Here is a 57,671-nt window from a genome sequence, read left to right as displayed (position 1 = left end):
TTTACTAGACACTGTGTCAGGCAGCCCGGACGTCAGGCAGACGGGGCTGTGGTGCAGTCAACGGCTGTCGATGGGTGACGATGGGTGACGATGAGCCAGGGCTCAACATCCGAGATGCCAAGATGAGACCGGTGCTCTGCTTTAGTCCGAGCGGATCTGACGAACGCACCGGCTATATCAAATGCGCTGACTATACTTTTGACGCATGCGCGCCTGCGCACGCATCTGTCCTTTCCTTCGTTGAGAAGCCATTGGCCCCATGGAAACGCTTTACCTGATCTTCCTGCTGCTGCTTGCGGTGGGCGCGAGTCGCGTGCTGGCCAATGTCGTGCCGCTGCCCTTGCCGATTCTGCAAATCATCATGGGCAGTCTTCTGGCGCTTCCGCCGTTCGGGATGGGCGTCGAGCTGCAGCCTGAAATCTTCATGCTGCTGTTCATTCCGCCATTGCTGTTCTACGACGGCTGGAAAATTCCCAAGCGCGAATTTACCGAGCATGGCGCGGAGATGACCGCCATGGCGTTGGTGCTGGTGCTGATCATCCTGGTGGTTGTCGGCTACTTCATTCATTGGTTGCTGCCTGCCATTCCGCTCGGTGCGAGCTTCGCACTGGCCGCCATTCTTTCACCGACCGACGCGCTGGCCGTGATCGCTATCGCCCAGGGACGGCTCCCGCGGCATATGGCACACCAGTTGGAAGGCGAGGCGATGATGAACGACGCCACCGGCCTGGTCTCCTTCAAGTTCGCACTGGCCGCCGCCATTACCGGTACATTTTCCCTGGTCACGGTGACCGGCGAGTTCTTTGTAATCGCGCTCGGCGGGCTGCTGATTGGTGCGGGTTTGAGCTGGACAGTCGGCAAGGGAAAGCAATGGATGACGTCGCGGGGGCTGTTCGATCCCTCCGCCTACGTGATGATGATCCTGCTGCTGCCCTTTGCTGCGTTTTTCCTTGCTGAGCATGCGGGGATGTCAGGCATTCTTTCGGCGGTGGCGGCGGGTATGGTGCAGAGCCGCATCGACATGCTGCCGGTAAAAACCAGTACTCGCATCCTCAACCGCAGCGTCTGGGAGATGCTCGATTTCAGCTTCAACGGCCTGGTGTTTCTGCTGTTGGGTTTGCAGTTCCCGCGGATCGTGGGACGGGTTTGGGAAGCGGCGGGGCAGCAAAGCTACAGCATGCCGATGCTGATTTTCAGCGCCTTGGCGATCATGGCGCTGTTGCTGGCGGTTCGCTTTGCCTTCGTCTACGCCTACCATTGGGGCGAGGCGCGTGTGCGACGCTTGCTCGGCAAGACGGTCCAGCCCAAGCCTCTTCACCTGTTTTCCGCGCTAAGCGCCGTGGCAGGCGTGCGAGGAGCGATCACGCTCGCCGGTGTCCTCTCTATCCCTTTGATGATTGGCGATGCACCGTTTCCGGGACGCGACTTGATGATCTTCCTGGCGGCTGCCGTGATCATTCTGTCCTTGCTGGTCGGCGCGCTGGGCATTCCTTATTTTCTCAAGCAATTGCCCAACAATGACTTCGAGGAACACAAGGAAGAACTCAAGAAGGCCCGCCGAATCGCTGCCCAGGCGGCGGTCAGCTGGCTGGAAAACTGGAAGCAGGCCAACCCGATCGACGATCCGGACGAGGCGTTGCTACGCAGTGAAGTGACGGCACGAGTCACCGAATCCTACCGGCATGACATCGAAGCCTTGATGGATCACCACGATCGCGCGAACCAGGCGCGTCAGACGCTGGCGCTGGAGCGCGACATCCGCGTGCAGGCCATCGCCGTACAGCGCAAGGAAATGTACCGGATGAGGAAGCGTCACTTGATCGACGAACAGATGCTGCAGACCCTGCTGCGCGAGCTCGATTATGAAGAAGCGGCGCTTGGCTCGGGCGAGACGGTTTAAGATCTGTGCTTGGCTCGCGCGAAATGGAGACCTAGATGCCCGCCTGGCCCTGGCTTGGCTCAGGTTCGAGCACGGCAATCGTATGGTCGCTGCGCTTGAACGACGCAAGCTCCGCTAGCCAGGCCTGTAGCATGGACGAATTCGGTTTCTGGTTGCGCATTGCAATGGACACTATTTCTCGGGCAATAGTGACTACCGCGCTCTTGCTACCGAGAAAATGCCAATTGAACCAGCCATCCCCGTAGGTCAGCGGCACTTTCTGCCCGGGTGCCAACGGGATGTAGACCTTCACGGACAGGTCGAACAGCACTTCCGGTTTGGAAATGATCAGCAACCTTACGTCCGTCACCTTGTTCAGCCAGTAGCGATGATCGAAACGACCACCGGTCAGTGCTGCGGATTGACTCAAGGCTTCGTTGATCAACGCTCGGTTATCGATGAGTTGCACGGTGGGCTCCGCTTGCAGATAGGCGATACCGAAATCTCGGCAGCCGTTTGCAACGAAGCAGCGTGACGAAACCGGTTTGGCAGCCGCAGCTCGCACACGCTAAGGAATCGCGCGCTTCGCTTGGCATGTCGGGTTATCGGTTCGTCGTCGCTTTTGTTTAGCTCGTTTTTTCGCCTTGAACTGGTCGGAGCAACCGAGCGACGACGAAGCGGGCCACTCCGCCTCCAGGCGCGGGCGGAGAGCGCCTGGAGAGGGTGAGGCCGAAGCTTGCTCTCGAGTAGCGGCAGGGCCGCGCTCAGACCGTGTACCCAAGCACTCTGGGCAGCCACAGCGCGATTTCCGGAAAGATAGCGACCAGCACAAGCGCGCTTCCCATCACCAGGACGAACAGCAGCGCCCAGCCGACCGTCTGTTCCAGGCGTATCTTGGCCACTTCGGCGGTGACCAACAGATTGATCGCGACCGGCGGCGTGAACTGGCCTATGGCGATATTCATCGCCAGCAGAATGCCAAACCACACTGGATTCCAGCCGAAGTGCTGCATGACCGGAATAAGGATCGGCATGAGGATCAGGTAGATGGAAATCGCATCCAGCAGCATGCCGGCCAGCAGTACAGCGATCATTACCAGAATCAGCAGTACCGCGCTGTTGTCTGACAGCGAGATCAACCATTCGGCCAGGTGCCGGAATGTGCCGAGCATGGTACCGGCCCAGGCGAAAATGCCGGCCAGGGCGATGATCAGCATGACCACACCCGAGATGACCGCAGCTTCACCACAAAGACGCCACAGGTTGCGCCAGCTCAGTTCGCGTGTGACGAACAAGCCGACCAATACGCCGTAAGTCACACCTGCGACCGCGGCCTCGGTCGGAGTGAACAAGCCGCTGCGCAGGCCACCCAGAATCAGTACCGGCGCGAACAGTGCCGGGAGCGCCTGCCGGAAGCTCTCGCCTAATGGCGGTCGCTCGGCATCTTCCGGGTTTTCCCAGTTGTAACGACGTGCCAACAGCCAGGCCGGCAGCAGCAGGACCAATCCGGCGATGATTCCTGGGAACAGGCCGGCGGCAAACAGCGCGCGCAAGTCGACGCCCGGCACGACAATCGAGTAGAGGATGAGCGCAATGGATGGCGGGATCAGGATCGCGGTGGAGGCGGATGCTGCGATCAGGGTGGCCGAAAACGGCTTGGGGTAGCCCGCGCGGGTCATGCTTGGCAGCATCACCATGGCCACCGCCGCAGCGTCCGCCGGCCCCGATCCACTCATGCCGCCCATGATCAGGCAGACCAGGATAGCAACCATTGCCAGGCCGCCGTGACGCGGGCCGATCAGAGCCTGGGCGAAGCGCACCAAGCGCAGTGCCACGCCGGATTTTTCGAATATCAGGCCGGTGAGAATGAACAGCGGAATGGCAATCAGCGGGTACTTGGCTACGCCGTTGTAGGTGTTGGTGCCCAGCGTCGCCAGCATGTCAGGCGAGAGCCCGGTGAGGATGCCGATAGCTCCGGACAGTGCCAGGGAGAACGCTACCGGTACGCCGACCAAAAGCAACAGCAGGAAGCTGGCGAGCATCATGAAATCAGGGCTCATCCGAGAGTCTCCCGCGCAGCCGATCGAGGGTCATCTGGCTCAGCCGTACGGCCATCGCCAAGGCCAACAATGGCAGCCAGACGACATACCACCAGTTCGGCAGACCGAGACCAGGAGACTCCGATTCCCATTGATATTCCTCCAGAGCGAACTGACCGCCGTACCAGACCACTAGGCCGAGTACGAGCATGCTGGCGAGCCATTGGAGGACGATCAGCGGTGTGCGCAGGCGGGGGAAAAGTCGTTCGATCAAGCCGATGCGAATATGGCGATTGCTGCGCATTGCCACGGACGCGCCGGCAAAGGTCAGGATGACCAGTAGAAATACCGAAAGCTCTTCGGTGAAGGCAAAGGAGGCGTCGGTGAAATAACGCACCACTACGTTGGCCAGGCTGATCAGGCTGATAACGACCAGCGCCAAGGTGGCCAGCACGCGTTCCAGGCGTGCGTCCTGTCGATTGTTCATGGGTTTCCTCGGGTCCCGGCGGCACGGCGCCGCCGGGTAGAACAGTTGTTACTCAGCGATGGCTGCGCGTGCCGCATCCACCAGTTCGGCGCCGATTTTCGGCGTCCACTTCTCATGCACGTCGCGGGTCGCCTCGACGAAGCCCTGATGCTCTTCGTCGGTCAGTTCGACCAGCTCCACGCCTCGGGCACGGATGTCATCCAGGCGCTTGGCTTCACCGCTTCGGGAGAGCTCGATTTCCCACTTGCCGGCATCGATGGCAGCTTGGCGCAGCAGCTCGCGGTCAGCCTCCGGCAATTGCTTCCAGATGCGTTGGTTGACCGCAAAGATCAGCGGGTCGGCCATGTAATGCCAAAGCGTCAGGTATTTCTGGCCGACCTGATCGACACGTGCGACGTCGAACACCGCCAGCGGGTTTTCCTGTCCGTCGACTGCGCCAGTGGTAAGTGCCGGTTTAGCGTCGGCCCAGCTCATCTGTGTCGGGTTGGCGCCGAGGGCGGTGAAGGTGTCCTGGAAGAGCGGCGAGCCGACCACACGAATCTTCAGTCCGGCCAGGTCCGCTGGCGTTCTGACCGGCTTGACCGAGTTCGACAGCTCGCGGAAGCCATTCTCACCCCAGGCCAGCGGGACGATGCCGCGCTTCTCGATGGCGCTGAAAGCCTGCTTGCCGGCCTCGCCCTGAGTGATAGCGTCGAGGTCAGCACTGTCGGCCATCAAGAAGGGCAGAGAGAATAGATTCAGCTCGGGCACTTGCGGCGACCAATTGATGGTCGAGCCGACTGCCATGTCGATCAGTCCAGAGCGCATGGCGGAAAATTCCTTGGTCTGGTCTCCTGCGACCAGTTGCGCGTTGGGGTAGACACGCAAGGTGATCTCACCATTGGAGCGCTCTTCGACCAGATCGGCCCATTTCTGAGCGGCCTGGCCCCAGGGGAATGCATCAGAAAGCACGGTGGAAACGGAATATTCGCGAGCCGAGGCGGAGAGGCTCGCGGACAGGGCGGCAGCAGCGGCCAGCGCGGTAAAGCAACGGGTCAGTTTCATGGGGCGTCCTTGTTCGGATCGGTCTTTTGGTTTTATCGGCGAACGGCCAACCGGTTAAATGGCAGCGATGGGCAGCGGTGACGGCGGATTGGCCATCGGGACGCGCGGATAGCGCTAGTAGGGACGCGGCAGGCTGCGGAGGGGTAGCGGCAGCGAAGCGAATGGTGCGTCACGAACGCCGAACGCCTTGTGGGCGAACGGCATGCCAGCCGAAACTCAACTGGTCGGACAACTATCGCAGAAGGTACCAGCGAGCGCTATCGCCGGAACACAGCGTGAGTAAGTACGGTGAGCTTAGGCATCGCGCAGCAGGTCGTGGGCGTTGAGAAGGCTGTAGGCGATTTCCGGCCGCCTCTCCAGCGCTCGACGGATCGCGGCGGGAATCGATTGGCGGGTTTTGCGGCAGAGCCCGGGCAGCTCCGCTAGTTCGATGCGGATGCCCCGCATGCTGCGCACCTCGTTGGAGCCTGGCGCGATCTCCAGGCGAATACCCAGCTGGTGGAAGATCCGCTGCTGCATGTGCTCAAGGTCATCCAGGCTGGACATGTTCTCCAGTCGCTCGAGCAACCGGTTCTCCTCATGGCGGGTCAATCGAAGGATACGCAGATCGCTGTCGGGCGTTGCCAGCAGTTGTTCACGCCCGCAGATGCAGGCAGCGGGAGGGCAGGGGGGCCGGATGGGAGCCGAAACTGTCATAACGCGCGATCATAGCGAGGCGCGAGCGGTATTGCCTCACTTCTAGGTGTCGCTGCGCGCCGATCCGACGAGCGAGAACTCCCAAGGCGGCGAGCCGATGCGGCGTGAATACATGGTGCGTAACGGGTACGGCTTCGCGATCCTTTCTGCTTATGAAATCGCGTGCTAATTGAACCGTCCATTGATTCCGCCGACGCTGTATCGCCCTGCACCCAGCAAGGCAATGGAGATCGAGCCGAAGAGGAACATGCCTTGCAGCTCCAGCGCCCATCCACCCGACTGGCCGAGCGAGAACAGTTCCTGTAGGTGGGCCAGACCGAACGCGAAGAGCATGTTGCCGACCATGAGCAGTGCACCGATACGCGTGAACAGACCGATGATCACCAATATCGGACCAACCACCTCTCCGAGGTATACACCGTAGGCAATGAACGCTGGCAGCCCATAGCCGCCCAGCATTCCCGCTATGCCATCGATGCCGTTCTGCAGTTTGGCGATCCCATGCAAGAGAATCAGCAGAGCCACCGATACTCTCAATACCAGTTTGCCAATATCGTCGGTCATGATGCGTCTCGTCCTCTAGGGCGCCAGAGCTCTGGCATCAGCGTTCTAATAACCATAGACCAGCGGAACTACGTTGCACGGAGTATTAAACAGTGCGGGTGCAAGGACCCGATATACGAGGGTTACGACAACGCTCGGGATAAAGCGTCCGCAGCTATCGGACACCTCCGGTTTGCTACTGGACCGGAGAGTCTGAGGTCTGGTCATTCAAGGGAACCTGGCGCTGTGGTTGTGCCGAAGATGCAGACGCTGCGCGAACAGTGTTCTCCTCCGGCTGAAATCACTCGGAAATTGACGGATGGCTCCGTTTGAGCCTGCTCTGACGGGCGGGGTGACTTCTGTTGTGCGAGCCACTAGAATGCTTGCCCATTCTGGGGCCGGAACGCCGGCTTATGTCTGTGCAACGAGGAAAATCCATGCAAGTTTCTGTTGAAAGCACCTCCGCTCTTGAGCGCCGCATGACCATTGGCGTGCCGGTCGAGCGCATCGAGACCGAAGTCAACAAGCGTCTGCAACAGACCGCCAGCCGTGCAAAGATCCCAGGTTTCCGTCCCGGCAAGGTGCCGATGAGCGTCATTCGTCAGCGCTACGAAGCGGCCGCACGCCAGGAAGCGCTGGGCGATCTTATCCAGTCCACATTCTATGAAGCTGTGGTTGCGGAGAAACTGAACCCGGCCGGCGCGCCCGCCGTCGAGCCGAAAGTGTTCGAGAAGGGTAAGGACCTGGAGTACGTTGCGACTTTCGAAGTCTTCCCCGAGTTCAAGGTTGCTGGTTTCGAAGGTATCGAAATCGAGCGCCTGCAAGCCGAAGTGGCCGATGCGGACGTCGACAACATGCTGGACATTCTGCGCAAGCAGAACACCCGCTACGAAAAAGCCGACCGTGCTGCTGAGGACGGCGATCAGCTGAACATCGATTTCGTCGGCAAGATTGACGGCGAAGCCTTCGCTGGCGGTTCGGCACAAGGCACACAGCTGGTCCTGGGCTCGGGTCGTATGATTCCCGGCTTCGAATCTGCACTGGTTGGTGCCAAGGCTGGCGAAGAGCGGGTTATCAACCCGACGTTCCCAGAGGATTATCAGAACCTCGATCTCGCCGGCAAGACGGCCGAATTCACCGTGACAGTGAACAGCGTTGAGGCTCCCCAGCTTCCCGAGCTGAACGAAGAATTCTTTGCCCAGTTCGGCGTTCAGGAAGGCGGTCTCGAAGGCTTCCGCGCCGAAGTCAAAAAGAACATGGAGCGCGAGCTGCGTCAGGCCATCAAGACCAAGGTCAAGAACCAGGTCATGGAAGGTCTGGTCAGTGCCAACCCGATCGAAGTGCCGAAAGCGCTGATCGACAACGAAGTGAACCGCTTGCGTGTCCAGGCTGTCCAGCAGTTTGGTGGCAACATCAAGCCTGATCAGCTGCCAGCGGAACTGTTCGAAGAGCAGGCCAAGCGCCGCGTAGTGCTGGGGCTGATTGTCGCTGAAGTGGTCAAACAGTACGAGCTCAAGCCTGACGATGCGCGCGTTCGCGAGCTGATCGAAGAAATGGCTTCCGCCTATCAGGAGCCGGAGCAGGTTGTGTCCTGGTACTACAAGAACGACGAGCAACTGAACGAAGTTCGTTCTGTTGTGCTCGAAGAACAAGTTGTAGATACTGTCCTACAGCAGGCTAAAGTGACCGACAAATCGGTCTCCTACGAAGAAGCAGTGAAGCCTGCGGAAGCTCCGCAAGCTGCCTGAGTCTCTTCAACCGTTTATATGCATATTCATAAGCCAGCCTCGTGCTGGCTTATGTCTTTGCGGCATGACATAGGGAGTTTCGTTGGAAATGTCCGGCAATCCATTTATGCAAGCACCAGACATTCAGGCGGCTGGCGGCCTGGTGCCAATGGTTATCGAGCAGTCTGCTCGTGGCGAGCGCGCGTACGACATCTATTCCCGTCTCCTGAAAGAGCGGGTGATTTTCATGGTTGGTCAGGTCGAAGACTACATGGCCAACCTGATCGTCGCGCAGATGCTATTCCTCGAGGCGGAAAACCCCGAGAAGGATATTCACCTGTACATTAATTCTCCAGGCGGGTCCGTAACTGCTGGTATGGCCATTTACGACACCATGCAGTTCATCAAGGCAGATGTCTCCACAACCTGTATTGGTCAGGCCTGCAGCATGGGAGCGTTCCTGCTCGCAGGTGGTGCGAAGGGTAAGCGCTTCTGCCTTCCGAACGCCCGGGTAATGATTCATCAGCCTCTGGGTGGCTTCCAGGGACAGGCTTCGGACATCGATATCCACGCACGTGAAATTCTTTACATCCGTGAGCGGCTGAACCAGTTGCTGGCCCATCATACGGGGCAGGATCTGGAGACGATCGAACGTGACACCAACCGAGACTACTTCATGAGTGCGTCGCGAGCGTTGGAGTATGGGGTTGTCGACGCTGTCCACGAAAAACGGCAATTGCCGGTCTAAATGCTGGTCTTGGAGGGCGTAGTTAGCGGGCACCCGTCATGTGCGCTTTGTGCGCCCTTGAAAATGCCCGCATTTGCCTTCATCTTGTATTTCAAGCCTTCCCGATTGGATCGATCGAATGACTGACACCCGCAACGGCGAGGATTCCGGCAAGCTGCTCTATTGCTCTTTCTGCGGCAAAAGCCAGCACGAAGTACGCAAATTGATTGCTGGACCCTCGGTCTTTATCTGCGACGAGTGCGTCGACCTGTGCAACGACATCATCCGTGAGGAGGTGCAAGAGGCACAGGCTGAGAGCAGCGCGCAAAAACTGCCAGCGCCCAAGGAGATCAGCGGCATTCTCGACCAGTACGTCATTGGTCAGGAACGCGCCAAGAAAATCCTGGCCGTGGCTGTTTACAATCACTACAAGCGACTCAATCAGCGCGACAAGAAAGAAGAAGTCGAACTGGGCAAGAGCAACATTCTTCTGATTGGCCCGACTGGCTCGGGCAAGACGTTGCTCGCAGAGACGCTTGCACGGCTGCTGAATGTGCCCTTTACCATCGCCGATGCCACCACGCTAACCGAGGCTGGCTATGTAGGCGAAGACGTCGAAAACATCATTCAGAAGCTGCTGCAAAAGTGTGACTACGATGTCGAGAAGGCTCAAATGGGCATTGTCTACATCGACGAAATCGACAAGATCTCTCGCAAATCCGATAACCCGTCGATCACGCGTGACGTGTCAGGCGAGGGCGTGCAGCAAGCACTGCTTAAGCTGGTCGAGGGCACAGTCGCTTCGGTGCCGCCGCAGGGCGGACGCAAGCATCCGCAGCAGGAGTTCCTGCAGGTCGATACGCGCAACATCCTGTTTATCTGCGGCGGGGCGTTCGCGGGTCTGGAAAAGGTTATCCAGGGCCGCTCGACCCAAGGCGGTATCGGCTTCAATGCTGAGGTCCGCAGCAAGGATCCGGGTAAGAAGATCGGTGAGTCGTTGCGTACGGTTGAGCCTGACGATTTGGTGAAGTTTGGTTTGATTCCAGAGTTCGTCGGTCGTTTGCCGGTCATCGCTACCCTCGACGAGCTGGACGAGGCTGCGCTGATCCAGATATTGACCGAGCCCAAGAATGCACTGACCAAGCAGTACGCCAAGCTGTTCGAGCTGGAAGGTGTGGATCTCGAGTTCCGTACAGACGCGCTCAAGGCGGTTGCCAGTCGCGCATTGGAGCGAAAGACCGGAGCGCGTGGGCTGCGTTCGATACTTGAAGGCGTTCTGTTGGACACCATGTATGAAATCCCTTCGCAGAAGGATGTCAGTAAGGTGGTGATCGACGAGAGTGTTATCGAAGGCACATCGCAGCCGCTGCTCATTTACGAAAATAGCGAGCCGCCGGCGAAGGCTGCGCCTGACGCGTAACAGAACAAGGGGGCCTCCGGGCCCCTTTGCTTTTCTACAGCATCCTTGTTTTTTACCCTGCGTGCCCTCATCTTGATTGCCAGGGTGTTTCCCGTTCACCGCCGTATGGCCGTCGTAGAGCTGAATTTATGAAGACAACCATCGAATTGCCCCTTTTGCCGCTGCGCGACGTAGTGGTCTACCCGCACATGGTGATTCCGCTGTTCGTTGGCCGGGAAAAGTCCATCGAGGCCCTCGAATCCGCCATGGCCGGTGACAAGCAGATACTGCTCCTGGCCCAGAAGAACCCGGCCGATGATGACCCCTCCGAGGAAGGCCTCTTTCGTGTAGGCACGGTTGCAACCGTGCTACAGCTGCTCAAGTTGCCGGATGGTACCGTCAAGGTGCTGGTCGAAGGCGAGCAGCGTGGCGTCATAGACCGCTTCTTCGACGTGGATGACCATTGCCGCGCCGAGGTATCGCTGATCGATGAGTCGGAAATTGAAGAGCGCGAAGCGGAAGTCTTTACGCGTAGCTTGCTGAGCCAGTTCGAACAGTACGTGCAGCTCGGCAAAAAGGTGCCCTCCGAGGTGCTCTCATCGCTGGCAAGCATCGATGAGCCGGCGCGCCTGGTCGACACCATGGCCGCGCACATGGCGCTCAAGATCGAGCAGAAGCAGGCGATCCTTGAGATCACCGACCTGCCCGCTCGCGTCGAACATGTACTGGCACTGCTGGATGCCGAGATCGACTTGCTGCAGGTTGAAAAGCGCATCCGTGGCCGCGTCAAGAAGCAGATGGAGCGCAGTCAGCGCGAGTACTATCTGAATGAGCAGATGAAGGCCATTCAGAAGGAGCTGGGCGATATCGATGAAGGCCACAACGAAATCGATGACCTGAAGAAGCGCATCGAAAGCGCCGGCCTAAGTAAAGATGCGCATGCCAAGGCGACAACAGAACTGAACAAGCTCAAGCAGATGTCGCCGATGTCGGCAGAGGCTACCGTGGTACGGACCTATATCGACTGGCTGGTCAACGTGCCATGGAAAGCGGCAAGCAAGGTACGCCTGGATCTGACCAAGGCCGAGGAAGTGCTCGATGCCGATCATTACGGTCTCGATGAGGTGAAGGATCGGATCCTGGAATACCTCGCGGTTCAGAAGCGCGTGAAAAAGCTCAAGGGGCCGGTATTGTGTCTGGTAGGCCCGCCGGGTGTGGGTAAGACCTCGTTAGCTGAATCCATTGCGCGTTCGACCAATCGCAAGTTCGTGCGTATGGCCCTGGGTGGGGTACGGGACGAGGCTGAGATACGCGGTCACCGCCGCACCTACATCGGCTCGATGCCTGGCCGATTGATCCAGAAGATGAGCAAGGTTGGCGTCCGCAACCCGCTGTTCCTGCTCGATGAGATCGACAAGATGGGCAATGATATGCGCGGGGATCCGGCGTCCGCGTTGCTCGAAGTCCTCGATCCCGAGCAGAACCATAATTTCAATGACCATTACCTCGAAGTCGATTACGACCTATCCGACGTAATGTTTCTCTGCACGGCGAACTCGATGAATATTCCGGCGCCGCTGCTGGATCGCATGGAAATCATTCGTCTGCCGGGATATACCGAAGACGAAAAGATCAACATCGCGATTCGCTATCTGGTGCCGAAGCAGATCCAGGCTAACGGGCTTAAGAAGACCGAGCTGTTGTTCGACGAGGAGGCCATTCGCGACATCATTCGTTATTACACGCGCGAGGCTGGCGTTCGCAGTCTGGAGCGCCAAGTGGCGAAGGTATGTCGGAAGGTGGTCAAGGAGCACGCAACTGAAAAGAGCTTCCAGGTGAACGTTACGGCTGACTCGCTCGAGCATTTCCTTGGCGTGCGCAAGTTCCGCTACGGGCTAGCCGAACAGCAAGACCAGGTTGGTCAGGTGACTGGTTTGGCGTGGACTCAAGTAGGCGGAGAGTTGCTAACCATCGAGGCGGCAGTAGTACCTGGCAAGGGGCGCCTGACCAAGACCGGCTCGCTGGGCGATGTAATGGGCGAGTCGATCACCGCGGCGCTTACGGTCGTACGCAGTCGGGCGAAGAGCCTGGGCATCGCAGTAGATTTCCACGAGAAGCAGGACATCCACATCCATGTGCCGGAAGGTGCAACGCCCAAGGACGGTCCGAGCGCGGGAATCGGGATGTGCACGGCGCTTGTTTCGGCCCTGACGCAGATTCCGGTTCGTGCCGAAGTCGCCATGACCGGGGAGATCACCTTGCGTGGCCAAGTATTGGCAATTGGTGGTTTGAAGGAGAAATTGTTAGCAGCACATCGAGGCGGCATCAAGACAGTTATCATTCCAGAAGAAAATCAGCGTGATCTGAAAGAGATTCCTGAGAATATTAAGCAGGACCTGCAGATTAAACCGGTGAAGTGGATTGACGAAGTCCTCCAAATTGCGCTGCAATACGCGCCGGAGCCCTTGCCCGATGCGGCTCCCGATATTGTTGCAAAGGACGACAAGCGCGAGTCTGATTCCAAGGAGCGAATCAGCACGCATTAGTCTGAAAGGCTTTGTTGACACATTTTCGGTGGCCTTGATATAAGCCGGCCCTCTGTGTTGCTGCTATTTCAGCACCGCTTTGCTTAACACCCAAAAAATTAAAGATACGACTCAACAGAAATAAGGGGACTTAGAGTGAACAAGTCGGAACTGATCGATGCCATCGCTGCATCTGCTGATATCCCGAAAGCTGTTGCTGGCCGCGCGCTGGATGCAGTGATTGAATCCGTCACTGGCGCTCTGAAGGCTGGTGATTCCGTGGTACTGGTTGGTTTCGGTACTTTCGCTGTCAAGGAGCGCGCCGCTCGTACTGGCCGTAACCCGCAGACTGGCAAGCCGATCAACATCGCTGCCGCCAAGATCCCGGGCTTCAAGGCTGGCAAGGCTCTGAAAGACGCTGTCAACTAAGCGTTTTCGATCCGCCCAGTTGTCAGTTAGCACTGACCCTGGCTAGGAGCGGTTAGTCGAACAGGTACTGCCTGTTGCGTTCGGGCTTGGGGGATAAGGCCCAACCGCTCCAAAAGCTCCGAGAAGGCGCATCCCTGGATGCGCCTTTCTTTTATTCGGATTCCACCCGTGCTGTAGTGATCTATGCGCAGCTGACTCCTGGGGGACGCATGCTTCAGAACATCAGGGACAATTCACAAGGCTGGATTGCCAAAACCATCATCGGCATCATCGTTGTGCTGCTGGCATTGACGGGCTTCGATGCCATCTTCAATGCGGCTAGCAACAGCCGCAATGCCGCCGAGGTCAACGGTGAGGAAATCTCGCTGGACGAACTCAACCAGGCCATGAACATGCAGCGTCGGCAGCTGGCTCAGCAGTTAGGTGGCGACTTCGATCCATCACTGCTCGATGACAAGCTGGTACGAGAGTCATCCCTGCGTGCCCTTATCGACCGTGCGTTGTTGCTGCAAGGTGCGCGTGACGCCGACTTCGCCTTTTCCGAAACAGCGCTTGATCAGCTGATTCTGCAGACGCCCGAATTTGCCGTAGATGGTGCGTTCAACGCGGCACGCTTCGATCAGGTCATTCAGCAAATGGGCTACACGCGGCTCCAGTTCCGCGAGCTGCTGAAGCAGGAAATGCTGATTGGCCAGCTCCGCGCAGGAATTTCCGGTTCCGGTTTCGTCACGGATGAGCAGATCGAAGCTTTTGCTCGCCTGGAACAACAAACCCGCGATTTCGCCACCATCACCGTCCCGGCAAATGCGTCTGCGGTTGAAGTAAGTGACGAAGAGGTACGTGAACATTACGAGCAGAACACTGACCGCTATCGCTCGCCGGAGCAGGTTGTTCTCGAGTACGTTGAGCTGAACAAAGCGTCGTTCTTCGATCAAGTCGAAGTTTCGGATAAGGACGTGAAGGACCTCTATCAGCAGCGCATCGCCAATCTCGCCGAACAGCGCCGCGCCGCGCATATTCTGATCGAGGCCGACGGCGTCAGCGATGCCGATGCCAAGGCGAAAATCGAAGAAATCGCCAAGCGCCTAACAGCAGGCGAGGATTTCGCAGCTTTGGCAAAGGAAGTCTCTGAGGACCCAGGCTCGGCCAATGAAGGCGGCGATCTCGGGTTCGCCGGTCCTGGCGTCTATGACCCGGCTTTCGAGGAGGCGCTGTATGCGCTTGAGGAAGGTCAAGTGTCCGCTCCGGTACGCTCCGATTTTGGCTGGCATCTGATCAAGCTGTTGGGCGTGCAGTCGCCCGAGGTCCCGACGCTGGAAAGCATCGAGCCGGAGCTGGTTCGTGAACTCAAGGCCCAGCAAGTCGAACAGCGCTTTGTCGAGGCGAGCAAACAGCTTGAGGACACGGCGTTCGAATCGTCCGATCTTGCACAGCCGGCACAAGAGCTTGGTTTGTCCGTGCAGACAACCGAGGCGTTTGGGCGTGAGGGTGGAGAGGGCGTTGCGGCCAATAGGCAGGTTATCCAGGCGGCGTTCAGCGACGAAGTTCTGATCGATGGTGCCAATAGTGGTGTCATCGAGCTGGATCCCGACACTGTCGTTGCGCTGCGTGTGAAAGAGCATCTACAGCCGGAAGTGTTGCCGTTCGACGTAGTGAAGGATGAAATCATTGCTCAGCTGAAGCGCAGCAAGGCAGCGGAGCAGGCCGGTGAGACAGGGGAACGTTTGATCGCTACGCTGCGCGATGGTGGTGAAATCGACGAACAATGGCAGCCGGTGGAAGCCGCCTCGCGTAGCCATGAAGGTGTTGAACCGGCAGTGCTTCAGCAAGTGTTCCGGATGCCGAAGCCTGACGCGAGTGATGAGCCTACTTACGGCAGTGCCCGTCTGTCTGGCGGGGATGTTGTCTTGATTCGTTTGAGCGGGGTCAACGAGCCGAAAGCCGAGCTGTCGGAGGAGGATAAACAAAACTACCGCCGCTTCCTGGCCTCGCGCAGTGGCCAGCAGGATTTTGCTGCTTATCGTCAGATGCTGCATGCCGACGCGGAGATCGAGACCTTCTGATCTCTCGAGCAGTTTGAAGGCAAAAAAACCCGCATGCAGATGCGGGTTTTTTATGAATGATGAATCAGTCTTCGATCGCACCCATCGCGGTGGTGTTGAACCCGCCATCGACATAGAGGATTTCACCACTGATGCCGGATGCCAGATCCGAGCAGAGGAACGCTCCGGCATTGCCGACCTCCTCAATAGTGACGTTACGACGTAGCGGCGTCTGCTTTTCGTTGGCTGCCAGCATCTTACGGAAGCTCTTGATCCCAGAGGCCGCCAGTGTGCGGATTGGGCCCGCAGACACTGCGTTGACGCGAGTGCCCTCCGGGCCGAGGCTGCCAGCCAAATAGCGAACGCCAGCCTCGAGGCTGGCCTTGGCCATGCCCATCACGTTGTAGTTGGGCATGGTGCGCTCTGCGCCCAAGTACGAGAGTGTAAGGATGCAGCCGTTGCGACCCTTCATCATCGGACGTCCGGCTTTGGCCAGTGCAACCAGGCTGTAGGCGCTAATATCGTGCGCGATGCGGAAACCGTCGCGCGTGGTGACGTCGGTGAAGTCGCCGTCAAGCTGATCGCCTGGAGCGAAGCCTACCGAATGGACGATACCGTCCAGGCCGTCCCACTTCGCGCCCAGCGCTTCGAATACATTAACGATTTCGTCGTCGCTGGCAACGTCGCACGGGAAGCACAACTCCGGTCCAGAGCCCCAGCTAGCCGCGAATTCTTCGACGCGAGCCTTGAGCTTCTCGTTCTGATAGGTGAAAGCCAGTTCGGCGCCTTCGCGGTGCATGGCGGCGGCGATGCCGGAGGCGATCGACAGTTTGCTGGCGACGCCGACGATCAGTACGCGCTTACCGGTAAGAAAACCCATGTGCTTGTCCCTCTTCTGGTTGTTCAGTGGCTGGGACCATAAAGGCGGATTCCAGCAACTGCTGTGTATAAGGATGTTGGGGAGCGGCGAAGATAGCCTCGGCCATTCCCTGTTCAACGACCTTGCCCTGCTTGACCACCATCATCTGGTGGCTCAGCGCCCGTACCACCGCCAGATCGTGGCTGATGAACAGATAGGTCAGGTTGTACTTGGCCTGTAGCGAGCGTAGTAGCTCCACCACCTGCCGCTGCACGGTTCGATCAAGTGCCGAGGTCGGTTCATCAAGCAAGATCAGATCAGGCTTGAGCACCAGAGCCCTGGCTATGGCAATCCGCTGCCGCTGCCCGCCGGAAAACTCGTGGGGGTAGCGATGGCGGCTTTCCGGGTCGAGTCCAACCTCGACCAACGCATCGATAATCGCCTGCGCTTGTTCGGCGGCCGACCCCATTCCATGAATGCTGAGTCCTTCTCCTACGATCTGGCCGACCGACATGCGAGGGCTAAGACTGCCGAAAGGATCCTGGAACACCACCTGCATCTGGCGCCGTAGCGGACGCACCGCCCGTTGCGACATCTTCTCCAGTGCCTGATCCCTGAACCGGATTTCGCCATCGCTCGATAGCAACCGCAGAATCGCGAGCCCCAGAGTGGATTTTCCCGAACCGCTTTCGCCGACAATACCCAGGGTCTGGCCCTTTGGCAGGCTGAACGTGACGCCATCAACCGCTTTGATGTGGTCGACGGTGTGTCTGAACAGCCCTTTCTTGATAGGGAACCAGACCCGCAAATCATTCACTTCCAGCAACGGCGGCGTAGAGGTCTCAACCTCTACCGGGCCGCCGCTAGGCTCGGCCGCGAGCAGCTCCCGGGTGTAGGGATGCTGCGGCAATCTGAACAATTCCTCGCAAGGTGCTTGTTCGACGACGCGTCCGCTCTGCATGACACATACATGATGCGCGATTCGGCGGACCAGGTTGAGATCATGGCTGATCAGCAACAGGGCCATGCCCAGGCGCGCCTGCAGTTCCTTGAGCAGCTCCAGTATTTTCAGCTGCACCGTTACGTCGAGCGCCGTGGTTGGTTCGTCGGCAATGAGGAGCTCGGGCTCGTTTGCTAGCGCCATCGCGATCACCACGCGTTGGCGCTGCCCCCCCGACAGCTCATGGGGATAGGCACGGATTCGCTTGGCGGGCTCGGGTATCCCGACGAGCTCGAGGAGTTCGAGGGTGCGTGTCGTAGCCGCCTTGCTGTTTAGCCCTTTGTGAATCTGCAGCACTTCGTTGATCTGCTTCCCAATGGTGTGCAACGGGTTGAGCGATGTCATCGGCTCCTGAAAGACCATGGCGATACGGTCGCCACGTATGCCCCGCATGCGTTTCTCGCTTGCCTTGAGCAAATCTTCCCCAGCGTAGCGAATGACGCCTGCCGGATGCTGCGCGAGCGGGTAGGGCAGCAGACGCAGGATCGAGTGAGCCGTGACAGACTTGCCAGAACCGCTTTCACCCACAAGCGCCAGGGTTTCGCCCTTGCGAATATCGAAACTCACGCCTTCGACGACTCGCTGCGTCTGATTTCCGCTGACGAACTCGACGGCCAGATCGCGGACCTCTATCAAATTTTCAGCCATGCTATTTCCTTGGGTCGAAGGCGTCGCGAGCAGCCTCGCCGATAAACACCAGCAGGGTCAGCATGATGGCAAGAACCATGAAGGCGCTGATGCCCAGCCACGGAGCCTGCAGGTTGGCTTTGCCTTGTGCCACCAGTTCTCCAAGTGATGGCGCGCCAGGTGGCAAGCCGAAGCCAAGGAAATCCAAAGCGGTTAGCGTGCCGATCGCGCCGGTTAGGATGAATGGCATGAAAGTCATGGTCGAAACCATCGCATTGGGCAGGATGTGGCGGAACATGATGGCCCCATTGCGCATGCCCAATGCACGCGCCGCGCGCACATACTCGAGGTTGCGGCCCCGCAGAAACTCGGCGCGGACGACATCAACCAGACTCATCCATGAGAACAGCAGCATGATGCCGAGCAGCCACCAGAAATTAGGCTGCACAAAGCTCGCAAGGATGATCAGCAGGTAGAGCACCGGCAATCCGGACCAGATCTCCAGTACCCGTTGGCCAACAAGATCGACCCAGCCCCCGTAGAAACCTTGCAACGCGCCGGCGATCACGCCTATCACTGAGCTGATGAGGGTCAGCGTCAGCGCAAACAACACCGATATGCGAAATCCGTAGATGACTCTGGCGAGTACGTCGCGCCCCTGGTCGTCGGTGCCCAGCCAGTTAGCCCAGGATGGCGGGGCGGGCGCCGGGACCTGCAGGTCATAGTTGATACTGGAGTGGTGAAACGGGATCGGTGGCCAGACCATCCAACCATCCTTCTTCTCGATCAGCTCCTGGATGTAGGGGCCCTTGTAGTCGGCCTGCAATGGAAACTCGCCGCCGAACACTGTCTCGGGATAGCGCTTGAATACGGGGAAGTACCAACCACCATCGAAACGCACCACGATTGGTTTGTCATTGGCTATCAGTTCGGCACCCAGGCTCAGGATGAACAGTGTGAGAAACAGCCATAGCGACCACCAGCCACGCTTGTGCGCTTTGAACAGGGCGAAGCGACGCTGATTCAGCGGCGACAGCGTCATGTCAGGCCTCCCTGCTTTCAAAGTCGATTCGGGGGTCGACGAGGGTATAGGTAAGGTCGCCGATCAGCTTGACCACCAGCCCGAGCAGAGTGAAAAGAAACAGCGTACCGAAGACGACCGGATAGTCGCGATTGATGGCGGCTTCGAAGCTGAGCAAGCCAAGGCCGTCGAGCGAGAAGATCACTTCGATCAACAGCGAGCCGGTAAAGAACATGCCGATGAATGCCGAGGGGAAACCGGCAATGATGATCAACATGGCGTTGCGAAAGACATGACCGTAGAGCACGCGATTCTTGCTCAAACCCTTGGCCCGTGCCGTGATCACGTACTGCTTGTTGATCTCGTCGAGAAAGCTGTTTTTCGTCAGCAGGGTCAGCGTCGCGAAGTTGCCGATGACTAGCGCTGTGACCGGCAGCGCCAAATGCCAAAAATAGTCGATGATCTTGCCGGTAAGTGTCAGCTCGTCGAAGTTGCCTGAGGTCAGTCCCCTCAGCGGGAACCAGTTCCAGTAGCTGCCGCCGGCGAACAACACGATCAGCAGGATGGCGAACAGGAATGCCGGAATTGCGTAGCCGACGATAATCGCCGAGCTGGTCCAGACGTCGAACGGGCTGCCATGACGGGTCGCCTTGGCGATGCCCAGCGGTATCGACGCCAGATACATGATCAGGGTGCTCCACAATCCCAGCGAGATCGACACCGGCATCTTCTCGATGATCAGCTCGGTCACTGTCGCGTCGCGAAAAAAGCTTTCGCCGAAATCCAGGCGCAGATAGTTGCTGAGCATGATCCAGAAGCGTTCCGGTGCCGGTTTGTCGAATCCATACAGACGCTCGATCTCGGCGATCAGGTCCGGATCCAGGCCTTGTGCGCCCCGGTAGCTGTTGCTGCCGGTGGCGACCTCTGAGCCGCCCCCGGCGATGCGGCTTGTGGCACCTTCGAAGCCCTCAAGCTTGGCGATCGCCTGCTCGACAGGGCCACCGGGCGCAGCCTGGATAATGATGAAGTTGATCAGCAGAATGCCGAACAGGGTCGGAATGATCAGCAGTAGCCGTCGGACGATATACGCGAGCATGCCTATCGCTCCGCTGCTCGGGTGTTGTCCGATTCAACGGTTGGGTCATCGCCGATTGGTTCGGGATCAGGTGTATCCACGTCGGGCTGATGCCACCAGGTCATCAGGCCGATATCGTATAGGGGCGAGGTTTCAGGGTGCGCCAGGTGATTCCAGTAAGCGACGCGCCAGGTCTTGATATGCCAGTTCGGGATCACGTAATGACCCCAAAGCAGCACGCGATCCAGCGCGCGCGTGCGGGTGATCAGCTCTTCGCGTGAGTCAGCGGCAATCAGCTTTTCAACCAGCGTGTCGATCGCTGGATCCTTCAGCCCGATGAAGTTTCGGCTTCCGGGATTATCCGCGCTCGCCGAGTGCCAGTATTCGCGCTGCTCATTGCCCGGAGAGCTGGACTGGCCGAAACCGCTGACGATCATGTCGTAGTCGCGTGAGCGAAGCCGGTTGATGTATTGGGAAACGTCGACCCGGCGGATTTCCAAATCGATGCCTAAGCCCGCAAGATTGCGTTTGTAGGGCAGTAGCACCCGTTCGAAATCCGCCTGAACCAGCAGAAACTCCAGCTTGACCGGCTTGCCGTCGGCATCGACCATGCGGTCGTTCTCGATTTTCCAACCCGCTGCAGTGAGCAGCTCATAGGCACGACGCTGCTGCTCGCGGATCATGCCGTCGGCGTTGGTTTGAGGCAGCTCAAATGGCTTTTCGAACACCTCGTCGGGTATCTGGCCTCGCAGGGGTTCGAGAATGCTCAGTTCTTCTTTGCTCGGCAGTCCTGAGGAGCCGAGCTCCGAATTATCGAAATAGCTGGTGGTTCGGGTGTAGGCGCCGTTGAATAGCTGGCGGTTAGTCCACTCGAAGTCGAAAAGCAGCGCCAGGGCTTCCCGAACCCTGACGTCCTGTAGCTTTTGCCTGCGGGTGTTGAAGATGAAGCCTTGCATGCCTTGCGGATTATGGTTGGCGATCTCCTCCTTGACGATCCGCCCGTCTCTGACCGCCTCGGTATCGTAGGCAGTGGCCCAGTTCTTCGCACTGGTTTCCAGCCAATAATCGAAATGTCCCGCTTTGAAGGCTTGCAGCGCAACTGTGTTGTCGCGGTAGTAATCGAACTGCACGTGATCGAAGTTATAAAACCCACGATTGACCGCCAGATCCTTGCCCCAGTAATCGTCGACGCGGGTATAGCGCACCGAGCGGCCAGCCTCTACACGCTCTATTCGATAGGGGCCGCTGCCTAGCGGTGGCTCCATGCTGCCGGAGGTGAAATCCCTTTCGTCCCACCAATGCTTCGGCAGGACGGGCAGCTGTCCGAGAATCAAGGGGAGCTCCCGGTTTCCCGCATGCTTGAAATCGAAGCGGACGCGACGCGGCCCCTCGATGACGGCTTTTTCGACGTCAGCATAGTAGCCTCGGTAATGCGGCGCCCCCTTACTGATCAGAGTCTCGAAGGTGAACACGACATCCTCGGCCTCAACCGGCTCGCCATCATGGAAGCGTGCTTCGGGGCGCAGATGAAAACGTACCCATTCATTGTTGGGACCTTTTTCGATCTTTTCTGCCAGCAGGCCGTAGACGGTAAAGGGCTCATCCAGGCTGTTGGTTGTCAGCGTGTCGTAGACGAGACCGATATTGTCCGCGGCTACGCCTTTGTTGATGAAAGGGTTGAGTGAATCGAAACTGCCGAAGCCAGCCTGCCGAAGCGTTCCGCCCTTCGGTGCGTCCGGGTTGACGTAGTCGAATTGGGAAAAATCCGCCGGATACTTGGGCTTCTCGTCATACAGGGTCAAAGCGTGTCGAGGTGCCGCTTGGGCCACTCCTGCGAGACAAAGGAGAGCCAGCGCGCCGGCATGCAGGATCGTCGGACATAAGTTTCGTGTCATTTAGCCTTCTCCAGGTCCTTCAGCCACCAGGCGCGCAGCCCGAGCGTGTAGGGCGGCGTGGTGAGGTGGGCGAACCGATTGCGATATGCCAGGCGGTGATAGCTGATGTACCAGTTGGGGATCGTATAGTGATTCCAGAGCAGGACGCGGTCGATGGCCCGTGCCGCGGCAACCTGCTCTTCGCGGGTCTTGGCGGCCAGTAGCTCTTCGATCAGCTTATCGACGATTGGGTTGGCTATGCCTGCATAGTTGCGGCCACCCTTGACGTTCACCTGGCTGGAATGGAAATACAGCCATTGTTCGAGCCCGGGGCTGAGGCTCTGGCCCAGCGTTGTCAGGATCATGTCGAAGTCATATTGGTCCAGGCGTTGCTTGTATTGCGCCCCGTCAACGCTACGCAAGCGTGCCTGTATGCCGACGCGCGCCAAGCTTTCCACATAGGGTTGGAGAATACGCTCGAGCCGTGGATTAACCAGTAGGATCTCGAACTGGAAAGCATGACCTGCTCTGTTGCGGAGACCTTCCGGCGTCAGCTTCCAGCCAGCGTCCTGGAGCAAACCCAACGCGTTGCGCAACGTGTCGCGCGGGATGCCGCGTCCATCCGTTTTCGGTAGGGCGAACGGCTCGGTGAACAGCTGCGACGGAAGCTGGTCCCGGAACGGAGACAACAGTAGCCACTCTCCACCTTCCGGTGTGCCGGTCGCCGAGAATTCGCTGTTCGGGTAGTAGCTTTCGCTGCGCTGATAAGCACCGTAGAACAGCGCGCGATTGGTCCACTCGAAGTCGAACAGCATCCCCAGCGCCTGACGCACCTTAATGTCGGCGAAGGTCGGCCGGCGCCCGTTCATGAACAGCGCCTGCGTCTGGGTTGGGATTTGATGCGGGATTTCCGCGCGAATCACGTCGCCGCGCAGAACCGCCGGAAACTGGTAGCCATTGGCCCAATTTTTCGCCTGGTGCTCGATATAAAAGTCGAACTCACCGACCTTGAATGCTTCGAATGCAACCGTGCTGTCACGGTAGAACTCGACTTCGACCCTGTTAAAGTTGTACTTGCCACGATTGGCTGGTAGTTCCGCGCCCCACCAGTTTTTTACTCGCTCGAACGTCACCTGACGTCCCGGCTGAACCTCAGTGATTCGGTACGGCCCACTGCCCAGTGGCGGCTCGAACGTCGTCGCGCGGAAGTCGCGGTCCTTCCAATAATGTTGCGGTAATACGGGGAGCTCGCCGAGACGCATGATCAGCAGTGGATTGTCAGGTTTGTCGAAGACGAAGCGGATCCGATGTCGATTGAGGATGTCGACACGCTTGACACCCTGCAAGTCGGTGCGATAGCGGGGATGGCCATCCTTGATGAGCAACCGATAGGAGAAGGCTACGTCATAGGCCGTGATCGGCTGCCCGTCATGGAAACGTGCCGAGTCGCGCAGATTGAAGACTACCCAGCTATGGTTGTCGCTGTACTCGACGGTTTCCGCGATAAGCCCGTACGCCGAAGCCGGTTCGTCGCCGGAGGGGTCGTAAACGCCGGTGCCTACCATCAGTGGCTCGTTCAGCTCGCTGATGCCGTACTGGAAGAAACCAGGCGTCGCGGTTGGGCTGGTCCCTTTGAATGTATAGGGGTTGAGCGTGTCGAACGTGCCCGAGGCCATCAACCGCACGCGACCACCTTTGGGCGCATCGGGATTCACCCAATCGAAATGGGCAAAGTCTTCCGCATACTTGAGGGTGCCAAACTGCGCGTAACCGTGGCTTTCGCTGATGGTCGCGAACGACGGAAAGCTCAATCCCAGGCAGCTCAATAACAATAGGATGGGTCGCATCAAACGGTGAATCCGATCCATGGCGCTTTCGGTCTTTTCGGCGGAGTACAGTAACAGCTTGTATCCGCTGGAAAAAGGCCGACTATCTGGGCAAACTGCCTTTCCTTTCAGCCGCCCGATCGTTGGGTGAGGTCGCAGATTTTGAGTGAAACTAGCTATGGTTTGCAGTCATGGATAGACCGCTTGAACCAGTCCGAGTTACCGGCATTGGCGGCGGTCGTGCAGGACCTGCAACGACTCACGGAGCAGGAGCATGCATCCGTACAGCAGCTCGCAGATGTGTTGCTGCGCGACGCCGCGCTGACTTCCAAAGTGCTTCGGGTCGGCAATAGCAGTTACTACAATCCGTCGCAGGAAACCATCAAAACTATTTCCCGAGCCATCGTTATGATCGGCTTCGATAATGTTCGTCTGATCAGTCTATCCGTCAGCCTTATCGACGGCCTCTTGGATCGTGCACCACGCCAGCAACTGCAGGAGCTGCTGGCGCGTTCGTTTCACGCTGCAGTGCAGGCGCGAAATATTGCCGGCTACGTTCTAACGAAGCACGAGGAGGAAGTGTTCATTGCGGCGCTGCTCCATGAGGTCGGCGAGCTTGCTTTCTGGGGCTGCGGTGGCGCGCAGGCTGATGAGCTCGGCGAGGCGTTGGCAGCCACCGATACGGATCATGATCAGGCTGTGGAGAGGGTGCTTGGCACCAGTTTCCGCCAGCTGAATCTGGGATTGATCAAGAGCTGGAATATCGGTGAGCTCGCCAGTCTCGCCCACAGTTCGGCCAATATGCGCGACCCCGCTGTGCACTCGGTCAGCCTGGGTGTTCGCATTGGCGCCGCTGCCTTGAATGGGTGGGGCTGTCCGGAGATGGAAGAATTGGTCAGGGAACTGGCCACATTTAGCGGCATCTCCGAAGCGGATGCGATGCAGCAGATCCTCGCCAGCGCTGATGAGGCGGTCAATGTCGCAACGACGTTCGGCGCCAGTCGGCTTTGCAAGCTGATTCCTTCCACCGACCCTGAACAAGTGCAGCTGCAGCAGGCGCAGCGTAAGGCAAGCCACTTGCAGCCGAATCTGCTGCTGATGCAGCAGGCCATGCAGGATCTAGGGATGATGGCCTCCAGTCGCGGCGACGTCGGGCTGATTCTTGATGCCTTGCTCAAGGGGTTGCACGAAGGTGCAGGGTTGGAGCGCGTGATGCTGACGGTTCTCGCCGATAAGCAGGCGACGTTTCGCGCCAAACGGGTCGCGGGGGAGCAGACTCAGCCCTGGCTGGAAACATTCGTCCTGCCTGCTGATCCGTCGGGTCAAGCACACATTTTTAGCTATGTGCTTCGTCAGCGCCAGCCACTGTGGATGGGCGTGCCGGCAAGCTATAACCTCGACGAGCTGGTGACGTTACCGCTTCGTCAGCATTTGGGTAAGGGGATGTTCTTAATCGGGCCGCTGATGGCAGGCCCGCGTGAGATCGGTGTGCTCTACGCGGACAACCGGATATCGGGGCGTGCGCTGAAGCATGAGCAGTTTGTCGCTTTCCAGCGCTTCACGCAGCTGGCCGGACGTTGTCTCGAAGCGTTGAGCAGGCGCGGTTGAAGGCGCGCCTGCTTGCTGGGCTTAGTGCGGGAGATACAGAGTAAGGGTCTGGCCTGGCTTGAGCATCACGCTATCCCTGGGATTCCAGGTCTTCAGGTTATTGATCCGTACATTGAAGCGTTTGGCGATTTCATAAAGCGAATCGCCTTTCTTGACCTTGTAATAGGTCGGTGCGGGCTTGGCTCGCTTATCGCTTCCGGCCGCTTGCAGAAACAATGCCTGGCCTACCTTGATATTGCTGCCCGATAGGTTGTTCCAGCGCTGTAGGTCACGTACCGAAACTTTCTGCGTTTTGGCGATTTCCCAGAGATTGTCGCCCTTGCGGACCCGATAACTGCGCGGTGCCGGCTGGCTTCGTGCAACGGCATGCAAGAGCTCGCGCGATTGTCCTGTTTCGGTCGGTTGAGGAATGCTCAGCACTTGGCCGATCTGCAGGCGATCGGTGCGAAGCCGGTTGATATCACGAATGACGTTGACCGAAAGACGATGCCTGTTGGCGATCGCACCGAGCGTGTCTCCAGGGCGCACCTTATACTGCTGCCAGTCGACTAGATCCTGCGGCTTCATCAGCGCCAGGTTGGCCGCGAACATTTCGGCCTTGGCGCTCGGGACCAGCAAATGGCTGGGGGCCATCCAGCGTGATGCGGCGGGTAAACGCCGGGTTCAGCTGGTAGATCTCGTCTTCTTCAAGGTCCACCATTTCGGCGACCCTGGCGAGATCCATGCGCTGCTTCAGCGCTACCACTTCGAAGTAGGGCTCGTTAGCAATCGGGGTCAAATCGAGGCCATACGCCTCGGGGCTCTGCACCATCTGCGAGAGTGCCAGCAGCTTGGGTACGTAGTCGCGCGTCTCGCGGGGAAGGGGCAGATTCCAGTAATCGGTGGGCAAGCCAAGCTTCTGATTGCGCTCGATGGCACGGCTGACGGTGCCTTCGCCGGCGTTATAGGCTGCCAAAGCCAGCAGCCAGTCGTCATTAAACAGGCCATGCAGGTAAGTCAGGTAGCGCAGCGCCGCGGTGGTGGACGCGGTGATGTCGCGCCTGCCGTCATACCAGCTGGTCTGTTGCAGATTGAAGTGACGGCCGGTCGAGGGGATGAATTGCCAGAGTCCCATAGCCTGGGCGGGAGAATAGGCGAAGGGGTTATAAGCGCTTTCGATTATCGGCAGCAGTGCCAGCTCGAGCGGCATATCGCGCTCTTCCAGCTGTTCGACAATGTAGTGGATGTACGGGCTGCCTCGCTCGCTGGCCATCTCGATGGAGTTCGGCCGGCTGGAGAAAAGCAGGCGCTGTTGCTGGATACGAGGATTGCTGTCCAGGTGGTCCTTCAGCTTGAAGCCGTGCCTGATGCGATCCCAGATGTCCGAATGGGTCGCAGGCGTTGGCTTCTTTTCCGTGAGCCAGAAGGTCTCCTGAACCAGCGGTGCGGCGCGCACCTGGGTATCGCTGCCGGTCGGTGCGCGCGAAGCAGTGCTCTGGCAACCGGTGATAGCGAGACAAACTGCTAGCGCCAGGGCCCGGCCGGAGGCTGCCAAGGCGTCCGGACGAGGGCTATTCGAAAAGTCAGACGGCATTGGCTACAGGCTTCCCTTGGCGCAAATTCGGGGGAGTGTAGGAACGCCGTTCTGGTGGGTCAACCCAACGCCTCGTTTTTGGGGACTGGTCGACCTTCCTTTCAGAACGTATCTTTCCAGGCGCGTAGTGCCGCGAACACGCTCTCTGGTGTAGCAAGTGGACGACCTGCATGTTGGCTAGCCGCTGCTGCTACGCCAGGTTCGGCGCTGCGAAGGAAGGGGTTGGTAGCATGCTCGGCGCGCAGATCAGAGGGCAAGGTTATGCGTTTCGCTTCTCGCAAACGGATGACCTGCTCCAGGCGTTCTGCGATATCCGCGTTGCCTGGTTCAACCGCCTGGGCGAAACGCAGATTGCTCAGGGTGTATTCATGGGTGCAGTACACCCGAGTTTCCGCGGGCAAAGCTGCCAGCCGCTGCAATGAGGTGAACATCTGGCTCGCGGTGCCCTCGAACAAGCGTCCGCAGCCCGCCGCGAACAGGGTGTCGCCACTCAGTAGCCAGGGCTCTTGAGCATCATCATGGAAGTAAGCGATGTGCCCGCTGGTATGCCCAGGCACCTCGATCACTTCCAGCTCATGCTCGAGCACACGAATACGCTGCCCTTCGATCAGGGCATCGTCCCTGGCAGGAATATTTTCTGTAGCCGGGCCATAGACCTTTGCGCCGTGTTTGGCCTTGAGCTGCTGCACCCCGCCGACGTGGTCGTGGTGGTGGTGTGTTACCAGGATATCGGTCAGGTGCCAGTCGGGATGGGCATCCAGCCATGCCTGGACCGGAGCTGCGTCGCCTGGGTCCACCGCCGCGCAGAGGCGGCGCTGTGAATCCTGAAGGAGCCATATGTAGTTGTCGGTAAAGGCGGGCAGAGCTTCTATCTTCAACATATGTACCGGTCGCCAAGTGATTAGCAAAAGCGCATCCTAACAGCCGAATTGGAAACTTGAACCGACCGGTAGCTCCAATCGGATCGGCCAAACCGATGAGCGGAGGCTAGCGATGAGTGAGTCTTGTACCAAATCGGATGAGCGTTGGCTGTCGCTGATGCACGAGGCCAGTGCCTGGTTCGACAGCCCAACCGGCCGACAGCTGCTCGATCAAGAGCAGCGTGTAATCGGTCAGGAACTATCTCGTTGTTTCGGTAGTTATCTTGTGCACTACGGGCCCTTCGCCAATACAACGATCGAGCCGCAGAAGATCAAACGCAGCGTCCGATTGGGGCCGCCGTTTGAGGGCGTCGAGATCGTTTGCGAAGAGCAGAATTGGCCTATCGGCGAACATGCCGCCGATGTCGTAGTGGTTCAGCACGGCCTCGACTTCAGCCTGTCACCGCACGCCCTGCTGCGCGAGGCAGCGCGCAGCGTCAGGCCGGGCGGGCACTTGCTGATAATCGGCGTCAACCCTTGGAGTGCCTGGGGTGCGACGCGTTTGCTATCGCGCAAGGCTTTTCGCCATGCGCGATGCATCCGTCCCACGCGTGTCGGCGACTGGCTCAATCTGCTCGGATTCGCGCTGGAGAAACGTCGGTTCGGGTGCTATTGTCCGCCGCTTTCTTCGGGGCAGTGGCAGGCGCGATTATCCGGGCTGGAGGTTGCTGGTCAGCGATTGCAGCTGCCTACCGGCGGTTTTTACGTGCTTGTGGCGCGAAAGCTAATGGTGGGACTGCGCCCTCTGCGCCAGAGCCGTCGGGAGCGTATGGGCCAGCTACTGCCTCTGCCCGTTGCGAAGGTCAGCCGCCGCGATGCCGAACAGTGATGAGCAGATAATTTTTCATGAGCGATGAAACGGTCGAGATCTATACGGATGGCGCTTGCAAGGGCAATCCGGGCCCTGGTGGCTGGGGCGCGCTGCTTGTCTATAAAGGCGTTGAGCGCGAGCTCTGGGGTGGCGAAGCGGAAACCACGAATAACCGTATGGAGCTGATGGCGGCGATCCGCGCGCTGGAAGAGCTAAAGAGATCCTGCCAGGTAAAGTTGGTAACCGACTCCCAGTATGTGATGCAGGGCATCAATGACTGGATGCCTAATTGGAAGAAGCGTGGCTGGAAGACTGCTGCCAAGCAGCCGGTAAAGAATGCCGATCTGTGGCGTCAATTAGATGAGCAGGTCAATCGCCACCAGGTGAGCTGGGAGTGGGTGCGCGGACATACGGGCCACCCGGGCAACGAGCGCGCCGATATCCTGGCCAATCGCGGCGTAGTACAGGCCAAACGACAAACCGCTTGAGTGATTGAATATGCGTAGCGTAGTGCTGGATACCGAAACCACTGGCATGCCGGTGACCGATGGCCACCGGATCATCGAGATCGGCTGTGTCGAAGTCATCGGCCGACGCCTTACGGGCCGGCATTATCACGTGTATCTGCAGCCGGACCGTGAAGTAGATGAAGGCGCCATCGCCGTTCACGGGATCACCAACGAGTTCCTGATCGACAAGCCTCGGTTTCGCGATGTCGCTGATGAGTTCTTTGAGTTCATCAAGGGCGCGCAGCTGATCATTCACAATGCCGCGTTCGACGTCGGCTTCATCAACAACGAGTTCACCCTGCTCGGGCAGCAGGATCGTGCCGAGCTGAGCGATCACTGCAGCATTCTCGATACCTTGCTGATGGCCCGCGAGCGTCATCCGGGGCAGCGCAACAGCCTCGATGCGCTATGCAAGCGCTACGGCGTGGACAACTCGGGCCGCGACCTACACGGGGCTCTGCTCGACGCCGAGATTCTCGCGGACGTCTACCTGACGATGACCGGTGGGCAAACCAACCTGTCTCTGGCGGGTGATGGCGCCGACTCTGAAAATGGTGGCCGTCAGCAGGCAACGCCGATTCGCCGGTTGCCGGCCGATCGGCCCAACACGCTGGTGATTCGTGCCAGCGCTGAAGAGGCCGCTGCACATGCGGCACGCATGCAGGCCATCGAAAAGGCGGCTGGCGCCGCGCCGCTCTGGGTTCAGCTCGAGCAGCCCGCTGAACTAGGGGCCGAAGTGCTGCCAGCTTGAGCCTTGCCTCTGAAGCATTCTTACTGCGGCAGCGCGGCGCAATCGCATTTCACGCTTGGTGCTTGGGTGCGGAGCTTCTACGCTGGAGGGGAATGCCTTCAGGAAGTACCCATGTACAAAGACCTCAAGTTTCCCATCCTTATCGTTCACCGCGACATCAAGGCCGATACCGTTGCCGGCGAACGGGTCCGCGAAATTGCAGCCGAGCTTGAGCGAGACGGTTTTCATATCCTCCCTACGGGAAGCGCTGCTGAAGGTCGCATCGTTGCATCCACGCACCATGGCCTAGCCTGCATCCTGGTGGCTGCCGAAGGCGCAGGCGAGAATCAGCGGTTGCTGCAGGATGTGGTGGGGTTGATCCGCGTGGCACGGCGGCGCGCACCGCAGCTGCCGATCTTTGCGCTCGGGGAACAGATCACCATTGAGAATGCTCCAGCCGAAGCAATGGCTGACCTGAATGAGCTTCGCGGGCTGCTCTATCTGTTCGAAGACACTGTTCCGTTTCTGGCGCGGCAGGTGGCACGAGCCGCGCGTGCCTACCTAGATGGCTTGCTGCCGCCGTTTTTCCGCGCGCTGGTCCAGCATACCGGCGACTCCAACTACTCCTGGCACACGCCAGGTCATGGCGGCGGTGTGGCGTTTCGCAAAAGTCCGGTCGGGCAGGCTTTTCATCAGTTCTTTGGTGAAAACACGCTGCGTTCCGATTTGTCGGTGTCGGTACCGGAGCTCGGTTCGCTCCTCGATCACACCGGGCCCTTGGCTGCGGCTGAGGCCCGCGCGGCACGCAATTTTGGTGCGGATCACACCTTCTTTGTCATCAATGGCACCTCGACAGCGAACAAGATCGTCTGGCATTCGATGGTGGCACGGGACGACCTGGTGCTGGTGGATCGCAACTGCCACAAGTCGATATTGCATTCGATCATCATGACGGGTGCGATCCCGCTCTATTTGACGCCATCACGCAATGAGCTCGGGATTATCGGTCCCATCCCGCTCGAGGAATTCTCCCCCGAATCTATTCAGGCCAAGATCGATGCCAATCCGCTGGCCCGCGGGCGAACTCCGCGAGTGAAACTGGCGGTGGTGACAAACTCCACGTACGACGGCCTCTGCTACAACGCCAATTTGATCAAAAGAACCCTCGGCACCAGCGTCGATGTGTTGCATTTCGACGAAGCCTGGTACGCCTACGCCGCCTTTCACGAGTTCTACGACGGCCGCTACGGGATGGATACGCGCGAGCAGGGGCCGCTGGTGTTCACGACCCACTCGACACACAAGGTGCTGGCGGCGTTCAGTCAGGCCTCGATGATCCATGTGCTCGACAGTGAGCAGCGGCAGCTGGATCGGGATCGCTTCAATGAAGCGTTCATGATGCATATCTCGACGTCCCCGCAATATGGAATTCTCGCCTCGCTCGATGTGGCCTCGGCGATGATGGAAGGCCCCGCCGGCCGTTCGCTGATTCAGGAAACCTTCGATGAGGCACTGAGTTTTCGTCGGGCACTGGCCAATCTTCGGCAGCATCTGGCAGCGGATGATTGGTGGTTCAGCATCTGGCAGCCGCCCGCGGCGGATGGTGCGGATGAATTGGTCACGGCTGATTGGCTGCTGGAGCCGGAAGCGGACTGGCATGGTTTCGGAGATATCGCCGACGACTACGTGTTGCTCGACCCGATCAAGGTCACGTTGGTCACGCCTGGGCTCACCGCCGGCGGCAAGTTGGGCGAGCGCGGCATTCCTGCCGCGGTGGTCAGCAAGTTCCTCTGGGAGCGAGGGTTGGTCGTCGAGAAGACGGGTCTCTATTCGATCCTGGTGCTGTTTTCCATGGGTATCACCAAGGGCAAGTGGAGCACGCTGTTGACCGAGTTGCTGGAATTCAAGCGGCACTATGACAATAACGTGCCGTTATGTGACGCGGTGCCGACGGTCGTGCAGGCGGGTGGCAGTCAGTACGCCGGAATGGGCCTGCGGGACCTGTGCGATTCGTTGCACGATTGCTATCGCGAGAACGCCACCGCAAAAGCCATGCGGCGGATGTATACGGCATTGCCGGCACTGGCGATGAAGCCCGCCGACGCCTACGACAAACTGGTCCGAGGGGAAGTCGAAGCGGTACCCATCGAAGCGCTCGAAGGTCGCATCGCCGCTGTGATGTTGGTGCCTTATCCACCTGGAATTCCGCTGATCATGCCGGGAGAGCGATTCACTGCGGAGACACGCTCGATACTCGACTACCTGGATTTCGCGCAACGTTTCGCCGCACGCTTCCCTGGGTTCGATGCCGACGTGCATGGGCTTCAGCGGGAGGAACACCCCGACGGAGCGCGTTACACCGTCGACTGCATCCTTTAACGGTAGTACTTCTTCGGTTGGGCCGATATTGCGGGTTGTCAAAGCCGATGATACGCAAGGGCGTGGGCTGCATCACAACGTCCCGCATCGACTTTCATCTGGCTGTTGTTATAGTTGCTCGGCTGAGAACAGTCCCCTTTGCGGGGCTGTCCAACCTGTTTCAGGCACTGAGGTGCCTCAGCTGTCGAGGATGATAGCGTGACTGAATACCAAGCCTTCCGTGTGGAGCTGAAGGACAAGGTCGCTCATGTAGCGATCAACCGGCCTGACAAGGTCAATGCCATGAACGCCGCGTTCTGGAGCGAGATCGTCGATATTTTTCAGTGGATCGATGATACCGATGAAGTCCGGGTGGTGGTGCTATCAGGCGAGGGCAAACATTTTTCGGCCGGCATCGACCTGCAACTACTGGCACAGGCTGCAACCCAGATGGGCAGCGATGTCGGCCGCAACGCCGAGCGTTTGCGTCGCCAGATTCTAAAGCTTCAGGCCTCGTTCAATGCCGTGGATCACTGCAGGAAGCCAGTGATTGCGGCCGTTCAAGGCTATTGCATTGGCGGTGCGATCGATCTGATTGCCGCGTGTGATATGCGTTACAGCACGCTCGATGCGCAGTTCTCAATCAAGGAAATCGATATGGGCATGGCGGCTGATGTCGGAACGCTTCAGCGCCTGCCAAGGATCATCGGCGATGGAATAATGCGCGAGCTCGCTTACACCGGACGCACCGTCGACGGGCTGCAGGCACAGTCCATCGGCCTGGTTAATCGAGCGTATGCCGACCAAACGACATTGATGGCAGCCGTCGCCGAGCTGGCTGCCGAAATCGCTGCGAAGTCGCCGGTAGCAATTCGCGGCACCAAGGAGATGATCCGTTATATGCGTGATCATCGTGTCGATGACGGTCTTGAATATATCGCTACCTGGAATGCGGCAATGCTTCAGTCGGCTGACCTCAAGGTGGCCATGGCTGCCCATATGAGCAAACAGAAACCGGATTTCGCCGACTGATGCATCATCTAAACGTTGCGCGGGAGGCGCGCTAGGCATGGTTACCGGAGCTACTTCACTCAGCCTGGTCCGCGATGAGCTTTTCGCTACCATGGAGGAAGCCGAGCAGAGTCTCGAGCATTTCATCATCGATCGAAACAACGGCAGCCTGCTGCAGCAAGCGGTCGAGAATCTCAAGCAGGTTCGTGGCACTCTCAAGCTCATTGAGCTGACCGGGGCCGAATTGCTTGCGCAAGAAATACTCCAGTTGGCAACCGACATCCCTGTCGGCGCAGGAGAAGATCGCGATACCCAGCTGGCGGCGCTGAGCAATGCGCTGTACGTGCTCGGGCGCTATCTGGAAAGCGTTGACGCCAGTCGTCAGGAAATGCCTGAACTGCTTCTGCCGCCAATCAATGCATTGCGACTCGTCAGTGCGCAGTCGCCATTACCTGAAAGTTTTTTCTTCAGCGCCCGTCTCGATCATGCCCGGCCGACGGTAGTCGGCGCGGTGCGAGAGCCTGCAGCGCGTGCAATCGAAGCGCGGCGGTTGCGGCAAATGTATCAGGTCGGGTTGCTTGGCTTCATTCGTGAAGACAATATCCCGGCAAGCCTCAAGCTAATGGGGCGAGCGCTCAATCGATTGGATCTGCTGTTTGCCAACACCGCAGCTGGTCGCTTGTGCTGGTTGGGTAGTGCTGCATTGGAAGCTCAACTGGATGGCCAGTTACTACCGCGTCAATCGCGCAAGCAGCTTTTCTCCAGGCTCGACCGGGAACTTCGTCAGTTCAGCAGCAATACCGCCTACGAGCCTCCGCGTGTCCTGCTCAAGGATCTGCTGTACCTGGTTGCGCTGGCGGAAAGCAGTGGACCCGTGGCAACGCAGGTCCGGGAAATTTTCTCCCTCGGCTCGCTGCCCTTTACCGACCATCTTCTCGAGGACGAATCCCAGCGTCTTGCAGGCCCAGGCCAGGCCGTGATGCGCTCCCTATCTTCGGCTATTCGTGAGGAACTCGCAGGCTTGAAAGATCTGCTGGACCTCATCGAGCGGCAGACAGCGCCAGTCGAATCGTACGCAAACCTCCATACCCTGTTGGGCAAGCTGGCGAAAACCCTGGGAATGGTCGGGCTTTCTTCCGCCTCGAGTACCTTGCACGCTCAGCTGGTGGTTGTGTCCGGTTGGAGCGCTGAGCAGGCCCCCGATCCTCAGGCGCTGCTGAAACTGGCTGATGCGGTGCTCTACGTCGAAAGCATGGTAGCGAGCCTTGAGCGCGGCGAACGCCGTGAGACACGTTTGCAGACCGCGCAGCCTGGCCAGGAGGCGGAAGCATTTGCCAATCATCAGCTCACGGAAGCGTGCATCGTGGTTATCGGGGAAGCGACGGCAGGCCTGGCGTTGGCAAAGCGTGCCATCACAGCCTATCTGGAATCCAACGGGGAGAAGCTGCACCTGGCTAATGTTCCCTTCAGTCTGATGGCGGTTCGTGGTGGTTTGCGTTTCCTTGAACAGGATCGCGCTGCCGAGCTGATCGGCGCGTGCGCCGACTTTATCCAGAAGCAAATGCTCGAAGGTGTGCAGATGCCTCCCGAGCAAATGCTCGAAACCTTGGCCGACGCCCTGACCAGCCTTGAATACTACCTCGACGGCGGGGCGATACTGCGACGCGACGATTCGCGCGCAAGCGTGCTCGATCTGGCGACGGACAGCGTTCGGGCTTTGGGCCTTCCGGTGGCTGCCTGATGAGCCTGCGCTGGCAGCCGGCGCTGCTTGACCCGTCAGGTGATGGCGGTTGGGCTGTCGTGCGCTGCGAGCAAGGGTTTCTCTTTGATGCGAATGGCGTGTTGTTCCCCAGAAGTTGGCTAAAACGCCTCGGTCTGCCCCTGCTCAGTGAACAGGGCCTGGGTTACTTCGATGGTGACCCGGTTTTCCTGCTGGAGCTGGCTCACCCGGTCGATGTGCCGGGCGCGGGTTGGCAGGGGCTGCGTCAATTCATGATGCAGGATGACGACGTCGACAGGTTTCGCATGCTCGGTTTCGCGGCCCAGATTGGCACCTGGGCCAATCATCATCGGTTCTGCGGTAGCTGTGGCAGTCCGATGCGTCAGCATCCGACAGAGCGTGCGATGCAATGTGAGGCCTGCGGCATTCATCATTACCCGCGTATTTCGCCGAGCATGATCGTTCTGGTGACTCGTGGCGATGAGTTGCTGCTGGCACGCTCGCCGCGATTCGCCCCGGGCGTCTACAGCACGCTGGCAGGGTTCGTTGAACCGGGCGAGTCGGTTGAACAGTGCGTCCGGCGTGAGGTGCATGAAGAGGTCGGGGTGTCGATTCACGAGCCTCGGTATATCTGCAGCCAAGGCTGGCCATTCCCTCATTCCTTGATGCTGGGCTTTCACGCGGAATATGCATCGGGTGAGATTGTGATGCAGCCTGAGGAGATCGAGGACGCCGGCTGGTTTTCCATTCATGATCTGCCGGCGCTGCCTGCTTCGAAGTCAATCGCGCGCCATCTGATCGATTTGTATCTGGCTCGGCGTTCAGGCCGTCCCGACCCAGTGTTGCCAGGCTAATCGCAGGCTCAGTACCAGCACGACCACGAGAAAGATCGGCCGGATGAATTTCGATCCGCCCTGTATCGCAGTGCGCGCACCGAGGTAGGCGCCAATCATCAAGGCGAATCCCATCCCGATACCCAGTGCCCAGGCGACTTGTCCGCTGACGATGAACACCGCAAGCGCCATACCATTGCTGATGAAGTTCATGCTTCGCGCTACGCCGCTGGCTCTGAGCAGGTCGAGCGGATAGAGCAGCATGTTGCTAACGGTCCAGAAGGCCCCGGTACCAGGGCCCGCCACGCCATCGTAGAAACCCAGCATCAACCCCTGCGGCCATTGCCGGCCATTGGCGATTGGCGCCGCATGTGCCCGCGGCGTGACCGGGACCCGGCCGAATAACAGATATAGCCCACAGGCGAAAACCACCAAGGGCAGCAACTGGTTAAGCCATTGAGCTGGGATCAGATGTGTCAAACCGGCGCCCAACGCCGCCCCGATTGCGGTGGCTACGAGTGCGAAACGCCATTGACGGGGATCGAACAGCTTGCGGCGATAGAAGGTGAAGCTCGCTGTGGCCGAGCCGAAGGTTGCGCACAGTTTGTTGGTGCCGAGCACTAGGTGTGGTGGCAAGCCCGCAGTAAGTAGCGCCGGCAGTGTCAAGAGACCGCCCCCGCCCGCGATTGCATCGATGAACCCGGCAAGAAAGGCAACCGCCATCAGGGCGGCCAGAACGAGCGGGTCCGTGGCAAATTCAAGCATGGGCATTGTGTTCACTCATGGTCAGATCGGCGAATGCAGGCGCCGCATGATGCCGCTTGCGCTGCCGCAAGCCAATGGGGAGCACGCATCGGCGGCGTTGGTGAGTATGGCTTGTCGAGCGCGCGGACACGGAATGTCGACTCGCCTGCAGTGTTCCGATATGGCGCTGGCCGCCCTAGCGGGGCCTGTTGATAATATTTCGTCGAAAATTTATGGGAAGCTCGGTCGATGCAATACCTGGGGCTCGCGGTGGTTGTTGCGTTACTCGCATTGATTACCGTATTGATAGCGGTGCGCATGCTGGCCTGCGGGCACTGGCTGCTGGGTTGGCTGCGCGGCACCATCGGCATGTTGGTTCTTGCACTAGGTGGCCTGATTGGCTTGATCGCCTGGGATGTCACGACCTATCGACCCCTTGCTCAAAGCACGCCGTTGGCTTCGCTGTCCTTTCGGGCCGATGGCCAACAGCGCTATCAAGTTAAGGTGGAAGAGGGTCGGCAAACCCGCTTTGTCACGCTGGAAGGCGATCTCTGGCAACTTGATCTGCGGGCGCTTCATTGGAAGGGTCTGGCAACGCTAATCGGATTGGAGCCTGGCTATCGGCTGGAGAAACTTTCCGGACGGTACCTCGCCGTCGAGCAGCAGGATCAGGCTAGCCATCCTAATGTAGAGCTCGGGCATAGCCAGGTCGGAGTGGATTTCTGGGCGTGGCTGCAGCGTTGCCAGTGCGCCTCGCTGATCATCGAGGCGGAGCCCCGACGGCTCAGGTACCTGCCTATCGCTGATGGCGCCGAATATACAGTGGAGATGGCACCCACCGGACTGCTGGCGAAACCGGTAAACACCGCAGCCGAGCAGGCCATGAAGGACTGGTAGCGGCACGGCTTGTATATACGATGAAAGGGAACCCGAGGGTTCCCTTTCTTCGTAACAGGCGGATCAGGCTAGATAACCACCGTCCACGTTGAGCGACAGCCCGGTGGTGTAGCTCGACGCATCGCTGGCCAGATACAGCACGGCGCCGGCCATTTCGCTGGGATCGGCGACGCGGTGCAGTGGAATATGACGCAGCGCTTCTTCGCGGATCGAGTCGTTCTTGACCAGCGCTGAGGCGAACTTGGTGTCGGTTAGGCCCGGCAGCAGAGCATTGCAGCGGATTCCCTGCGGTGCGCATTCCTTGGCGAAGGCCTTGGTCATATTGATCACGGCAGCTTTGGTGACCGAATAAATTCCCTGGAAGTTGCCTGGCGTCACACCGTTAATGGAGGCGACATTGATGATGCTGCCGCCGCCATGCTCGCGCATCAGCTTGCCAGCCTCGACGGACATGAAGAAATAACCGCGGATATTTACGTCGACGGTTTTCTGGAAGGCCGAGACATCGGTATCCAGGATATGGCAGAACTGCGGGTTGGTTGCTGCGTTGTTGACCAGGATGTCCAATCGGCCGAATTGCTCGCGGATCTGAGCGAAGACCGCTTGGATCTGCTCAAGCTCACCGATGTGGCAGGCTACCGGAGTCGCCTTGCCGCCGGCCGCAACGATGGCATCGGCGACCGCCTGGCAGCCTTCGATCTTGCGGCTGGACACAAGGACGTGGGCGCCTTGCTGGGCCAGCAGCTTGGCAATAGCCTCGCCAATGCCGCGGCTGGCGCCGGAGACGAAAGCGATCTTGCCATCCAGATCGAACAGGGTGGTTTTGCTCATGGACTAATTCCCCTCTTGGTGAGCTGTGTTACAGCTTCGATTTGTTGATAACCTGCAGGCTCACTTGCTCGAGCAGGGCGTTCATTTGCACGAATTTCGCGAACCGCTTGTCCTGGGTCTGGCCATGGAAATAGCGGTAGTAGATCTGCTGCACGATGGCCGCTAGGCGGAACAGGCCGTAGGTGTAGTAGTAGTCGAAGCTGTCGATGCGAATGCCGGCACGCTCGGCGTAGTAATCAACGAACTGCTGACGCGTCAGCATGCCGGGTGCGTTGCTGGGCTGCTTGCGGATCAGCTGCATGGGCGGCGGATCGGTCGCTTCGATCCAATAGGCAAGCGTATTGCCGAGATCCATCAGCGGATCGCCAAGGGTAGTCATCTCCCAATCCAGGACACCGATGATCTCCATAGGGTTGTCCGGACTGAGGATAACGTTATCGAAACGGTAGTCGTTATGGACGATGCCGGGCTTGTAATGGTCCGCCGGCATCTTGTCCCGCAGCCAGGCTTTTACTGTCTCCCAACCGGGTGCGTCGGACGTGATGGCGCGCTCGTAACGATCGATCCAGCCGGTGATCTGACGCTGCACATAGCCTTCGGGTTTGCCCAGATCACCCAGGCCGCAGGCGTTGTAGTCTACATTGTGCAGGTCGACGAACTTGTCGATGAAGCTCTCGCACAGCGCGGTGGTCTGCTCTGGAGTAAATCCGAGCTCGGCAGGCATGTCTTCACGCAAGATGATGCCCTTGACACGCTCCATGACGTAGAACTCGGCACCGATGAGCGTCTCGTCAGTGCAATGCGCATAGGCCCTCGGGCAGTATGGAAAACCCGCGTTGAGCTGATTGAGGATCCGGTATTCCCGGCCCATATCGTGAGCGGACTTTGCTTTATGACCGAACGGCGGGCGACGGAGCACCAACTCACGGTTCGGATATCCCAGCAGGTACGTCAGGTTGGACGCGCCCCCGGGAAACTGCGAGATGGTCGGCGTGCCTTCCAGTCCAGGAATGTGAGCCTTGAGGTACTGGTCGATGACGTCGGTAGGCAATTCTTCGCCTTCGCGTATACGGCTGGTCTGATCAGTTAGCGCCATGCTTGTCCCTTTCTTGTAATCAATGCCTCGATGAACTGGTCTGAGCAGCAGCTTTATCGGCTACGATGCCAACTGACTGTCCGGCGCCGTAAATCTAATGTGGCACCCATGCATCACCAAGCAAAGTCGGTCTTTATTGGTCGGGGTGTTGCTGGGTAATCAAGGGGCGTTATGGTTCGAAGATCATCAAACGTGCATAAAAAAACCGAAGTCGAAAGACTTCGGTTTTCGTTGTATCTCGGCAGGTCAGGCCGGGAACAGCTCGCTCAGCTTCAGCGCGAGCATCATGTCGCCCTCGGCGCGCAGCTTTCCTGCCATGAACGCCTGCATGCCGTCGGTTTCGCCGCTGATAACGCCCTGCATGGTTTCGCTGTCCATGATCAACGTTACGTTGGCATCGGCTGACTCGCCTTTATGGAAGTCACAGGTACCGTCTTTTACGACCAGATAATAGTCTTCCGCATCGGTGATGTTGAACTGGAAAACCAGATCCAGGCCGGCCGCAGCACTGGGGTTGAACTTGGCCTTCATGCCCTGGATGGTTTCGTCGACGTTGCTCATCGGATATGTCCCTTTGTTGTCGTGGAAAAACGCGCAGCTTTTAGCCGCAGTTGATTGGAGCTTATCGATAGGTGATGAGCTCGGGATTTTTCAGCAGTTCCAGATGTACATGACTATTGAACGAAGCCAGCGCCAGGTCTCGGTCACGAAACTTCAGCCGGCTGAGCGAGGTATTGACTATCTGCCAATTCAGTTCGAACGCCTTGATGGGTGGCACACCGATGATCAATTGAAGCAGTGCCGTGATCGTCCCGCCAGACGTGAAAACGGCGATATGGTCTTTTCTGTCTGCCTGATCGAGCAATCGATGCAACCCGGCCTGGACTCGGTCGACAAAACTGGCCCAGCTTTCCAAGCCTTCCTTCTCATGCTCGCCGGATACCCACCGGTTGATGATGTATGTGAACAGGCGCTGAAACTCGGCTCGATGGTTGGCTGCGTTGCTGAATATCTGCATGGCCCGGGGCTCAACGGCTAGCAGATCATCGATATGCGCACGTATCACTTCATCAGCGCGAAATTCATTGAAGGCCGAATCTATCTCTATGGCGGACAATTGGCTTTGCTGGGGGAGGGCCATCCGCTCGAGGGTTGCCCTGGCCGTGTCCCGTTGCCGGTTCAGCTCACCACTTACACAGCGGTCAAAGCGAACGCCCAGCTGTTTCAGATAATCGCCCAGGGCAGCTGATTGCTGAAAGCCAAGCGGAGAGAGGACATCGTAGTTTTCGGCGCCAAACGATGCCTGACCATGCCTGATCAGGTAGATACTGCCCATGCTCAACTCCGGGACCCTGTTTTTCGCGAGGGTAGGGGGATCGTCTTAGAGTGTCAACGATAAATCATACGTTTGTTTGAATTGGGTTCTGCTGGCTCAGACGACCGTGAAATCGGTATGCTTGGCCGGTTTACGCCAAGTCGGGTTTCTGCTGGCGACCCTAGGTAACCGAGGAGGATCTGTGGAATTTCTTGCTGACTATGCAAGCTTTCTGGCGAAGACCGTTACGCTGGTAGCCGCCGTTCTGGTGGTATTGATCGCGCTCGCCTCGCTACGGCGCGGCCGAACCAAACAGGCGTGTGGTCACTTGGAAGTCCACAAGCTCAATGACTTCTATAAAGCGATGCGTGAGCGTCTCGAGCAGTCCCTGATCGACAAGGAACAACTAAAGCTGCAGCGCAAGCGTGAAGCCAAGGCTGCCAAGCTGGCGAAGAAAAGCCCGGAAAATCGTCCGCGGGTTTTCGTGCTCGATTTCGATGGGGATATCAAGGCATCTGCGGTTGAGAACCTTCGTCACGAAGTTACCGCACTGCTGACCCTGGCCACGCCACAGGACGAGGTTGTTTTGCGGCTGGAAAGCGGCGGGGGCATGGTCCACGGTTATGGGCTCGCTGCGTCACAGCTGGTTCGCATCCGCGATGCAGGCGTGCCGCTGACGGTTTGCGTCGACAAGGTTGCGGCAAGTGGCGGCTATATGATGGCCTGTATCGGGCAAAAGATCCTCAGCGCTCCTTTCGCGATCCTCGGCTCCATCGGGGTCGTTGCGCAACTGCCCAATGTTCATCGACTGCTGAAGAAGCATGACGTTGATGTCGAGGTGCTGACTGCCGGGGAATACAAGCGCACCCTGACCATCTTTGGTGAGAACACCGAAAAGGGCCGCGAGAAATTTCAGGACGATCTGGAAACCACTCACGAGCTATTCAAGAATTTCGTCGCCCGCTATCGCCAACAGTTGTCCATCGATGATGTCGCTACCGGTGAGGTCTGGCTAGGGATTGCGGCACTTGGCAAGCAGCTCGTCGATGAGCTGAAAACCAGCGACGAGTACCTGGCCGCGCGGGCCCGTGAAGCGGACCTATTCCAGCTGCATTACGCCGAGAAAAAAAGCCTTCCCGAACGCTTCGGCATGGCGGTCAGCGCCACTCTGGAGCATGGCGTACTGAAAGGTTGGACGCGACTTAACGAACAACGATTCTGGCAATAAGGGGCAAGTGATGAGTACGTTCAGGGCGCTACAAGCTAACGAGGATGCGAACGGCCGTTTCGAAACACGCATTATCGAGCGAGACACCAGCGAACTGCCGGCAGGAGAAGTGCTGATTCGCGTCAGCTATTCATCTTTGAACTACAAAGACGCTCTGTCGGCCAGCGGTAATCGCGGCGTGACCCGCAACTTCCCGCACACGCCAGGCATCGATGCAGCTGGCACAGTTGTCGAGTCAAGCGTCTCGGAGTTTTCCGAAGGCGATGAGATTATCACTACCGGCTACGACCTTGGGATGAACACCGCGGGCGGTTTCGGCCAGTTCATTAGGGTACCTGCGGCATGGGTGATCAAGCGTCCAGCCGGGCTCTCCCTGCGTGAAGCTATGGCCCTTGGTACAGCGGGCCTTACCGCTGCGCTTTGTGTGGACAAGCTTGAGCAGGCCGGTCTCGAGCCGGTCGATGCTCCGGTGCTCGTGACCGGCGCTACCGGTGGCGTCGGCAGCATTGCGGTCGCCTTGATGTCGCGTCTTGGTTACAACGTGACCGCTGTGACCGGGAAGGCAGATCAGGCCGATTTCCTTACCAAGCTAGGGGCCAAACAGGTCATCGAGCGCAGTGCGCTTCAGGCAGGCACCGAGAAACCGTTGCTCAAGGAGCAATGGGCGGGGGCAATCGATACCGTCGGCGGCGACATTCTGTTTAATGTCGTCAAGTCGTTGCAGCGTGGCGCCAGCGTCTCCTGTTGCGGCCTGACCGCCGGAACGGGTTTCCAGGCTAGCGTGCTCCCGTTCATTCTGCGTGGCGTGAATCTGCTTGGAGTCGACTCGGTGGAAATTCCGTTGGTTGTGAAGGCCTCAATGTGGGACAAGCTGTCTTTGCAGTGGAAGTTATCGAACCTTGAGGACTTGGTGCAGGAAATTTCGCTGGAGCAATTGCCTGTGGCTATCGAGCGAATCCTGGCCGGCCAGCAGACCGGAAGGATGCTGGTCCGGCTCGATTGAACGGCTGGTTTGTTCAGGCGCGATTATCGTTGTGCTTGCTATTGAAGGCATAGCCAAAACCGATTTCGCTGTGATGAGCGATTGAGAGAAGCTAACGCTACTTCAACGCAGCAGGAATCGGTCATGAAAGCACTGGCAGAAAAAATCAAGGAAGCCTTCGGCAAGAAGCAGTCGACCGAAGGTGCGAACATTGAGCATCCGAACTTCTGGATGTACCAGTGAATGAAAAACCCGCCGAAAGGCGGGTTTTTTTGTTTCGACAACCGCCGAATCAGCCTTGTCGCCGGCGGAACAGCGGTAGCGGCTCGTCAACGGCAGCTTGGTAGGTGACGGAGAAATCCTTTAAGCTTTCCAGTGCTTCATACGGGTCGCGGTCGGGGCGCACCGCAAAGGCGTCAAAACCGCAGCGACGCATGTAGAACAGCTGATCGCGCAGTACGTCGCCGATGGCGCGTATCTCGCCTTTGTAGCCGTAACGCTCGCGCAGCAGGCGTGCACTGGAGTAATGCCGACCGTCCGTGAAGGCCGGGAAGTTCAGGGCGATGACCTGAAAGTACTCCAGGTCGTCAGCGATCTCTTCCACGGCTTCGTCGGAATCCAGCCAGATCCCCAGCCCGCCATCGCGAGCCTTCAGTGCATGGGCATGATCAAGCCACAGCTGATACGGAACGATCAAATCGTCGCAGTTCGACAAACCGTCAAGGGTTACGTCCTTGGGCAGCAGATGCCAGGTCTCGTCGATGACCTGACCATCCTTAATGATTCGCTGCATAGACGCGCTCCTTGAAGGGGTCGATTCCGATACGGCGGAAAGTGTCGAGAAACTGTTCATCTTCTGTACGTTGCTCCACATAGACGCCGATGACCTTTTCGATAACGTCGGGCATTACGTCCTGAGCGAAGGACGGCCCGAGAATCTGGCCAAGGCTGGCGTTGCGGCCGGAGCTGCCTCCGAGCGAAACCTGATAGAACTCGGCGCCTTTCTTGTCCACGCCGAGAATGCCGATGTGACCCACGTGGTGGTGTCCGCACGCATTCATGCAGCCGGAGATGTTCAGGTCGATATCGCCGATGTCGAACAGATAATCCATATCATCGAAGCGGCGCTGAATGGCTTCGGCAATAGGAATCGACTTGGCGTTGGCCAGGGAACAGAAGTCACCGCCAGGGCAGCAGATGATATCGGTCAGCAGGCCGATGTTCGGTGTCGCAACACCGAGCTCGCGCAGCTCGTTCCACAGTTCGAACAGATGCGATTGCTCGACGTCCGCGAGGATCATGTTCTGCTCGTGGGAGTTGCGCACTTCACCGAAACTGTAGCGATCGGCCAGGTCAGCGATGGTATCGAGCTGCTTGTCGGTTACATCGCCGGGTGCCACGCCGGTACTCTTCAGGGACAATGTGACGGCTGCATACCCGGGCTTCTTGTGTGCCACCACGTTACGCTGGCGCCAACGGGCGAAGCCGGGGTGCTCGGAATCGAGTCGAGCCAGGACAGCGCTCTGGTCTTCCAGGGTCTTGTAAGTCGGGTCGATGAAGAACTTGCTGATGCGCTCGACTTCAGCGTCGGTCAGGGTGTTCGGACCATCCTTCAGATAGGACCACTCGGCCTCGACGCGCTCGGCAAACACTTCAGGCGTGAGCGCCTTCACCAGGATTTTGATCCGGGCCTTGAACTTGTTGTCGCGACGGCCGTAGCGGTTATAAACGCGCAGGATGGCGTCGAGATAGGTCAGCAGGTGCTGCCAGGGCAGAAATTCATTGATGAAGCTGCCGACAATCGGCGTACGGCCGAGGCCGCCACCCACCGACACGCGGAAACCCAGCTCGCCGGCATCGTTCTTCACCGCTTCGAGGCCAATATCGTGCACCTCGATAGCGGCGCGATCGCTCACCGCACCGTTTACCGCAATCTTGAACTTGCGCGGCAGGAAGGCAAATTCCGGATGGAACGTCGACCACTGCCGAATAATTTCGCACCAGGGGCGCGGATCAACCAATTCGTCTTTGGCCACACCGGCGAACTGATCTGTGGTGGTGTTGCGAATGCAGTTGCCGCTGGTCTGGATGGCATGCATCTGCACGGTGGCCAGCTCGGCGAGAATGTCAGGTACATCCTCCAGCTCGGGCCAGTTGAGCTGGACGTTGGTCCGGGTACTGATATGAGCATAGCCCTTATCGTACTTGCGAGTGATATCCGCCAGCTTGCGAATCTGGGTAGACGACAACAGCCCATAGGGCACGGCAATGCGTAGCATCGGCGCGTAGCGCTGAATATACAGGCCGTTCTGCAGGCGAAGAGGCAGCAGTTCCGCGTCAGTCAGTTCGCCCGCTAGGTAGCGGCGAATCTGATCACGGAACTGACGCACGCGATCCTCGATGATGTGTTGGTCATACTGGTCGTATACGTACATAAATGTCCTGTTTTTCAGGCTGTCTACAGCTTTTTGCGCGCACGGCCGCGCACCCGTTGAGGGAGGCCGGCAAGATACCAGTTAGCGTTTATGCGTAAAAGTGATGTTTGGGAATATGTTTAGAACGAAACGCCTCTTTTTAGGCATTTAACCCCCTGCGCTTGAGCGCCTCGCTTGGGTGGTCTTAACTGCAACCAACGCGAGCCTCAACAACAAGGAGAACAGCCGTGTCCGAGCACTTCAATCATCGCAGTAACGACAGTAGGGCAGACGCTGCCGCGATATTCGTCCTGATACTTTTGGCGGTTGCGACGGCGGTTTTCTGGGTCAGCCATCAATAGAAGCTTGGGTGGGGCTATCACAGCCCCACGAGGTACAACACCAGCTTGACCACGCCAAGAATCACCAGCACGAACACCACGGTGAAACCCACCCCCAGCAGGATGAAGTGGCTGGGCTTGCCGTGACTGAAGTCACGTGCCCGGTTCTTGCCGCTCTGCACACCGAGTGCGCCGGCCAGTACGCTTTGCAACATCTGCCGCAACGTGAGTGGTTTGGGTTGTTTATTGTCGTTCATGGCTGCCCCCGTATGCCTGGATGCCCTGAAGTCTAGCCACCATCGAGTGCGCCGTCGCATCGAAGCTCGTTGGTGCAACGCGGCAAGGGTTCGTCGCTTGATCTTGTCGGGTGCGCCGCGTAAGGTTCGCGCCGTCAGCCGCTAGACGGCTGCCTTCATGGAGTATGCGGTGCCCGGGTCTAGGTCCGGGTTAAATGGGAAATCAGTGCCAAGCTGATGCTGCCCCCGCAACGGTAGAGTCGAATTCTGCGACCGAGCCCGATACCAGCCCGTACTCCCCAGGAATTGTCGCGGTGGGCGACATCCTCAGAATGCCTTGCGCCTGTCACGGGCTGTGCGGCCGTTCTGCCGCCCGCGCGTCCCGAGACGGAGTGGGCATGTCTATCGTTTTTCGCTGGGTCGGTTTAGCGCTTTCGGTGCTGCTCGCCCAGCCCGCCTTGGCTGGCCAGATCAACGCAATCATCTCGCAATACAGCGCGGCGGAATTCGCCTCGGCTGTGGCCTTGTTTAAAGAGCGCCACCCGGACGAAATCATCGATGCGCGCACCCCGGACCAGCTGAGCGAGATGAACGATGCCAGCGTAGCCGAATGGCTGCACGGCGGTGCCACGCTGCTTGCGGTCGGCGTTTTCGGACCCGAGGTGGAGCGCTTGCGTCCGTTGATCGAGGCGCACCGCTCCGGCGATCGCTACATCATGCACAGCGACCAGGAGCTGGTTGCGATGAGCCGTATCGGCGGCAAGACGGTCTTCCGTGACCGTGAACAGGCAATACATCTCGGTGCGGAAAAGCCGGGCGAGGACCTGGTCGGCTGGGTCCGCGAGCTTGGCGATGCCAACCCTGATCAGGCCGGGTGGATCGAGGCGCGCAGTTACTGGATCGGCGGCGGGAGTGAAAATATTGCGCGTCTGCTCGGCTGGCTGGTCAGGCGGGACGATCCCTCTGCACAGATCCTGCCTCCCGAGTCACGCCCGGCGCTGCGCTTCTATCAGGATGGTCGGGTCGCCGAGCCTGATGAGCTCGTCTGGCGCGGCGAGCGCTTGGTTGCAATCATCGATCACGGCCGTGCCGATCGCCGGGGCGACGCCGATCTAAACAATGCGCTGTGTCAGACGCTGCAACAGCGAGACATGGCCTGCGTCAGCCTTTTCGCCGGCTGGGGCGACGGCACCTTGCAAGCGCTGCGCTGGCTGGAAAATGAGGAGCATCCGCCATTGGCCGCTGTGGTCGTGCTGCAGGACTTCGTGCTTGGCGGCGGCGAGGGGCGTGAGCAGGCAACCGAAATGCTCGGACGTCTCGATGTGCCAGTGCTAAAGGCCCTGCGCCTGGATGACCGTGACGAGAGCTCCTGGCAGCTTTCTACTGATGGACTCGGGCGCGACAAGGTTCACTACCAATTGGCCATGCCGGAGCTGCAGGGCAGCAGCCAGCCGATGGTGCTGGCTGCATGGGAGTCGGCGCAGATTGATCCGAATTCTGGCATCCGTTTTGGTTTCAGCCAGCCCTTGCCGTCCCGAATCGAGTCGATCGCCGCGCGGATCCATCGCTGGCAGCGGTTGCAGCGCAAGGCCAACAGAAACAAGCGTGTCGCCATCATCTATTACAACCATCCTCCGGGGCGTCACAACATCGGTGCCGACAATCTGGACGTACCGCAATCCCTTTTCGCCATCCTGCAGCGCCTCAAGGCCGAGGGCTATGAAACGGGCGAGTTGCCGGTATCCTCCGAGGCACTGCTGAGCATGCTGCAAGAGCATGGCGTGAACCTGCCCGAGCAAGGGGATGCGCTGGCCGACATGGCCGAGAAGGTGCCCGGGCTCGACCGCAGTGATTACCTGCGTTGGTTTCGTGCGCTGCCACCAGCCTTGCAGGGAGAAATGGAGCATGGCCCGCTGGGCTACTGGAACGTGCAGATGCGTCGGGCGCTACAGTCATCTCATCTGGATATCGCCAGGCAAACCTTGCGCGATGGATCGAGCAAGCTGCATCACGTGCTCGATGGCGTCGAGCATCCGGCGCGGGCCCGCGCGCTGGATTTGCTCGAACAGCTGGAACGCTTCTACGAGCGAGCACTGGAGCAGCCCGGGCTGGCCGCCTGGGGTGAAGCGGACGAGCTGATTTGGGCGCTGTCGGCTACGGGAATAGAAGGGTTACGTGGTTGGGGCGAAGCGCCGGGGCAGGTCATGGTACAAGGTGAGCGAATGATTTTTCCCGGTCTGCGCCTGGGCAATATTTTTCTCGGTCCGCAGCCGCCGCGAGGCTGGGAAGTCGACGAGGAATTGCTCCACGCCAACCTGGTCTTCCCGCCGCCGCACCAGTACCTGGGCTTCTATCACTGGCTGCGGGATGACTTCGGTGCCGATGCGCTGGTGCACCTTGGACGCCACTCCACCTACGAGTTTCTGCCGCGACGACGTGCCGGGCTGAGCGCCGAGGATTATCCGATGCAGATTGTCGGCGATCTGCCGAGCATCTATCCCTACATCGTCGATGGCGTGGGTGAGGGCATCCAGGCCAAGCGCCGGGGGCTCGCCGTGATGATCGATCACCTCACGCCGCCGCTGGTAGCGACGCCGCTCTACGACGATCTGCTCAAACTGCGTCAGCTGATCGAGAGTTTCGAGGCGGGAACTGGCAGCACCGAAGGACCCGCTCGGCGCGCCACCATCGCAGAGATCAAACGCCTGGTGAGCCAGTCCGGCTTGGAACCCGAGCTGCGCGATTCCATGGCCGGGCCGCTTGCCGCGCGCGGCATCGATTTCGAGCAGGTTGACGATGATCTGCTGGTGCACGAGGTCGGCCATTACCTGACCAATATTCAGGAGCGATTCATGCCGCTCGGGCTGCACGTGTTCGGCAAGCCATGGACCGACGAGGCGGTCGACACCTTGATGGCGTCGATGGGCACCGGGCAAGCCCAGTATCGCCAGGCATTGGTCGATTCCCCAGCAGCGGAAATGCAGGCACTGATCCATGCCCTCGATGGGGGCTTCGTTGCGCCGGGCAAGGGTAACGACCCGATCCGCACGCCGGAGGCGTTGCCCACGGGGCGCAACTTCCATGCGCTGGACAGCAGTCTGTTGCCGAGTCGCATCGGTTGGGGGATCGGGCAGGAACTGGCCGACCGCGCCCGTGAGCGAGCCATGCCGGGGGGCGGCCGTGAAGCGGTCATTCTGTGGGCGTCCGACACGGTACGAGACGAAGGCGCCATGGTTGCGTTCGGTCTCGATCTGCTCGGCGTCGAGCCGGTCTGGAACAGTCGCGGGATCGTCGAAGGGATCAGACGGGTACCGCTTGAGGAGGGCCGCGAACGCCGCGATCTGATGTTCACCACCTCTGGCCTGTTTCGGGACCTATATGCCGATCAGCTCGCGCTGCTCGAACGCGGTGTGTTGCTAGCGCTGGACGGCGCCAGCAACACCATCCGCCGGGATTTTCCCGCCCTGCGCATCGCCCTGGATGCTGCCTTGCAGCCAATCGGTGCGCTGGCGACTGGTGGTAATGAGCCGCTTTCACAGAACCGGATCGCCGCCAACTGGGTAAAGGACGCGGCGCGCCGACTGGACGGCGGCGCCGATGCCGAGCAGGCCGGGAGCCTGTCGGCACTGCGCCTGTTTGGGGCGACGCCGGGGGCCTATGGTGCTGGCATCAACACGCTGGTCGAACGCTCCGGCAGTTGGCAGGATCGTGGTGAGCTGGCGCGCAGCTACGTCAACCGGATGGGTCATGCCTATGGCCTGCAGCACAACGGCGAGCCGGTCCAGGCGGTGTTCGAGGATGGCTTGAAGCAGGTCACCCGCACTTATCTCGGCCGGTCCAGCAATCTCTACGGGCTGATGGACAACAATGATGCGTTCGATTACCTCGGCGGCCTGAGCCTGGCCGTCGAGCATCTGGCTGGCCAGGCCCCCGAGAACTTCGTCAGCTGGCACAACGATCCAGCCAAGGTGCGCCTGGAGCCGTTGCAGCAAGCCTTGTTGGCGGAGCTCCGCGGGCGCTTCCTCAATCCGGCCTGGATCAAGGCGCTGATGCAGCACGACTATGCTGGCGCACGCACCATGGGCAGCGAATTCCTTGAGTACCTCTGGGGCTGGCAAGTCACCAATCCGGACATCATCCAGGGCAGAGCCTGGGAGGAGGTCAAGGCGGTGTACCTCGACGATCGGTACGAACTGGGGATCGATTCGTTTCTCGAGCAGGGCGCTAACGTGCATGTGAAAACCAACATGCTGGCGATCATGCTGGTGGCCATCCACAAGGGCTTCTGGCAGGCCGATGAGCAGACCCGGCGGGAACTGGGTGATGCCTTCGCCACGCTGGTGTCCGCGAACGGACTGCCTGGCAGCGGCCATACCCGACCCGATCATCCAATGATCGAGTGGCTGTTGCCACAGCTGACCCCGGATGTCCGGGATGCTTTGCAGGCGCGCCTGCATGCGGCCAGCCGCGAGCCACAACCGAGCGCGAAGGCACCCAGCAGCATCAGCGAGATCCAGCCCGAGGCCGCCGAGCGGCCGGTCGAACAGTCCGAGGCGCAAGGTGAGGGCGATGCCAGCGCCAGCCAGTACCTGTGGCTGGCCGCGCTGATGGTGCTATTGCTACTGAGCCTCGGCATCTGGCGCGGTCGCGGAGCGCCGTCCAGGGGAGGCGTGTGAGTATGCTTGATGATCGGTTGTTCAGCTGGTTGCACCTCCTGGTTGGTTGGCTCCTGCAGCCAGTGACATGGGCGCTGTTCGGGCTCCTGGCCGCGGTGATCTGCGACGCGGGCGTCGCAGCCGGAGAGCGGTTTGGCGGGCTACGGCGCTGGCGCATGCTGGCGGTGGGAGAAATTGAGCGGCGGGCACGGCGGCGACTTGACCGTGCCGATCTGGTCGCACGCGTCGGGCCGATGCTCGGCCTGATGGGCACGCTGATCCCTCTCGGCCCAGGCTTGGCGGCGCTCGGCGATGGCAACGTGCAGATACTCAGTGTCGCGATGCGGGTGGCCTTCGACACCACCGTGCTCGGGTTGCTGATCGGGATGGGCGGCTTTGCGCTCGGTCGCTTGCGGCGGCGCTGGTATGACGAGCTGCTGGATGAGGTCGAAGCGGCAGAGGAGCGCGACAGTGAGTCGACGGTGGCGCTCTAGCCGCTTTGCTGCAGGCGATGACGACCCGCTGGGACCCTTGGCCAATATGGTCGATGTGGTGCTGGTATTCGCCTGTGGCCTGATCGCCGCCCTGGTGGCCCAGACCGACCTGCTCGAACAGCTCAAAGCCGCCAGACAACCCGTTGCCGTTGAGCGCGGGCGCGAACTGCCGCGCCTGCCGGGCAGTGTCGAGGGTGACTCCGGCAAAGGGCTGGAAAGCGTCGGACAGGTCTATCGTGATCCCGCCACCGGCAAACTCATCCTGATCGGCGAATGACGGCGGTCGCTGCGTGGTTCAGTGTCAGCCCTTGAACCAGTCCCACAGGCCGAGCGAATGGTTCGGCAGTAGATTGATACCAAGTGCTGACTTGAGCAGGTACAGCGCCACCATTCCCAGCAGAACGGAGAAGAGCAGGAACATCGTGATCGCGCTGGCCTTCGCCGCTAGCGATAGGTTGCGTTGTCCGCGAGACAAGTTGCGCTTGTTGCGACCTCCGACCAGCACGAAATAGTACTGGTTGCTCCATAGGCTGAAGGTGCCACGCCAATCGACTTTGTGCCGCCCCCATGAACGCGTGGCAAAAGCGCTGCGAAGCCCCGCCAGCTGCTCGTCGGTGAAGCTTTCTCGAAGCTCTTCGGGCAGGCGCTGCATCAGGCCAATGATGAATGGGTCGTGCTTGAGCGCGGCGGCATTATCGGTGGCCGAAGAGCGGACGGGAGTATCGGAGGAGCCAGGTTCGGAAGGGAGCATAGCGTCAGGTTGCCGTCGGTCCAGTGAATAGAAGGAAATCTTATGCAACTAGCCGGCCGTAACGGGGCTCGCCTGGCCGATTGTTTCCAACTCGCGCGTCAGTTCGCTGAAGGCCGGGCGTTGCGCTGGGTCGTCGAGCATACATTGGCGTTGGATCTTGCAAAGCCGTGCGAGATCCGGTTCGTCATCGGTCAAATCGCAGCGCTCCAGCAGTTCTTCAAGCAAGCAGCCGAACGCGCGGGCTTCGAGTCGCTGGAGCGCCTGGCCTTGCTCGCTTTGCGGGGGATAGAAGGAGGCGGCGCCGAAGTCACTTAGCAAGGCTCTGCCGGCGGGATCGACCAATAAGTTGTGAGCATATAGGTCACCGTGAAGAATGCCGTGTTGGTGTAGATGGCTAACCGCCGAGGCCACGCCCGTCGCGATGCGTAGCACTTGCCCGACGGAAAAGCGGCGCTCCTGCTCGTAACAGTCACGCGTGCAGCTGGCGAAGGATGGCGGCCCCGCGAGCACCTGATACGAGGGATCGATGAGCTCCATCAGCAAGCCGGATGGCTCCTCGGCGCGTTCCTCCAGCGGGCCGGCGATACCGATCAGGTTGCGATGCTCACCTGCCGCGATGCAGGCGGCCATCTCGCTATGCGGGAGGCCATCGCTGGTCAGGGTGCCTTTGAATAGCTTGGCCGCCATGGTCCGTGGCGCCTGGCCGGCGCGCTGCCAGTTGGCGCTATGGATGATGCCCGAGGCTCCCTGGCCGAGCATCTCACCCAGGGCAATCTGGCTGCGGTCGATCGGTGGTTGGGGATGCTGCGCCAAGGCATCTGCCTCGATTGCGTCGCTGAAGGGATTGCCGGCAAAGGCCAGCCACGTCAGCCGAGGCATCGCCAACAGCCAGTCGGGCAGGGCAGGCAGACGATTGGCGGCGATGCGCAGCAGTTCCAGGCGGCTACAGTGAGACAGGGTTTCGGGCAGCGTTTGCAGCTGATTGCCGGCCAGCATCAGTTTCTGCAGCCGGGTGCAGCGCCCAATCTCGTCAGGTACCGATTCGAGCCGGTTGTCGGTAAGAATCAACCAGCGTAGCGCAGGCGGCAGCGCCTCGGCTGGGAGACGGCGGATACGGTTGGCTTTGAGTCCGATCATTTCCAGCTCGGGGCATTTGCCGAGCCCTACCGGCACTTCGGTGAATAGGTTGTTCGAGCAGAAAAGAATGCGCAGCTTATGCAGTCGCCGCAGATCGGAGGGCAGGTGGCTGAGCCGGTTGCCGGAGAGATCGAGTACTTCCAGGCTATCGGCCAGGTCGAAGATTTCGCTTGGGAAGGTCTCCAGCTGTTCCGATAATTTCAGGCGCGTGACGCCGGCTAGTTCGCCGCGTTTGAGCTGTGCCAATGTGTTCATGCTGTTCTCAAGCGAGCCTGAGTCAGGCTGCGATGGTGGCCGGTTGTGCGCGGGGAGGGGACTGATGCCCGCCCAGACTTCGAGCGGGCAATGCGCTACGACACTAAAGGCGGCTTGGAGGTTCAGTCGCCCGCTCTGGCAGGGGACTTTCCGCCGGCCGCCCGCGCGCACGGATGACTCGTTCGGCACGCGCGCGCAGCTGTCCACAGCCGCCATCAATATCCTGCCCGGCCGAATTGCGCACCTTGGTCAGCACGCCGTTCTGGTGCAGGTAACGCATGATCTGGTGGATGCGGTCGGCGGCAGGGCGTTGGAATTCGTCATCGTTGAGGCTGTTGTAGGGAATCACGTTCATGATCGCGAATTTGCCTTTGAGCAGGCGGATGATGCCGTCCATCTCGTCCTGGCTGTCATTGATGCCTTTGAGTAGCGTCCACTGATATTGAATCGGATAGTCGACCAGGCGTGCATAGGCCTCGCCCAGCTCGACCAGTTCGGCAGGGTCGTACGCGGGCGCCCGCGGAAGCAGCTCGCGACGCAGCGCGGCATCGGTACTGTGCAGCGATAGCGCCAGCGCGGGTCGCACCTTCTGCTGAGGCAAACGCTCGAACACGCGCGGGTCGCCAACGGTGGAGAACACCAGATTCTTGTGGCCGATGCCGCCATCGGTCGCCAGCAGATTGATGGCTTCGAGCACGTTATCGAGGTTATGCGCCGGCTCACCCATGCCCATGAACACCACCTTCTTCACCGGGCGGAAGCGCCTCGCGAGGGCAACCTGGGCGACGATCTCGGCGCTGCCAAGCTGACGCAACAGGCCGCTCTTACCGGTCATGCAGAACACGCATCCGACCGCGCAACCAATCTGACTCGAAACGCACAGGCCGTCCCGAGGCAAGAGCACGCTTTCAGCCATCTGCCCGTCCGCCAGCGCCACCAGCAAGCGGGCGGAGCCATCGCCGCCGGGGTGTTCGGACTGCAGCTGGACCAGCTTTTCAATAACTTCGCCGACCGCGGGCAGGCCGTTACGCACCGATATGGGCAGGAAATCTTCTGTTTTCTGATGCCGGGTCCCGGCATCCAGCGCCTGGCCTTGGAGCCAGGCACGCGTGATCCGGCCAATATGGACGGGCTTGGCGCCGATCTCGGCGAGCAACTGATGAATGTCTTGAATGCGCATAGGGCGCGCATTCTAGCCAAACGCCAAGACCCGGTCTGTAGCGAAGTGGAGCCAGCAGCTATGGCTACTGTCCTGCCGAGCTCATTGCTTGAAGCGACGACTACCCAGCACGAGCCCGAATAGAAGCAGGGCGAGCAGGCCAAAGGCGAGGGTCAGGGAACCATAGTGAGCAATCACTCCAATTACCGCCGGGCCGGCTAGAACGCCAGCGAAACCGATGGTGGTTGCCGCCGTAATGGCCTGATGTACCGGCATGCCCTGATGCCGGCTGAGGGAGGAGATCAACACTGGCGAGACATTGGCGCAGCCAAGACCGCACAAGCCATAGCCGAGAAGGGCGAGTGCCCAATGGTCGGTGACGATGCTCAAGCCGATGCCGATCCCGGCCAACAGCCCGCCGAAGCCGATCACGCGCGCTGTGCCCAGGCTGTTTACTACCGGCGCCCCGGCGAAACGACCAATGGTGACCATCAGGGCGAAGCTTGCATAACCCAGTCCGCCCTTGGCGGTTTCCAGTGCCTTGTACTCAGTGAGGTAGAGGGCGCTCCAATCAAGCACCGCACCTTCGGCCAGGTAGACCACGAAACACAGGGCACCAACCAGCAACACCATGCGAGTGGGGCGAATGAAGGCGACTCCGCCAGCTGGCGCCTTGTCCCGTAGAAACCCGGACGCCACGGCGAAGTTCGCCAGTGCGATCACGGCGATCATGAGCAAAGTGCCGGTCGCCGGCGCAAGGCCAGCGGTCAGTGCGCCAGTGAGTGCCAGCGCGCCGCAGATCGAGCCCAGGCTGAACATTCCATGGAAATTAGACATGTGTCGTTTGCCAGTGTCGCGCTCGATCAGCACGCCCTGGATATTGAGCGCCACGTCGATAACGCCGAGGCTGCCACCGAAGCAGAACAGCGCCAGAGCGAGAATCCAGATCGACTCGGTAAGCGCCATTCCGAGCAGGGCGAAAAGCAACAGCACGATGCTAGAGAGCACAACCGGGCGAATGCCGCAGCGGGTAACCAGCAGTCCGGACAGCGGCATCCAAGTCAACGAGCCGATGCCAATGCATAGCAGCAGCGTGCCGAACAGCGCGTCGCTCATCTCGATGCGCTCGCGCACATACGGGACCAGCGGCGCCCACACAGAAAGGCCGAATCCCGCCATGAAAAAACCGACGCGGGTGGCGCGGCGGGCAACGGGCGATGCGGCATCAACGGAAAGGGGCACCGCAGACATGCAGGAGGATCCTTGATCAGCAGAATGAGTGTGGCCTGACGCGCCAGAGCCGACTGTGCAGGCTATTGTGTCAAAGAAGAGTAGGCTCGGCGCGCCCAGCCGCGAGTGCGTGCATGGTAATCTTCGTCTTTGCCAGAAACGTGGTCCGGAGCGGCACATGAAGTTCATTCACCAGCGCGAACACCTCAACGAAGACGACTTTGTGATCATCGAATGTTCGCAGCCCTGCAATATCCGTCTCATGAACGACAAAAATTTTCGTAGCTTCAAGAACGGCGGTCGTCATGCCTATCACGGCGGTGCTTTCGACAAGTTCCCAGCGAAGATCAAGGTGCCAAATACCGGATTCTGGAACATCACCATCGACACGGTGACGCGCAAGGCCATCAGTGTCACGCGTAAGCCAGCGCTCACGCATTCAATCAAGATCGTCCGCAACTCCCCCTCCGAACTGCGATAGCTCGCGGCCTCCGGTTGTGCTCATTGACTGAGCGTCATCCGTCGGCTTGTCCACCCTCAAGCGGCGTCAACGCTTGCCTTTCGCATTGCATCTATTTAGCTTTACGTAAAGATTCTTTTGATGGAGCTATTTATGCGCAGACCCGCCTCTGATGACCATGTCGACGGTGTGCTCGCTCAGTGGCACAACGTACGTCCCGAAGGCGATGCATCGCCGATGGCGATCTTCACACGGGTGTATCGGCTGTCGAAATACCTGAACCGCCATATCGCCGCAGTGTTTCGCAAGCATGGTCTGCATGATGGCGAGTTCGATCTGCTGGCAACGCTCTATCGCAGCGGCCAACCGCAAGGACTAACCCCGAATGCCTTGCGCCATGCCGCCGTACTCAGTTCGGGCGCCATGACCAATCGGCTCGACCGTCTGGAGAAAGCCGGTCTGATCCAGCGCGTTCCTAATCCGGACGACCGCCGGAGCCTACTGATACGGCTCAGCGACCAAGGGCAGACCGTGTTGCTCGGCTGTCTGGATGAGTACCTGGCAACCCTGCACCGCATGCAGGCGCCGCTCGATCAGCAACAAAAACAGGCCTTGGCGAATGGTTTGCGTACACTGCTGCTGGCACTGGAGAAGGGCGATGACTGAGGCGAAGCGTGGCACCACTCGTGCGCACCTGGGCATGCTGCTGTGGGCATTGTTCGTTGGTTTGTCCTTTCCCGCGGTAGGGCTGATGAGCGAAGGACTGCCGCCGCTGCTGCTGACCGCCTTTCGTTTCAGCATTGCCGCGCTGGCGTTACTGCCATTGGTGTTACGCCAAAGTGAGCGCTGGCCGAGCTTTCCGGGCTTGTTGCTATATGCGCTGATGGGCCTGAGCCTGGCGGGCTTCTTCGGAACCATGTTTTGGGCCGCGCACCGTATCAGCGCGTTGTCGATGGCCACGCTGTTCGTCAGCGTGCCTTTGCTGGCGTACTGTCTCGGCCGTGGTCTGGGTGTCGAGCGGCCTGCAGGCCGGCTGTTGGCGATCCTCGCGCTGGGCGCGTTCGGAGCCCTGGGGCTGGCGCTAGCCGAAAACAATGGAGACCTCGCCGAACTGAAGTTTGGCGTTGGCGAACTGGCTTTTTTCTTCGGTTGCATCGCCTCCGCGCTGTACCCAGTGTTGAGCAAGTGGGGACTGCATCGTGGTGTATTGGCGCCGCAGGCTGGCTTGCGAACGTTCTGGAGCCTGTTGATAGGCGCGATTCTGATCGCCACGCTAGGATTCATCTGGGAGCAACCGGCCACATTGGCGCGGATGGATCTGCGTGACGTGGCGCTGGTGGTCTACTTGGGCGTGTTCTCCAGCGGAATGACCTTTTTTCTGCAGCAGCGAGCCACGGCGGTGCTGACACCGGGCGCAGTCACGGCTTATAGCTATCTGGTTCCTTTCGTATCGATGCTGCTGCTGTTCGTTGCCCAACCACAACGAATCGGTTGGCATTGGCTGCCGGGTAGCTTGATGGTGGTGCTCGCCATCGCGTTACTGCTACGGCGTGG

At 59.3% G+C, this 57,671-nt stretch carries 49 protein-coding genes, 1 pseudogene and 1 riboswitch (1 of these 51 only partly in view); of the genes and pseudogenes, 24 read left to right on the top strand and 26 right to left on the bottom strand.

Features of this window, described 5'->3' with window-relative positions:
* Positions 1–259 precede the first annotated feature (259 nt).
* Positions 260–1,900 (top strand): Na+/H+ antiporter, encoded by a 1,641-nt coding sequence (locus tag DQ405_RS08320; protein WP_168423763.1) that lies wholly within the window; start codon positions 260–262, stop codon positions 1,898–1,900.
* Positions 1,901–1,931: 31 nt separating this feature from the next.
* Here the strand turns inward: DQ405_RS08320 and DQ405_RS08315 are convergent, their stop codons facing one another.
* The 6 genes from DQ405_RS08315 to DQ405_RS08290 form a co-directional block, all read right to left on the bottom strand.
* The gene (locus tag DQ405_RS08315) at positions 1,932–2,348 is read right to left on the bottom strand and encodes a hypothetical protein (RefSeq protein ID WP_168423762.1); all 417 of its coding nucleotides are present in this window, start codon (positions 2,346–2,348) and stop codon (positions 1,932–1,934) included.
* Positions 2,349–2,643: 295 nt separating this feature from the next.
* Positions 2,644–3,939 carry a TRAP transporter large permease gene (locus tag DQ405_RS08310; protein WP_168423761.1) on the bottom strand — a complete coding sequence of 432 codons (1,296 nt, stop codon included), beginning with the start codon at positions 3,937–3,939 and terminating at the stop codon, positions 2,644–2,646.
* Complete coding sequence (locus DQ405_RS08305) at positions 3,929–4,405, bottom strand: TRAP transporter small permease (RefSeq protein WP_168423760.1); 477 nt, start codon at positions 4,403–4,405, stop codon at positions 3,929–3,931. The genes DQ405_RS08310 and DQ405_RS08305 overlap by 11 nt, the downstream gene beginning before the upstream one ends.
* Before the next feature lie 48 nt (positions 4,406–4,453).
* Complete coding sequence (locus DQ405_RS08300) at positions 4,454–5,449, bottom strand: DctP family TRAP transporter solute-binding subunit (protein WP_168423759.1); 996 nt, start codon at positions 5,447–5,449, stop codon at positions 4,454–4,456.
* Between the two features lie 294 nt (positions 5,450–5,743).
* Entirely contained in the window at positions 5,744–6,145 is a 402-nt protein-coding gene (locus DQ405_RS08295; RefSeq protein ID WP_168423758.1) for a hypothetical protein, read from the bottom strand.
* Positions 6,146–6,310: 165 nt separating this feature from the next.
* Positions 6,311–6,709 (bottom strand): DoxX family protein, encoded by a 399-nt coding sequence (locus DQ405_RS08290; protein WP_168423757.1) that lies wholly within the window; start codon positions 6,707–6,709, stop codon positions 6,311–6,313.
* Between the two features lie 416 nt (positions 6,710–7,125).
* Between DQ405_RS08290 and tig the strand changes: the two genes are divergently transcribed.
* The 6 genes from tig (at position 7,126) to DQ405_RS08260 (ending at position 15,558) form a co-directional block, all read left to right on the top strand.
* On the top strand, positions 7,126–8,436 hold the full coding sequence (gene tig, locus DQ405_RS08285) for a trigger factor (RefSeq protein ID WP_168423756.1): 1,311 nt from the start codon (positions 7,126–7,128) through the stop codon (positions 8,434–8,436).
* Positions 8,437–8,524: 88 nt separating this feature from the next.
* On the top strand, positions 8,525–9,163 hold the full coding sequence (gene clpP / locus DQ405_RS08280) for an ATP-dependent Clp endopeptidase proteolytic subunit ClpP (protein ID WP_168423755.1): 639 nt from the start codon (positions 8,525–8,527) through the stop codon (positions 9,161–9,163).
* A gap of 118 nt (positions 9,164–9,281) precedes the next feature.
* A complete protein-coding gene (gene clpX / locus DQ405_RS08275; protein WP_168423754.1) occupies positions 9,282–10,562 on the top strand; it encodes an ATP-dependent Clp protease ATP-binding subunit ClpX in 1,281 nt (426 codons plus the stop codon).
* A gap of 128 nt (positions 10,563–10,690) precedes the next feature.
* The gene (gene lon, locus DQ405_RS08270) at positions 10,691–13,087 is read left to right on the top strand and encodes an endopeptidase La (protein WP_168423753.1); all 2,397 of its coding nucleotides are present in this window, start codon (positions 10,691–10,693) and stop codon (positions 13,085–13,087) included.
* A gap of 135 nt (positions 13,088–13,222) precedes the next feature.
* The gene (gene hupB / locus DQ405_RS08265; RefSeq protein WP_003282502.1) at positions 13,223–13,495 is read left to right on the top strand and encodes a nucleoid-associated protein HU-beta; all 273 of its coding nucleotides are present in this window, start codon (positions 13,223–13,225) and stop codon (positions 13,493–13,495) included.
* Between the two features lie 209 nt (positions 13,496–13,704).
* Entirely contained in the window at positions 13,705–15,558 is a 1,854-nt protein-coding gene (locus DQ405_RS08260; protein WP_168423752.1) for a SurA N-terminal domain-containing protein, read from the top strand.
* Positions 15,559–15,622: 64 nt separating this feature from the next.
* Here DQ405_RS08260 and fabI read toward each other — a convergent pair whose 3' ends face one another.
* From fabI to DQ405_RS08230, 6 genes are read right to left on the bottom strand one after another with little or no spacing between them, the layout of a single operon-like run.
* Positions 15,623–16,417: an enoyl-ACP reductase FabI gene (gene fabI / locus DQ405_RS08255; RefSeq protein ID WP_168423751.1), complete on the bottom strand. Its 795-nt coding sequence runs from the start codon at positions 16,415–16,417 to the stop codon at positions 15,623–15,625.
* Positions 16,398–18,044: an ABC transporter ATP-binding protein gene (locus tag DQ405_RS08250; RefSeq protein ID WP_168423750.1), complete on the bottom strand. Its 1,647-nt coding sequence runs from the start codon at positions 18,042–18,044 to the stop codon at positions 16,398–16,400. Before DQ405_RS08250 ends, fabI begins: the two co-directional genes overlap by 20 nt.
* Position 18,045: 1 nt before the next feature.
* Positions 18,046–19,065, bottom strand: a complete 1,020-nt coding sequence (locus DQ405_RS08245) for an ABC transporter permease (RefSeq protein ID WP_168423749.1) — start codon at positions 19,063–19,065, stop codon at positions 18,046–18,048.
* Between the two features lies 1 nt (position 19,066).
* Entirely contained in the window at positions 19,067–20,140 is a 1,074-nt protein-coding gene (locus DQ405_RS08240) for a microcin C ABC transporter permease YejB (RefSeq protein ID WP_168423748.1), read from the bottom strand.
* Positions 20,141–20,142: 2 nt separating this feature from the next.
* Positions 20,143–22,014, bottom strand: a complete 1,872-nt coding sequence (locus DQ405_RS08235; RefSeq protein WP_168423747.1) for an extracellular solute-binding protein — start codon at positions 22,012–22,014, stop codon at positions 20,143–20,145.
* Positions 22,011–23,840 (bottom strand): extracellular solute-binding protein, encoded by a 1,830-nt coding sequence (locus DQ405_RS08230; protein WP_168423827.1) that lies wholly within the window; start codon positions 23,838–23,840, stop codon positions 22,011–22,013. Before DQ405_RS08230 ends, DQ405_RS08235 begins: the two co-directional genes overlap by 4 nt.
* Before the next feature lie 141 nt (positions 23,841–23,981).
* Between DQ405_RS08230 and DQ405_RS08225 the strand changes: the two genes are divergently transcribed.
* Positions 23,982–25,427 (top strand): HDOD domain-containing protein, encoded by a 1,446-nt coding sequence (locus DQ405_RS08225; RefSeq protein WP_446730869.1) that lies wholly within the window; start codon positions 23,982–23,984, stop codon positions 25,425–25,427.
* Between the two features lie 21 nt (positions 25,428–25,448).
* On the opposite strand, the pseudogene DQ405_RS08220 reads toward DQ405_RS08225, so the two are convergent.
* Positions 25,449–27,000, bottom strand: a pseudogene (locus tag DQ405_RS08220) (LysM peptidoglycan-binding domain-containing protein).
* A gap of 101 nt (positions 27,001–27,101) precedes the next feature.
* Positions 27,102–27,881, bottom strand: coding sequence for a hydroxyacylglutathione hydrolase (gloB, locus tag DQ405_RS08215; protein WP_168423746.1), 780 nt, complete (start codon positions 27,879–27,881; stop codon positions 27,102–27,104).
* A gap of 112 nt (positions 27,882–27,993) precedes the next feature.
* On the opposite strand from gloB, the gene DQ405_RS08210 reads away from it, so the two are divergent.
* The 7 genes from DQ405_RS08210 (at position 27,994) to nudC (ending at position 35,913) form a co-directional block, all read left to right on the top strand.
* On the top strand, positions 27,994–28,749 hold the full coding sequence (locus tag DQ405_RS08210; RefSeq protein ID WP_168423745.1) for a class I SAM-dependent methyltransferase: 756 nt from the start codon (positions 27,994–27,996) through the stop codon (positions 28,747–28,749).
* A 17-nt stretch (positions 28,750–28,766) separates the two neighbouring features.
* Positions 28,767–29,219 (top strand): ribonuclease HI, encoded by a 453-nt coding sequence (gene rnhA / locus DQ405_RS08205; RefSeq protein WP_168423744.1) that lies wholly within the window; start codon positions 28,767–28,769, stop codon positions 29,217–29,219.
* 10 nt (positions 29,220–29,229) lie between these two features.
* Positions 29,230–29,991 (top strand): DNA polymerase III subunit epsilon, encoded by a 762-nt coding sequence (gene dnaQ / locus DQ405_RS08200; RefSeq protein WP_168423743.1) that lies wholly within the window; start codon positions 29,230–29,232, stop codon positions 29,989–29,991.
* A gap of 111 nt (positions 29,992–30,102) precedes the next feature.
* Complete coding sequence (locus tag DQ405_RS08195; RefSeq protein WP_168423742.1) at positions 30,103–32,349, top strand: arginine/lysine/ornithine decarboxylase; 2,247 nt, start codon at positions 30,103–30,105, stop codon at positions 32,347–32,349.
* A gap of 198 nt (positions 32,350–32,547) precedes the next feature.
* Entirely contained in the window at positions 32,548–33,360 is an 813-nt protein-coding gene (locus tag DQ405_RS08190; protein ID WP_168423741.1) for a crotonase/enoyl-CoA hydratase family protein, read from the top strand.
* 37 nt (positions 33,361–33,397) lie between these two features.
* Positions 33,398–35,080 (top strand): ferrous iron transporter B, encoded by a 1,683-nt coding sequence (locus DQ405_RS08185; RefSeq protein WP_168423740.1) that lies wholly within the window; start codon positions 33,398–33,400, stop codon positions 35,078–35,080.
* Positions 35,080–35,913, top strand: coding sequence for an NAD(+) diphosphatase (nudC, locus tag DQ405_RS08180; protein WP_168423739.1), 834 nt, complete (start codon positions 35,080–35,082; stop codon positions 35,911–35,913). Before DQ405_RS08185 ends, nudC begins: the two co-directional genes overlap by 1 nt.
* On the opposite strand, the gene DQ405_RS08175 is transcribed toward nudC, so the two are convergent.
* Complete coding sequence (locus DQ405_RS08175) at positions 35,881–36,663, bottom strand: TSUP family transporter (RefSeq protein ID WP_168423738.1); 783 nt, start codon at positions 36,661–36,663, stop codon at positions 35,881–35,883. The genes nudC and DQ405_RS08175 overlap by 33 nt on opposite strands.
* A gap of 222 nt (positions 36,664–36,885) precedes the next feature.
* On the opposite strand from DQ405_RS08175, the gene DQ405_RS08170 reads away from it, so the two are divergent.
* The gene (locus tag DQ405_RS08170) at positions 36,886–37,533 is read left to right on the top strand and encodes a hypothetical protein (RefSeq protein ID WP_168423737.1); all 648 of its coding nucleotides are present in this window, start codon (positions 36,886–36,888) and stop codon (positions 37,531–37,533) included.
* Between the two features lie 63 nt (positions 37,534–37,596).
* Here the strand turns inward: DQ405_RS08170 and DQ405_RS08165 are convergent, their stop codons facing one another.
* From DQ405_RS08165 to DQ405_RS08150, 4 genes are all read right to left on the bottom strand, one after another.
* The gene (locus DQ405_RS08165; RefSeq protein ID WP_168423736.1) at positions 37,597–38,364 is read right to left on the bottom strand and encodes an SDR family oxidoreductase; all 768 of its coding nucleotides are present in this window, start codon (positions 38,362–38,364) and stop codon (positions 37,597–37,599) included.
* A 28-nt stretch (positions 38,365–38,392) separates the two neighbouring features.
* A complete protein-coding gene (locus DQ405_RS08160) occupies positions 38,393–39,460 on the bottom strand; it encodes a phosphotransferase family protein (protein ID WP_168423735.1) in 1,068 nt (355 codons plus the stop codon).
* A 246-nt stretch (positions 39,461–39,706) separates the two neighbouring features.
* Positions 39,707–40,021, bottom strand: a complete 315-nt coding sequence (locus DQ405_RS08155; RefSeq protein WP_168423734.1) for an SCP2 sterol-binding domain-containing protein — start codon at positions 40,019–40,021, stop codon at positions 39,707–39,709.
* Between the two features lie 61 nt (positions 40,022–40,082).
* On the bottom strand, positions 40,083–40,796 hold the full coding sequence (locus tag DQ405_RS08150) for a histidine phosphatase family protein (protein ID WP_168423733.1): 714 nt from the start codon (positions 40,794–40,796) through the stop codon (positions 40,083–40,085).
* A gap of 181 nt (positions 40,797–40,977) precedes the next feature.
* Here DQ405_RS08150 and sohB point away from each other — a divergent pair, with 181 nt between their 5' ends.
* Positions 40,978–42,003, top strand: coding sequence for a protease SohB (sohB, locus tag DQ405_RS08145; protein WP_168423732.1), 1,026 nt, complete (start codon positions 40,978–40,980; stop codon positions 42,001–42,003).
* Between the two features lie 10 nt (positions 42,004–42,013).
* Positions 42,014–43,006: a YhdH/YhfP family quinone oxidoreductase gene (locus DQ405_RS08140; protein WP_168423731.1), complete on the top strand. Its 993-nt coding sequence runs from the start codon at positions 42,014–42,016 to the stop codon at positions 43,004–43,006.
* Positions 43,007–43,277: 271 nt separating this feature from the next.
* On the opposite strand, the gene DQ405_RS08135 is transcribed toward DQ405_RS08140, so the two are convergent.
* The 3 genes from DQ405_RS08135 to DQ405_RS08125 form a co-directional block, all read right to left on the bottom strand.
* A complete protein-coding gene (locus tag DQ405_RS08135) occupies positions 43,278–43,778 on the bottom strand; it encodes a DUF934 domain-containing protein (RefSeq protein ID WP_168423730.1) in 501 nt (166 codons plus the stop codon).
* Entirely contained in the window at positions 43,762–45,420 is a 1,659-nt protein-coding gene (locus DQ405_RS08130) for a nitrite/sulfite reductase (protein WP_168423729.1), read from the bottom strand. The genes DQ405_RS08135 and DQ405_RS08130 overlap by 17 nt, the downstream gene beginning before the upstream one ends.
* A gap of 358 nt (positions 45,421–45,778) precedes the next feature.
* On the bottom strand, positions 45,779–45,997 hold the full coding sequence (locus tag DQ405_RS08125; protein WP_168423728.1) for a DUF2970 domain-containing protein: 219 nt from the start codon (positions 45,995–45,997) through the stop codon (positions 45,779–45,781).
* A gap of 150 nt (positions 45,998–46,147) precedes the next feature.
* Positions 46,148–46,283, top strand: a riboswitch (cobalamin riboswitch).
* A gap of 91 nt (positions 46,284–46,374) precedes the next feature.
* Here DQ405_RS08125 and DQ405_RS08120 point away from each other — a divergent pair.
* Genes DQ405_RS08120 through DQ405_RS08110 form a run of 3 tightly spaced genes read left to right on the top strand, consistent with a single transcriptional unit; the run spans position 46,375 to position 51,402 of the window.
* The gene (locus DQ405_RS08120; protein ID WP_168423727.1) at positions 46,375–50,652 is read left to right on the top strand and encodes a cobaltochelatase subunit CobN; all 4,278 of its coding nucleotides are present in this window, start codon (positions 46,375–46,377) and stop codon (positions 50,650–50,652) included.
* Positions 50,653–50,654: 2 nt separating this feature from the next.
* The gene (locus tag DQ405_RS08115) at positions 50,655–51,125 is read left to right on the top strand and encodes a MotA/TolQ/ExbB proton channel family protein (protein ID WP_168423826.1); all 471 of its coding nucleotides are present in this window, start codon (positions 50,655–50,657) and stop codon (positions 51,123–51,125) included.
* Positions 51,103–51,402 carry a DUF2149 domain-containing protein gene (locus tag DQ405_RS08110; protein ID WP_342030402.1) on the top strand — a complete coding sequence of 100 codons (300 nt, stop codon included), beginning with the start codon at positions 51,103–51,105 and terminating at the stop codon, positions 51,400–51,402. Before DQ405_RS08115 ends, DQ405_RS08110 begins: the two co-directional genes overlap by 23 nt.
* A gap of 24 nt (positions 51,403–51,426) precedes the next feature.
* Here the strand turns inward: DQ405_RS08110 and DQ405_RS08105 are convergent, their stop codons facing one another.
* The 4 genes from DQ405_RS08105 to DQ405_RS08090 form a co-directional block, all read right to left on the bottom strand.
* A complete protein-coding gene (locus DQ405_RS08105; protein ID WP_241729883.1) occupies positions 51,427–51,777 on the bottom strand; it encodes a 3-phosphoshikimate 1-carboxyvinyltransferase in 351 nt (116 codons plus the stop codon).
* Between the two features lie 147 nt (positions 51,778–51,924).
* On the bottom strand, positions 51,925–53,268 hold the full coding sequence (locus DQ405_RS08100; protein ID WP_168423724.1) for a leucine-rich repeat-containing protein kinase family protein: 1,344 nt from the start codon (positions 53,266–53,268) through the stop codon (positions 51,925–51,927).
* Between the two features lie 103 nt (positions 53,269–53,371).
* Positions 53,372–54,448: an RNA methyltransferase gene (locus DQ405_RS08095; protein WP_168423723.1), complete on the bottom strand. Its 1,077-nt coding sequence runs from the start codon at positions 54,446–54,448 to the stop codon at positions 53,372–53,374.
* A gap of 81 nt (positions 54,449–54,529) precedes the next feature.
* Positions 54,530–55,678 carry an MFS transporter gene (locus tag DQ405_RS08090; protein ID WP_168423722.1) on the bottom strand — a complete coding sequence of 383 codons (1,149 nt, stop codon included), beginning with the start codon at positions 55,676–55,678 and terminating at the stop codon, positions 54,530–54,532.
* A gap of 157 nt (positions 55,679–55,835) precedes the next feature.
* On the opposite strand from DQ405_RS08090, the gene DQ405_RS08085 reads away from it, so the two are divergent.
* The 3 genes from DQ405_RS08085 to DQ405_RS08075 form a co-directional block, all read left to right on the top strand.
* Complete coding sequence (locus DQ405_RS08085) at positions 55,836–56,138, top strand: DUF1883 domain-containing protein (protein WP_168423721.1); 303 nt, start codon at positions 55,836–55,838, stop codon at positions 56,136–56,138.
* 132 nt (positions 56,139–56,270) lie between these two features.
* The gene (locus tag DQ405_RS08080; RefSeq protein WP_168423720.1) at positions 56,271–56,783 is read left to right on the top strand and encodes a MarR family winged helix-turn-helix transcriptional regulator; all 513 of its coding nucleotides are present in this window, start codon (positions 56,271–56,273) and stop codon (positions 56,781–56,783) included.
* A protein-coding gene (locus DQ405_RS08075; RefSeq protein ID WP_241729870.1) for a DMT family transporter crosses the window boundary here: on the top strand, positions 56,776–57,671 show its 5' portion. The gene runs 16 nt beyond the window's last position; only the first 896 of its 912 coding nucleotides appear in the window; its start codon is at positions 56,776–56,778; its stop codon lies beyond the right edge, outside the window. Before DQ405_RS08080 ends, DQ405_RS08075 begins: the two co-directional genes overlap by 8 nt.

The sequence above is a fragment of the Pseudomonas sp. SST3 genome, assembly GCF_003325755.1.
The sequence above is the reverse complement of the archived record's forward strand: the minus strand, read 5'-3'. Positions and strand labels throughout refer to the sequence as shown.

Excerpts from the sequence above, each read along its gene's own strand:
- DQ405_RS08235 (WP_168423747.1), bottom strand. The coding sequence starts at position 22,014 with ATGACACGAAACTTATGTCCGACGATCCTGCATGCCGGCGCGCTGGCT.
- DQ405_RS08150 (WP_168423733.1), bottom strand. The coding sequence starts at position 40,796 with ATGGGCAGTATCTACCTGATCAGGCATGGTCAGGCATCGTTTGGCGCC.
- DQ405_RS08260 (WP_168423752.1), top strand. The coding sequence starts at position 13,705 with ATGCTTCAGAACATCAGGGACAATTCACAAGGCTGGATTGCCAAAACC.
- DQ405_RS08115 (WP_168423826.1), top strand. The coding sequence starts at position 50,655 with ATGCTTGATGATCGGTTGTTCAGCTGGTTGCACCTCCTGGTTGGTTGG.
- DQ405_RS08185 (WP_168423740.1), top strand. The coding sequence starts at position 33,398 with ATGGTTACCGGAGCTACTTCACTCAGCCTGGTCCGCGATGAGCTTTTC.
- DQ405_RS08310 (WP_168423761.1), bottom strand. The coding sequence starts at position 3,939 with ATGAGCCCTGATTTCATGATGCTCGCCAGCTTCCTGCTGTTGCTTTTG.
- DQ405_RS08120 (WP_168423727.1), top strand. The coding sequence starts at position 46,375 with ATGTCTATCGTTTTTCGCTGGGTCGGTTTAGCGCTTTCGGTGCTGCTC.
- DQ405_RS08130 (WP_168423729.1), bottom strand. The coding sequence starts at position 45,420 with ATGTACGTATACGACCAGTATGACCAACACATCATCGAGGATCGCGTG.
- DQ405_RS08125 (WP_168423728.1), bottom strand. The coding sequence starts at position 45,997 with ATGAACGACAATAAACAACCCAAACCACTCACGTTGCGGCAGATGTTG.
- DQ405_RS08305 (WP_168423760.1), bottom strand. The coding sequence starts at position 4,405 with ATGAACAATCGACAGGACGCACGCCTGGAACGCGTGCTGGCCACCTTG.
- DQ405_RS08080 (WP_168423720.1), top strand. The coding sequence starts at position 56,271 with ATGCGCAGACCCGCCTCTGATGACCATGTCGACGGTGTGCTCGCTCAG.
- DQ405_RS08320 (WP_168423763.1), top strand. The coding sequence starts at position 260 with ATGGAAACGCTTTACCTGATCTTCCTGCTGCTGCTTGCGGTGGGCGCG.
- gloB (WP_168423746.1), bottom strand. The coding sequence starts at position 27,881 with ATGTTGAAGATAGAAGCTCTGCCCGCCTTTACCGACAACTACATATGG.
- lon (WP_168423753.1), top strand. The coding sequence starts at position 10,691 with ATGAAGACAACCATCGAATTGCCCCTTTTGCCGCTGCGCGACGTAGTG.
- DQ405_RS08095 (WP_168423723.1), bottom strand. The coding sequence starts at position 54,448 with ATGCGCATTCAAGACATTCATCAGTTGCTCGCCGAGATCGGCGCCAAG.
- fabI (WP_168423751.1), bottom strand. The coding sequence starts at position 16,417 with ATGGGTTTTCTTACCGGTAAGCGCGTACTGATCGTCGGCGTCGCCAGC.
- DQ405_RS08140 (WP_168423731.1), top strand. The coding sequence starts at position 42,014 with ATGAGTACGTTCAGGGCGCTACAAGCTAACGAGGATGCGAACGGCCGT.
- DQ405_RS08230 (WP_168423827.1), bottom strand. The coding sequence starts at position 23,840 with ATGCGACCCATCCTATTGTTATTGAGCTGCCTGGGATTGAGCTTTCCG.
- DQ405_RS08155 (WP_168423734.1), bottom strand. The coding sequence starts at position 40,021 with ATGAGCAACGTCGACGAAACCATCCAGGGCATGAAGGCCAAGTTCAAC.
- dnaQ (WP_168423743.1), top strand. The coding sequence starts at position 29,230 with ATGCGTAGCGTAGTGCTGGATACCGAAACCACTGGCATGCCGGTGACC.
- DQ405_RS08135 (WP_168423730.1), bottom strand. The coding sequence starts at position 43,778 with ATGCAGCGAATCATTAAGGATGGTCAGGTCATCGACGAGACCTGGCAT.
- DQ405_RS08160 (WP_168423735.1), bottom strand. The coding sequence starts at position 39,460 with ATGGCGCTAACTGATCAGACCAGCCGTATACGCGAAGGCGAAGAATTG.
- tig (WP_168423756.1), top strand. The coding sequence starts at position 7,126 with ATGCAAGTTTCTGTTGAAAGCACCTCCGCTCTTGAGCGCCGCATGACC.
- DQ405_RS08240 (WP_168423748.1), bottom strand. The coding sequence starts at position 20,140 with ATGCTCGCGTATATCGTCCGACGGCTACTGCTGATCATTCCGACCCTG.
- DQ405_RS08290 (WP_168423757.1), bottom strand. The coding sequence starts at position 6,709 with ATGACCGACGATATTGGCAAACTGGTATTGAGAGTATCGGTGGCTCTG.
- DQ405_RS08105 (WP_241729883.1), bottom strand. The coding sequence starts at position 51,777 with ATGCAGCGCCTGCCCGAAGAGCTTCGAGAAAGCTTCACCGACGAGCAG.
- DQ405_RS08175 (WP_168423738.1), bottom strand. The coding sequence starts at position 36,663 with ATGCCCATGCTTGAATTTGCCACGGACCCGCTCGTTCTGGCCGCCCTG.
- nudC (WP_168423739.1), top strand. The coding sequence starts at position 35,080 with ATGAGCCTGCGCTGGCAGCCGGCGCTGCTTGACCCGTCAGGTGATGGC.
- DQ405_RS08090 (WP_168423722.1), bottom strand. The coding sequence starts at position 55,678 with ATGTCTGCGGTGCCCCTTTCCGTTGATGCCGCATCGCCCGTTGCCCGC.
- DQ405_RS08210 (WP_168423745.1), top strand. The coding sequence starts at position 27,994 with ATGAGTGAGTCTTGTACCAAATCGGATGAGCGTTGGCTGTCGCTGATG.
- DQ405_RS08245 (WP_168423749.1), bottom strand. The coding sequence starts at position 19,065 with ATGACGCTGTCGCCGCTGAATCAGCGTCGCTTCGCCCTGTTCAAAGCG.
- DQ405_RS08165 (WP_168423736.1), bottom strand. The coding sequence starts at position 38,364 with ATGAGCAAAACCACCCTGTTCGATCTGGATGGCAAGATCGCTTTCGTC.
- DQ405_RS08250 (WP_168423750.1), bottom strand. The coding sequence starts at position 18,044 with ATGGCTGAAAATTTGATAGAGGTCCGCGATCTGGCCGTCGAGTTCGTC.
- clpP (WP_168423755.1), top strand. The coding sequence starts at position 8,525 with ATGTCCGGCAATCCATTTATGCAAGCACCAGACATTCAGGCGGCTGGC.
- DQ405_RS08295 (WP_168423758.1), bottom strand. The coding sequence starts at position 6,145 with ATGACAGTTTCGGCTCCCATCCGGCCCCCCTGCCCTCCCGCTGCCTGC.
- clpX (WP_168423754.1), top strand. The coding sequence starts at position 9,282 with ATGACTGACACCCGCAACGGCGAGGATTCCGGCAAGCTGCTCTATTGC.
- DQ405_RS08300 (WP_168423759.1), bottom strand. The coding sequence starts at position 5,449 with ATGAAACTGACCCGTTGCTTTACCGCGCTGGCCGCTGCTGCCGCCCTG.
- DQ405_RS08085 (WP_168423721.1), top strand. The coding sequence starts at position 55,836 with ATGAAGTTCATTCACCAGCGCGAACACCTCAACGAAGACGACTTTGTG.
- DQ405_RS08170 (WP_168423737.1), top strand. The coding sequence starts at position 36,886 with ATGCAATACCTGGGGCTCGCGGTGGTTGTTGCGTTACTCGCATTGATT.
- rnhA (WP_168423744.1), top strand. The coding sequence starts at position 28,767 with ATGAGCGATGAAACGGTCGAGATCTATACGGATGGCGCTTGCAAGGGC.
- DQ405_RS08100 (WP_168423724.1), bottom strand. The coding sequence starts at position 53,268 with ATGAACACATTGGCACAGCTCAAACGCGGCGAACTAGCCGGCGTCACG.
- DQ405_RS08195 (WP_168423742.1), top strand. The coding sequence starts at position 30,103 with ATGTACAAAGACCTCAAGTTTCCCATCCTTATCGTTCACCGCGACATC.